Origin of the sequence: Plantibacter lichenum (assembly GCF_050587525.1) — a bacterium.
GTDB lineage: Bacteria > Actinomycetota > Actinomycetes > Actinomycetales > Microbacteriaceae > Plantibacter.
Map to the genome: position 1 here is coordinate 1 of NZ_JBOBFT010000016.1, position 57,428 is coordinate 57,428.

Here is a 57,428-nt window from a genome sequence, read left to right on the forward strand (position 1 = left end):
GCAGTGCCGTACCGATGTTCAGCTTCACGGTTGCTGATAGCGCCCCGCATGTCGCCTGAGCCGATGCACTGCCGTATCCCACTCAGACTCGGCCGAGGATGCAGTGCCGTATCCCCACTCAGGCTCGGCCGAGGATGCAGGGGGCGTCGGCGGAGGCCCGATTTTGCGACGACACGCGTTGGGCAACTCGTATGCCGTTCGGCGCATGAAAGGCGGGTAGGGTCGTCCGCATGGTCGAGAAGGAACTCCCGCAGAACGTCGAGCCGGAAACCTCGCGACCCGGATTCACCTATCTGCTCGGTCGATCCGTGCTGAATCCGCTCGCCAGAATTCTGTACCGGCCGAAGATCATCGGGCGGAAGAACGTCCCGAAGCACGGGCCCGTCATCCTCGCGAGCAACCACCTGTCCTTCATCGACAGCATCGCCATCCCGATCAGCGCACCGCGCCCCGTCCGGTTCCTCGCGAAGTCGGACTACTTCACGGGTACAGGCTTCAAGGGGTGGATCTCCCGCAACTTCTTCACGTCCATCGGCGCCGTCGGCGTCGAGCGGGGCGTCGGCCAGGCGGCCCAGGACGCGCTCGAGCAGGGCAAGCGCATCCTCGAGGGCGGCAACGCGTTCGCGATCTATCCGGAGGGCACGCGCTCCCTCGACGGGCGGTTGTACCGCGGACGGACCGGTGTCGCATGGCTCGCATTGACGACCGGTGCAACGGTCGTCCCCGTCGGGCTCATCGGCACCGACGAAGCGATGCCGGTCGGCACGAAGATCCCGAAGTTCACGCCGGTCACGATCACCTTCGGTGAGCCGATCGACGTCAGCAAGCACGGCTCCGCGGACTCCGGTCGGGCACGCCGCAAGGCGACCGACGAGATCATGGAGGCGATCCACGCGCTCACGGGTCAGGAACTCGCGAACGTGTACAACGAGTCGAAGCCGGTCGACACGGTCGAGCGCATCAAGCGCGCCGTGCTGCGCCCCGAGCGCTTCTAGCCACCCGTCCCTGAGTTGTGCCCGGTCCCTGAGCCCGTCGAAGGGCACACACCGACGCACAGGCACTTCGACAAGCTCAGTGACCGGGTACTGCACACCACCCGCCGGTCCCTGAGCCCGTCGAAGGGTGGCCGTCCGAGGAGCGCGCTCGACACGTCCAGCAACCGGAGCCGCGCTCAATGAGCCGAGCTCGCGCTACTCGGCGACGAGGATGACGGGCTCGTGCCGCACCGGGAAGTTGACGGAGTTGGCGATAAAGCACAGCTCGTTGGCCTTCGTGTGGGCCGTCTTCGCCGCGTCGACCATGTCCGCCGATGCCACCGTCACCCGTGGTCGGAGCACGACCTCGGTGAAGGCTCCCCCGCCCTTGCCGTCCTCCTCCATGACCCCGACCGCGTCATCGACGTAGTCGGTGACGACTACGCCGACCGTCACGGCGACGTGCAGGTAGGACAGGAGGTGGCACTGCGCGAGGGCTGCGAGCAGCAGCTCTTCGGGGTTCCATCGTGCGGGGTCGCCGCGGAACGGTTTGTCCGCGGAGGCCTCGATCGGATGCTTGCCCGCTGCCGTGACCGTGATCTCGCGGCTGTAGTCCCGGTAGCCGCTCGTGCCGGTGCCGAGGTTGCCGTCCCATCGGAGGGCGAGGGCGTAGTCGTGTCGTCCGAGAACCATGCCACCAGTATTCCACTGGCCTCTGACGCGTCCTCCCTTCCCAGACGTCTCGGAGCGGCGTCCGGAGTAGGCTTGTCACACTATGACTGACACCCTCGACACCACCACTCCTGCCACCACGAACGAAGCATCCGTGGTCCAGGAGCGACGCATCGTGACGGCCGTTCCCGGTCCCCGCTCACAGGCCATCCACGCCCGCCGCACCGCCGTCGTCTCCGACGGCGTGTCGAGCGTGCTGCCCGTCTACATCGAGCGTGCGAACGGCGGCATCCTCGTCGATGTCGACGGCAACCAGTTCATCGACCTCGGCGCCGGCATCGGCGTCACCACGATCGGTCACACGGAGGCTTCGGTCGTCGACGCCGTGCGCGAGCAGGCGGGCGACGTCCTCCACACGCTCTTCACGATCACGCCCTACGAGGAGTACGTCCGCGTCGCCGAGCTCCTCGCCGAGCACACTCCCGGCGACTTCGCGAAGAAGAGCGTCCTCGTCAACTCGGGCGCGGAGGCCGTTGAGAACGGTGTGAAGATCGCTCGCAAGTTCACGGGGCGTCGTGCCGTCGCAGTCCTCGACCACGGCTACCACGGCCGCACCAACCTCACGATGGCCATGAACTACAAGGCCGCCCCCTACGCAACGGGCTACGGGCCGTTCGCAGGCGACGTGTACCACGCACCCAACTCGTACCCGTACCACGACGGCCTCTCGGGCGAGCAGGCCGCGGCGCGCACGATCGCGTACCTCGAGAAGCGCATCGGTGCGACCGACCTCGCGTGCCTCGTGGTCGAGCCCATCCAGGGTGAGGGCGGCTTCGTCGTCCCAGCCGAGGGCTTCCTCCCGGCGCTGCAGGAGTGGTGCACCGCCAACGGCGTCGTCTTCATCGCGGATGAGATCCAGAGCGGCATGGCCCGCACGGGCGCGTACTTCGCGAGCGAGCACTTCGGTCTCGTGCCCGACCTGGTGCTGAGTGCCAAGGGCATCGCCGGCGGACTCCCCCTCGCAGCCGTCACGGGCCGTGCGGACATCATGGACGCCAGCCAGCCCGGCGGGCTCGGCGGCACCTTCGGCGGCAACCCGGTCGCGTGCGCCGCTTCAGTCGCCGTGTTCGAGGCCATCGAGCGCCGTTCGCTCCTCGCCGAGGCCACGCGCATCGGTTCGACGCTCACGAAGGCGCTCACCGAACTCCAGGCGAAGTACGACATCATCGGCGACGTGCGCGGCATCGGCGCCATGATCGCGATCGAGCTCGTCCAGCCCGGCACCGGTTCCACGACGAAGGAGCCGAACGCGGAAGCCGTCAGCACGATCGCTGCGGCGGCGGCACAGGAGGGCGTCCTGCTCCTCACGGCCGGAACGTACGGCAACGTGCTCCGCTTCCTGCCGAGCCTGGCCGTCACCGATGAACTGCTCGAGGACGCCCTCGGCGTGATCGACGCCGCCTTCGCTGCACTGTGAGCGGCACGTTCGGGCTCGCCGACGCCGTCGAGCTCGCGGTTCTGGAACGCAGCGGTTTCGTGGAGTCCCGTCATGCGGGCTCCGCGATCGTGCTCGGCCCGGAGGGCGAGGTGCTCGCGTCGCTCGGCGACCCTGCTGCGCCGATCTTCCCCCGTTCGTGCTTGAAGCCGTTCCAGGCCATCGCGGTCATGGGTTCGGGTGTGACGTTGGAGGGTTCACAGGCGGTGCTCGCGACCGCGAGCCACGCGGGGACGACCCGTCACGTGCAGGTCGTGCGCAGCATCCTCGCGCGCGCTCGGATCGAGGACTCCGCTCTGCAGTGCCCGGCGGACTGGCCGGGTGACACGCGCAGTCGCGATGAGCTCGTGCGCGACGGGCTCGGCAAGAGCCCGCTGTACATGAACTGTTCCGGCAAGCACGCGGCGATGCTCCTCGCGTGCGCGCAGAACGGTTGGGACCCGACCACGTACCTGGATGCAGCGCATCCGATGCAGCTCGCGGTGCGGGACACCGTCGAGCGGTTCACGGGTGAGAAGCCGTCCGCGACGGGTGTCGACGGATGCGGTGCTCCTGTGTTCGCGATCTCGTTGGCCGGGCTGGCCCGCGGCATCGGCAGGGTCGTGGGTTCGTCCGCCACCTCCCCGTTCGCGCTGTACCGCAATGCGGGTCTGCTGACCGCTGCCGTGCTCGCCAACGGGTGGGCGCTCGACGGTCCCGGCCGCGCGAACACGGTCGTCATCGAGCGTCTCGGCCTGTTCGCGAAGCTCGGAGCCGAGGGCGTGATGGTCATGTCCTCCCCTGGTGGCGCGACGGTCGCACTCAAGGTGCTCGACGGCTCGCTGCGCGCATCGACGATCGTCGGCCTGCGGTTGCTGGCCTCGGTGGGCTCGATCTCCGCCGAGGCGGTCGACGCCATCGAGCCGGAGCTCGGTCTCGCGATCGCCGGCGGCAACACGCAGGTGGGCTCCATCCGGGTCACCGCGGTCTGAATCGATCGGCACGGCCGAGGTCACTCGGTCTGGTGAGGTCACTCCATCGCCCGACGTGACGGGTTCCCGCGGTGGCGATGGACGGGGAGTCGTCCGACACTCGTCCGTCATCATCGGCTCGGCTCTCCCCGCATCGCGAGGTCGATGCGCAGGGCCGGGCCGGAGGGCTCGACGAGCCACGCTCGGAACGGTTCATGACCGAGGAGCGGTGGCACCTCCCTGCGCCTGGTGACTTGTCGGTGGTCGGCGACCGTGCACGCGTGCAGGACGAGGTCCGACGCAGTCGACCTCCCGAGCACGGCCGAGCCGGCGAGCCATGTCTCCGGGTCGGTGAGGACGATCGTCGTCACGGGACCGACGTCGAGCATCGCTTCATCCGCGGAGTGGCCGGGCCCTCGTCGCAGGGCCCGATCTGGGGATGCGGGCTCGTCGACGGAACGAACGATCCTGACAGGGGTGTCGGCGAAGCGATCCTCGAGGAGCGCAGCGAGCGTCGTCGGCGATCGACTGATGAGCACCGTCGTGCGCCCCGCCACGGGTGACCAGCCGTTGACGACCGATCGTCCGGCGGCCGCGTGCGCACCGGGCCGCCGAGGCCCCTTCAAGGTGGTCAGTTCATTTGTCGTCCCTTCGTTTGCCGTCTCTTCGCTCGTTGCCCCGTCGTTCGTCGACCCGTCGTGCGTCCCGTTGCTCGATGTCCGAGCACGCGCGAGCTGCAGTTCGTGGCCGCGCCAGAGCGCACGACCCGGAATTCGACGATCGTTGAAGGAGCTCGCCGCTTCGCCGACGAGGACATGCTCCTGGCGATTCACGAGCCGGAGGACGATCCGGGAGCCGGTGAAGGACGCGAACTGTCCGACGGGGCCTGTCGAACGTTGGGCGGTGAGGACCGTCCAGAGTCGTCGGCGCGGACCGTCCCGGAGGATCGTGGAGATGGCGTCGCGCAGGACGGGACCGTGATCGTCGCCGGCTCGCGCGAGCATCGCGTCGACGTCGTCGATGAGGAGCAGCGACGACCGGCCCGGGGACGCAGGATCCGATCGGGACGGATCGGCGAGCGCGGTGATCGTGGTCCACGCGGCCTCGAGGTCCTCATCGACCCGATGAACGCGCCACCCGGCGAGCGCGGCACCCGCCTCGATGGTGTCGAGCGCCGTCGTGCGCCCAGCCCGCCCGGTTCCGAGGACGAGCAGGTTGCCGTCCACGGCAGGTGCATAGGACTCGATCCGTTGTTCCTGTTCCTCCGGAAGGTCGAGGAGCCCGAGCGGGAACGATGCGGCCCCGGGATCGGCGGGACGTGCGTCGTGTTCTGGCTGCCCGAAGTCGCTTCGGTGAGCCTCTCGCACGCTTCGCGGGACGAGCAGCTCGAGAAGCGGCTCAAGCGGTACGACGTTCGGCAGCGGATCGAACCAGGGTCGCCGCGGGGCGAGCTGGTCACGCCACCTCCTGCACACGGCATCGACGTCTGCGGCTTGGACCACGGCGACCTGGACGGGCGTCACGACATCCTCGACGGCGAGGAGGCACCGCCCGGGCGGCGCGCCGGAGAGGGCTGCCGCAGCGTCGGAGCCGATGGTCGCGATGCTGTCCTGCCGGCTGTTGACGCGCAGGGACAGCCGAAGCGTGCAGTTCGCCAGGATGCCGTCCCGAGCAACGGCTGCGGGGCGCTGGCTGCAGAGGATCAGATGCATGCCGAGCGACCTCCCTCGTGCCGCGAGGTCGGCGAAGACCGCGTGGAGCTCCGGATTGCCATCGAGCACGGCTTGGAACTCGTCCACGACGACGACGAGCCGTGCGAGCCGCCCGCCGAGGCGCTCGTCGTCGACATCGCGCGCCCCGGCATCTGCGATCGCGCGTTCGCGCGTCCGGATCTCCGCCCGCAGACTCTGGATGACCCGGTCTGCTTCCAGAGCGTCGAGATCGGTGACGACTCCGACGACGTGGGGCAAGCGCTCGACGGTCCGGAACGACGAGCCGCCTTTGAAATCGACGAGCAGGAATGTGACGACCGACGGTGCGTATCCGGCCGCGACACCTGTGACCCAGGCGAGGAGGAGCTCACTCTTGCCCGAACCCGTCGTTCCACCGACGAGTGCGTGGGGCCCGTCTGCGACGAGGTCCACGGCGATCGGTCCGCCGGCGCCCGCGCCGATCGTCGACGAGAGGGAGCCCTGCTGCGGTCCCAGGCCGTCCGCGCCGCCGTGGAGTGCAGGCGGCTGCGGGAGGTCCGCGAAGCGGATGGTGTCCGGGAGACGACCGTTCTCCGGCGAGACGCCGCTCCGGCGAGCATGGTCCGCGAGCCCTTCCGCGAACATCGCCGCTTCCGCGTGCGCCAGGAGCCCTGGGACGACGCAACGCTCGGCCTCCGCGCCAGAGCCGTCGACGAGGACGGCCGTGCCGTCGTGCCGAACGGTGAGGACGTATCGGCAAGCGGGCGGGATCAAACGGGGGTCGTCGGAGAGCGCGACGAGCGCGAAGGCGTCATTCGCGCGGCGCACGGGCGAGCGGCGCGCGTTGCTCGGCACGCGAACGTCTGCTCGTGGGTCGCGCTGTGTCCCATCGACGCGCTCGGAGAGGATCCGGCCGGCTGCGTCATCCGGAGCGTCCTCGAACTCCGACCAGCCTTCAGCGAGACGGATGTGCAGGCCGGAGGCCGCATCCACGAGTGCGTGCGGCAACGCATCGAGCCACGCCCACGCGGTCTCCGAGGCCGAACCCAGCCGGGCGCACGGCGTAACCCCGAACGCCGCTGCTCGGGGCAGTATCCGCTGCGCGATCTGCGCCACGACGTTTCGTGCGATCGCCCTCGCGAGCACCGGACCCGCGACGATGCCGAGGCCGTCTGCGAGGTCGACCACGACCGGAGCGTCATCGAGCACGCCGGCCGCCGCCGTCCACGAGGGATCAGCTTCGGCACCGGAGAGCTGCAGGGCGCTCGGAATGGAGCCTCGTCCGAGCGTCACGAGCGTTCGCGCCTCCGCCGGGCACCGCCACCGCCCCGGTCCGCCGTCAGGCAACCCGGCCAGCCTGCGCCCTGAGGGCCAGGCCGCGTGGAGCGCGTCGCGTTCGGCATCGTGCGCGCTCTCGATCTGCGAGCGCAGACGGGCGCAGTCCTCGTTGTGCGCCGCATCGGCCCGTCGGCCACGCCGACGACGAGCCCACGTCGCATCGATGAGACTCGCGACGGCGATGACCGGGCCGAGCGCTGCGAACACGAGCGAGTACGGCGAGCGCGTGACGGCGAACAGGACGAGCGAGCCCACGACGGGCGCGATGCTCGCGAGGATCGGGAAGGAGGGCTTGGGCGGCTCGGTCGGGGGACGAGGGACCGACAGCCGCGGAGGTGCAGCGGAGGGGTGGAGGGATGTCCCACGGGTCGACGTCATGGTTCCAGTGCAGCACCGGCGGGTCCGTCAGCGGAGTGTGTGAGGCCGAACGGTGGAGAACTCGGACGATCGGGGCCCTGTGGAGGAGGCTCTGGGACGTGGAGGGACGCCCTTCGACAGGCTCAGGGACCGGAGAGGATCTCGTCCGTCGCGCACAACTCCTTCAATCTGGGCTTCGCCGAAACGGACAACCCCGGAATGACGCAGAACCGTCGACGCCGGAGGTCAAATTCGAAGGAGTTGTGACGTATCGGGGACGCCCTTCGACAGGCTCAGGGACCGGACCGCGGCGTCAGGAGGGGTTCGGCTCCGTGACGGAAGGAGACGCAGAAGGAGACGCAGCAGGAGACGAAGCGGGGGCCTCGGCAGGAGACTCGGCAGGGGCCTCAGCGGCGACGGCCTCGGCGTCGACCGTGGCGACGTCGAGGACGACGACGCTCACGTTGTCGCGACCGCCGTTGTCGAGCGCGGCGCGAACGAGCAGTTCGGCGGCGTCGACCGGGGTCTTGCCCTCGGTCAGGAAATACCAGATGCCGTGGTCGGTCAGTTCCTTCGTGAGCCCATCGGAGCAGATGAGCCAGCGGGCGCCGGACTCGATGGGGAGGAGCTCGACGTCGGGGATCGGGTCGTCGGACGGGCCGACGGCGCGCGTGATCATGTTGCTGTTGGGGTGGAACTCGGCTTCCTCCGGGCTGATCGCGCCGGCTCGGATGAGCTCCTGCACGATCGAGTGGTCCTCGGTGACCTGCACGAGTTCCGTGTCGAGGAGTCGGTAGACGCGCGAGTCGCCGATGTTGAAGACGGCGAGTCGGCTGTCGCCGTCGTCGGAGGTCAGGATGAGTCCCGTGACCGTGGTGCCCATGCCGAGCTCGCCCTCTTCGGCCTGGTCGATCATGTCTGCGACGGCGAGTCGGAGCGCTTCCACGAGCCCCTCGACCGTGAGGATGTCGGCGTGCTCGGTGGCTGCGGTGAGGCGGTGCGCGACCGCGGCGCTGGCGACTTCGCCTGCCTGGTGGCCGCCCATGCCGTCAGCGACGGCGAAGACCGGCGGGATGGCGACGAGGGTGTCCTCGTTCAGCTCGCGACGTTTGCCCACGTCCGTGATCGCCGCCCAGGCGAGCGACAGATGCTGGCCGTCGGGCAGGGTGACGATGCGTTCCCCGTGCTCGGTCACGTCGGCTCCTCTTCGCTCGCACCGGCCGCTAGGTCGGCAAGTGCATCCCCGACGATAGTACGGGAATCGGGTCGGGGCACGGCGACGCTCGGAGAAGGTTGCCGCTCGGATCCCGCGAGTTCTGCGACGGATCTCGCACGCGGGGAGGCCGACCCGAGACGACTTCCGATGCCTTTCTCACGCGGGCCGACGATCTCCTCCGTTCAACACCATCGAAAGCACGGAATCGCTTGCCGGCAAGGTACGCCGATGACAGAATCAATCGCATGACGCGAGCCTCGACCGATGGACCAGCACGTGCCTCCCAGCCGGATGAGACCTCGAAACTGATCATCGAGCAACTGCAGACCGACGGACGGCGCTCCTACGCCGAGATCGGCAAGGCCGTGGGCCTCAGCGAGGCCGCGGTTCGCCAGCGGGTGCAGAAGCTCACCGAGTCGGGCACGATCCAGATCGTCGCCGTGACCGATCCGATGCAACTGGGCTTCACCCGCCAGGCCATGATCGGCGTGCGGGCGACGGGTGACACGCGTGAGGTCGCGGCTCGCCTCGCCGAGCTGACCGCGGTCGACTACGTCGTGCTCACGGCGGGCTCCTTCGACCTCCTCGTCGAGGTCGTGTGCGAGGACGACGAAGAACTCATCGGCCTCCTCAACGATGAGATCCGGACGATCCCGGGCGTCGCGAGCACCGAGACCTTCGTCTACCTGCGCCTTCACAAGCAGCGCTACGACTGGGGCACCCGCTAGACCACCGACCGAGCACCACGCCCGCCACCCCCGGAACGAGAGGCGAACACCGCATGAGCATCAACGACGAAGCCCTGCAGGCCAAGGCGAAGGACCATCTCTGGATGCACTTCGCGCGGCAGTCGACCCTGGAGACGGGTGGTGTGCCCATCATCACGAAGGGCAGCGGCCATCACATCTGGGATTCGACGGGCAAGCGCTACATCGACGGCCTGTCCGGGCTCTTCGTCGTCAACGCCGGTCACGGGCGGGAACGCCTCGCCCAGGCCGCGGCGAAGCAGGCCGCTGAGCTCGCGTACTTCCCCATCTGGTCGTACGCGCACCCCTCCGCGATCGAGCTCGCGGACCGTCTGGCCGACTACGCACCGGGCGACCTCAATCGCGTCTTCTTCTCCACGGGCGGCGGTGAGGCGGTCGAGACCGCGTTCAAGCTCGCCAAGCAGTTCTGGAAGCTGCAGGGACGCCCGACGAAGCACAAGGTCATCTCCCGCGCCGTCGCCTACCACGGCACCACGCAGGGGGCGCTCGCGATCACGGGCATCCCGGCGATGAAGGAGATGTTCGAGCCGGTGACGCCGGGCGGCTTCCGCGTGCCGAACACGAACTTCTACCGCGCGCCGCAGCACGGCGACGACCTCGAGGCCTTCGGCGTCTGGGCTGCGGATCGCATCGAGGAGATGATCCAGTTCGAGGGGCCGGAGACGGTCGCCGCAGTCTTCCTGGAGCCCGTGCAGAACGCGGGCGGCTGCTTCCCGCCGCCGCCCGGCTACTTCGCCAGGGTCCGTGAGATCTGCGACCTCTACGACGTCCTGCTCGTGAGCGACGAGGTCATCTGCGCGTTCGGCCGCATCGGTCACATGTTCGCGTGCGACGCCTACGGCTACGTCCCGGACATGATCACGTGCGCCAAGGCGATGACGAGCGGATACTCGCCGCTCGGCGCGACGATCGTGAGCGATCGCGTGTACGAACCGTTCCGCACCGGCAACGTCTCGTTCCCGCACGGTTACACATTCGCCGGCCACCCCGTCTCGGCCGCGGTCGCCCTCGAGAACCTCGACATCTTCGAGGAGGAGGGCCTGAACGAGCGCGTGCGTGAGAACTCACCGCTCTTCCGTGCCGAACTCGAACAGCTCCTCGACCTGCCGATCGTCGGTGACGTGCGCGGCGACGGGTACTTCTTCGGGATCGAACTGGTCAAGGACAAGACGACGAAGGAGACCTTCGACGACGACGAATCGGAGCGGCTGCTGCGCGGCTTCCTCTCGAAGGCCCTCTTCGAAGCCGGCCTGTACTGTCGCGCCGACGACCGCGGCGACCCCGTCATCCAGCTCGCGCCGCCGCTCACCACTGGACCGGCCGAGTTCGCGGAGATCGGACAGATCCTCCGCGGGGTGCTCACGGAGGCGTGGGCGAGGCTGTGACCGGGATCGCGGCGCCGTCCGAGGACGGCTGAACTGGAGGGAGACTCGGAAACGGGACCGACGAGCCATCCCCCCGTTCGGGTCTGGTCACGGTACTCTCGTGCCATGGCTGCGAACGGAATCGGACGCGACGCGGACGATCCGGTCGCTGCGCCGACGACTGATCCCTCGATCTCCCGGCTCGAAGCGCTCCGCGGCCAACCCGTCACGCGACTGTCCGGCTACAGCGCGCTCCCCCAGCTCCTGTTCGGGCTCGCGGTGGTCGCCGTCCTCTTCGCCACGCTGCTCTTCCAGGGCGTTGAGCACGGCTCGCTCCTCTTCTACGCCGGCATCGTCCTGGCGTTCGTGGCGACCGCGATCTCACCGATCATCCCGTGGAACCGCGTCCCGAAACTGCTCGTCATCCTGCCGATCATCGACATCATCGCGATCGAGTTCATCCGGCAGGGCGAACCGCAGGTGGGGGCAGGGCTGCTCTGGGTGTTCCCCGTCATCTGGATGTCGGCGTCGTACGGGGTGTTCGGCGCCGTCACGAGCATGGTCCTCGTGTGCATCTCCGCGTGGAGCGCTGTCCTCCTCTCGACGGCTCCGATCACGCTCGCGAGCCTGCCGCAGCTCGTCGTGCTCCCGATGGTGCTCGCGTTCGTCGCGACATCGACGACACTCACGACGAAACGCACCGAGGCCCAACGGGTCCTCCTCAACAAGCAGGCGGGCCAACTCGAGACCGCGCTGTGGCGGGCGCAGGAGCAGGAACGTCGGCTCGCGGAGATCCTCAACGCCGTCAACTTCGGCGTCGTCCGGTTCGACCGGCTCGGCGCACGCGCCATGGTCAATCGGTTCCAGGCGCGCCTGCAGGACGAACTGGGCGCGTTCTCGGATCTCGACCCTACGATCCCCGTCTGGGCGGAGGACGGCCTCGTCCCGCTCGAACCAGCCGAGAAGCCGTTCCTGCGGTCCCGTGGTGGCGAGGAGTTCGAGAACGTCGTCGTCTGGCTCGGCGAACCGGGCACGGAGCGCGTGGCGCTCGCGATGACGTCCAGACGCCTCTACGACCACGACGGCGACTATGACGGCACGGTCCTGGTCTCCCGGAATGTGACATCGGAGATCAACGCCGTGCGGGCGCGGGACGACCTCGTCGCATCGGTCTCGCACGAGCTGCGGACGCCGCTCACCTCGATCCTCGGCTACCTGGACCTCGCCCTCGACGACGAGGACCTGCCGCCGCGCGTCGCCAAGCAGCTGACGATCGCTCAGACCAACGGCGACCGACTCCTCGAACTCATCGCCGACATCCTCGCGGCGTCGCGCGACGTCAACCGCACCATGGAGCTCGACCGGGCGACTTGCGACCTCCGCGACATCGTCGAGGCGTCGATCGAGTCCCTCAGCCCCCGGGCCGACGAGCGGGGCATCACGATCGTGCGCCACGACGACGAGGACGTCGAGCTCTTCGCCGATGCCTTCCGCCTCCGTCAGGTCGTCGACAACCTCCTCTCCAATGCGATCAAGTACAACCGCGACGACGGCGAGCTGAGCATCGGTGTGACCGCGGAGGGCGACACGGCGTGGGTCATCGTACGCGATGGGGGCATCGGTATCTCCGAGGAGGACCAGCCGAAGCTCTTCGAGCGGTTCTTCCGCTCCGACCTCGTCCGCAACTCGACCGTGCACGGCAGCGGGCTCGGCCTCGCGATCAGTCGCGACATCGTTCGCCTGCACGGGGGCGATCTCACCATCCACAGCGTGCTCGGCGAAGGCACCACGGCCGTCGTGCGCATTCCGAGAGGGGTCGCGGCATGAACATCGATCCGGCGACCGTCTCCATCACGACCGCGCTCGTCGTGTTCGTCACGGGCGCGACGTTCATCGTCAACACCTTCATGCGGAAGGACGACCCGAGCGGGCGCGTCTGGTCTGTCTCGTACATGGCGGGGATGTTCACGAGCTTCTCGTACCTCGTGGCCGTTCTGACACCCGGAGCGTGGTGGGCCATCGCGGCCGGCAACGCGAGCTACGTTCTGAGCATGGCGGCGCTGTGGGCGGGTGCCAGACTCTTCAACGGCAAGTCCAGCCTGCTCTGGGTCGGCCTCATCGGTTCAGCCGCGACCGCGGTCGCCGTCCTCGCCGAGGGCCCGACCGGCGGGCCGTGGGCGGGCTCCCCGGTCCTCTTCCTCGGCATTTCGGCCTTCACCGGGCTCGCCGCGACCGAGACACTCTTCGGCGCCATGCGGGACAACCCGAGTTCCAGGGGCTTCACGATCGCGCTCATGGTCGCGAGCGTCTTCTTCCTCGGCCGCTTCGCCTCGATCCTCCTCGAAGGCGTCCACGGGGACCTCTTCACGACCCTCTTCAGCACGACGGCGGCTTCGCTCCTGTTGATCGTGCTCCTCATCGTCGCCACGATCACGCTCTCCGTCATCCGCGCAGAACGGGCCGCCCCCGCCAGCCGTCGTCACGGCAGCATCGTCGCGTACACGAACGACGACGTCCTGCTCAAGGAGTCCTTCGACCGCATCGTGCGGGACTGGCTGAGCCGGGCGAACTTCCACGACGAGCAGCTCGCTGTCATGCATGTACGCCTCGACGACCTGCAGGAGATGAAGACGGCCTTCGGCTCCGGTTTCGGGAACCAGGTCGCGAACGACTTCATCGTGTCGGTTCGCCGGTACGGTCCCACGATGTCGGACATCGGCGAGGACGGCCTCGGCTGCCTCTTGATCGCGACCCCGGCCGAGCACGCGGACGATGCCCTGCAGGCCGCCCAGGGCATCCAGGACGGCCTCCTCGACCACCCGGTGGAGACGACGCCGCGCCTCCGGCCCACCGCGAGCATCGGCATCGCGCTCACGGACTTCATCGGCTACGACGTCGACACGCTTGTCGAGGCGGCGCGGTCGGCGAGCGCTCGCGCCGAAGCGGCCGGCGGCAATCGCGCGGTCATCGCCCCGTCGTCCTAGGACGGCCTCGGAGCGCGGACGGCAGAGGAACTCCTCTGCTGCGGGCTCCTCTGCTGCGGGCTCCTCGGCTGCGAGCTACTCGGCCTTCGGCGCGATCGCGACCGTGAGCGTGTCCACGGCGGTCTGCTTCGCGTACTCGCCGGAGAGCGGCGCAGCCTGGATGAGGAGCTCGTACGTGATCGAGAGCGTGACGCTCGTCGCCGCACTGTCCACCTCAGGCAGGATGAACGTCTCGCTGTAGCTGTACGGCGACTTGATGAGGTACCCGGGGTTGACGGTCGACTGGTCGGTGAACGGCGCCGGCGGGTCCAGGCGGCCCTTCGGCCCGTTGACCTCGGTCGTGAGGGTCACGCGGGAGAGGTAGACGTTCTGGCCGTCGTCCGGGGCGATCGTGCCGATGAGTGAGAAGCTGAGCGGTTTGTTCGCGGCGGCCGTCCACTCGTTCATGGGCAGCGTCGACCAGTACGTGGAGGTGAGGCTCACGGCGCCGGCGGTGAGCGTGTGGACGGCGTTGCCCGACGCGAGCTCGTTGGGGACGGACGTCACCTTCGCCGTGGAGGTCGAGGACGGACCCTTCGACGGCTTCGCCGTGCTCGCGCCTTCCCACGGAGGCGTCCCGCACGCGCTCAGTGCGACGAGGAGCACCCCGGCGACGGCGATCGAGACGGGCCGTGCGACGCGGTTCCGACCGGTTGCGCGGGCCGTGGTCGTACGAAGGCGATTCAACATCCGAGTGCTCCTTGGGGTCCTGACACCCCCACGAACGGGGGCCACAGCCAATCTTGAGGAAATCCTGAGCCGACGCTATCGCATTCACGCGGAGAACCCGCATCTGGCACGGCAGAGTGATCACTGCGACGCGAAGACGTTGCACCCGATCACTGAGGAACAGGACCCAGGATGTCTGAAATCGAAGCTCGCCCCGGTAGCGCTCGGTCGGCCGCGAAGACGACGGACGGACGATACATTCACACGCAGCCGCTTCTTGCACCCGAACTTGAAGCGTCCGCGAATGAGTTCATCGACTCCGTCAATTCGCTCCAGGAGAACCGTGCCACGATCGGGTGCATCGTCCCCGCGTACAACGAGGAGGAGACGCTCCCCCAGGTGCTCGAATCGCTCCTGGCGCAGACCCGCCTCCCCGACGTGATCCACGTCATCATCAACAACACGACGGACAAGTCGGTCGACGTCGCGGCACCGTACGCCGGTCCGCACTCGACGCTCGACGCCGAGGGCTTCGAGCAGTTCACCGAGGTCTTCATCCACGACATCGGCAAGAACCCCGACAAGAAGGTCGGCGCACTCAACTACGGCTTCACGCTCGTCGAGGGCTACGACTACCTGCTGGGCGTCGATGGCGACACGGTCGCCGAGGTCAACGCGATCGAGTCCCTCGAGGCCGAGATCGTCTCGGACACCCGCATCGGCGGCATCTCGGCGATCTACTCGATCGACGACAAGCCGTTCGCCAAGCAGCTCATGCCCGCGTTCCTCATCGCCGGCCAGCGCACGCAGTTCGCCGCGTTCAACATGCAGAACATGCTCCGTGGCCGCAACATGGCGGTCCTCGGCGGCCAGTACTCGATCTTCTCGGTGCAGGCCCTCCGCGACGCGATGGAGCAGAACCACCAGTCGACGCCGTGGGTCAAGGACTCCGAGGTCGAGGACTCGCTCCTCTCCCTCCAGATCAAGAGTGCCGGCTACCTCACGAAGATCAGCGCCCGTGCCCGTGCGGACGTCGGCGGCATGACCACCGTCCGCTCGCTCGACGCACAGCAGGTCAAGTGGAACTACGGCGCCATCGAGCTCATGTGGCCGGGACAGCGCGGCGACACGAAGGGTCAGCCGTTCCACCCGAACCTGCGCCTCCGCTGGCTCGAGAACGCCGAAATGCTCCTCAACATGGTGACGCGCGTCCTCTTCGTCGTGCTGCTCGCCGGTTCACTCTCCATCCACGCATTCGTGTTCAGCCCCGTCTGGCTCATCCCGCCGGTCGTCGCCATCCTCCTGAACCTCCGCATCGCCCTGTCGATGAAGAACCGCAACGTCCGCGACGTCCTCTTCGCCGTCCTGATCTTCCCAGCCGAGTTCTACATGTGGATCCGGATGGGCCACTTCATCCGCGCATGGACGAAGTTCGCCAGCAACAAGAAGGTCGACAACTGGGCCGAGCAGGCCAAGGCGGAGCGCGGCTCCGGCAACGCGCACCTCGCGCCGCTCCTCTTCGTCCTCGCCGCGATCATCGCGATCGTCGCCGCGTGGACCCAGCTCTCCCCCGTCGTCCAGTCCACGATCCTCTGGGCCGGCTGGCCGGTCCTCGGCATCATCACCGTCCTCCAGACGCTCAGCATGTTCGGCAAGCTGATCCGTCGTCAGCGCGGATACCGGGTGTGATGCCACTCGACCATACGGGCGTCAGCGCCGACGAGCTGAGAAGGTTGCTCCGAGAACTCTCGGGCGACCTTCTCAGCCGTCGGCGTTTCGTGCGCACCTATGTCGAGATGTGGCCGACGAGGCTCGCACGACTGACCGCCGCGATCGCGACGGCCGACCTCGAGGAGACCAAGGTCGTGCTGTTCAGCATCCGGTCCTCGAGCGTCATGCTCGGGGTCACCGGCCTGGCGGAGCTCGCCGCTGAAGGGCTGGCGGCCGTCGACCGGCAGGACCTCGCAGGATGCGCGCGCGTCCGCGATGAGCTCGCGATCGCCGGCGACGTGAGCTGCGCGCGACTGCTCGAGCTCGAGGCCGCGGAGTCGATGGCGGGTCGCTGAGCGGCGCAGGCCAAGGCAACGCAGAACACGCGGAGCAGAGCACTGCAGAGCACACGAAGCAGAGCACTGCAGAGCGGCTCCAGCGCCTCGGGACGCGCTGAAGCGCTGCTACTCGTCCGAGGTCATGCGGTAGCCGACGCCACGGACGGTCTCGATGAAGCGGGGCGCGACCGTGCTGTCCGCGAGTTTCCGACGCAGGTTGGCGAGGTGCACCTCGATGGCGCGCTTGTCCGCTTCGCTCACGTAGTAGGCCGTGATGTAGCTCTCGCCGCGCAGCATGAGGGCGAGGTCGGCCTTGCTCCGGACGCGTCGACGCGACTCCATGAGGGCCTGCAGGAGCTCGAACTCGCTGCGGGTCAGGTCGATCTCGGCGCCATCGATCTCGACGATGCGCGTGGCCGGGCTGAGCCGCAGGCCGCGATGGATGAGCCAGCCGTCCGGGTCATCGTCGTCGGCCTGAGCCGGCTGCATGATGATGGGCTGTACGGCGGGCAGGTTCGGCGCGGCGTGACGGGCGATGACGGTGGTTGGACCGGTGCCCTGCCCTTGGTCCTGGCCGCCCTGGAGCTGCTGGACGGGCTGGGACTGCTGGGCCTGCTGGGCTTCGACGAGCTGGTGCTGTTCGAGCATCTGCCCCTGCTGCGCCTGCTGCTGCGCGGGCGCCTCGGCCGGGTTCACGGGAGGCGCGTCGCCGCCGATGCGCGGTCGGCGCAGCATCGCTTCGATGCGGGCGCGCAGTTCGCGCGGACGGAACGGCTTCGTCATGTAGTCGTCGGCACCGGAGTCGAGGCCCTGCAGGGTGTCGATCTCGTCGCCGCGAGCCGTGAGCATCACGATGTACGTGTTGCTGATGGCGCGGATGCGCTTCGCGGCCTCGAAGCCGTCGATGCCGGGCATGCTCACGTCGAGCGTCGTCACGAGCGGGTTGTGCGAGCGGACCGCCTCGACGCCGTCGATGCCGTTGGCCGCGGACACGGTGTCGAATCCGGCCTGCTCGAGAACGGTTTCAAGGAGCTGGCGGATGTCTGCGTCGTCCTCGATGACGACGGCCGTCCGCCGCTCGGATGCACCCTGTGCGGTCACGATTCTCTCTCCCCGGTCGTACTCGCACATCCGGACCGGGATGTGGTCTTCACCGTCTTTACCATGCGCTGAAACCCTTGGCGAGTTCAATGGCTCGCTTCGGCCACCATACCCCAGCCTGGGGGCCACCGCCGCACTCTCCGTCGCTCTCTCCCGGGGCCTTGATCCAGAGGTTCGCGTCGAGGTGGGAGGCAGTCACCGTCAGCGGTTCGTCGCCGATCGTGCGACCGGACGGGTTGCACCATTCGCCGTTCGATCCGCTGCCGTTCCTCGAGGTGTCGATGACGAACGGCTTGCCGCCGAGCAGCTCGCTCAGCTGTGCGGCGTAGTGGAGTTCGGAGTCGGTCGCGTTGTAGTTCGAGACGTTGGTCGCGAAGCCTCTGGCGTCCTCGATCCCGGCCTCCTTGAGGAGCCCGGCCATCTCGCTCGCCGGTCGCCACGTGGAGTGGCCGCCATCGAGGTAGACGTCGGTGCCCGCCTTCGCCAGCTGCTTCGTCGCCTGCTTGAGCTGCGTCATCCGTTCGGTGCGATCGCCGCAGTCCGGCGCGAGGGCGACGGCGTCCGGTTCGAGGATGACGGCGCTGCGGTGGTCCTTGAGGCTCGACGCGATCTCGCCGACCCACGCCTGGTACTCGTCAGATGCGGTGCCGCCGGCCGACTGGTTGCCGCAGTCCCGCTGGGGGACGCCGTAGACCACGAAGACGGGCATCCGACCCTCGGTCTCGGCCTGTGCGACGATCGAGGCGACCGTGTCGGCGACCGTTGAGACCGGGTAGCGCTCGGGGAGCAGCCAGATGGCCGTCGGCTGAGCGGCGAGCTGCTTCGCCGCATGCTTCTCGGCGCCGGTCTCCTTGGCCGCCGCCTTCGCTGCGGAGGAGCCCGGGTCGACGTAGAGCTGCTGACCGGCGAACGGGCTGCCGTCCTCGGATGCGCTGCGGCTCACCATCGCGACCACGAGCGCGGCCGATGCGAGGACCACCGCGACGACGCCCCACACGATGGAGTTGCGGATGCGGCGCTTCGTACGCGTGGTTCGTGGCACCGGTCCTCCTGCGGGTTCTTGTGCAATTCTGCACGAGAATGCGGTTGCCGCACGTCACATCCTCCGTTTTCAGGAAAGACTGCCTGCCGAGCGCCTCATGCGGTCGGCGGTGAGTCTGCCGGAAAACGGAGGATGCGGGTCGTGGAGCGGATCCGGAACGCATCCTGAAACGCATCCAGGCGCGGATGCCGCCCGCACCGCCCTGGCCGGACGAGGAGGCGATCCATGCCGGCCGGGGCGGGTCCGCCGGGTCAGGACCCCGTGCCGACCACGTCGTCGTCGTCCACGAGCGCGCTCGCGAACTGGGCGTTGTAGAGCGACCAGTAGGCGCCGTGCGCGAGGATGAGCTCGTCGTGCGATCCCTGTTCGACGATCGAACCGTTCTCCATCACGAGGATGAGGTCGGCGTCGCGGATGGTCGACAGCCGGTGCGCGATGACGAAGCTCGTGCGCTCCTGGCGGAGCGCGGCCATCGCCTGCTGCACGAGGACCTCGGTCCTGGTGTCGACCGACGACGTCGCCTCGTCGAGGATGAGGACCCTCGGCCGGGCGAGGAAGGCGCGGGCGATCGTGATGAGCTGCTTCTCACCCGCGGAGACGTTGGACGCCTCGTCGTCGAGCACGGTCGCGTACCCGTCCGGGAGCGAGTGGACGAAGCGGTCGACGTACGCGGCCTTCGCAGCGTTGATGACCTCCTCGTCGGTCGCTCCCTGTCTCCCGTACCGGATGTTCTCGAGGATCGTGCCGCCGAACAGCCAGGTGTCCTGGAGCACCATGCCGGTGCGCGAACGCAGATCATCCCTGGTCATCGTCTTGATGTCGACGCCGTCGAGGAGGATCCGACCGGAATCGACCTCGTAGAACCGCATGATGAGGTTCACGAGCGTGGTCTTGCCTGCACCGGTCGGGCCGACGATCGCGACCGTGTGCCCGGGCTCCGCCACGAGGTCGAGGTGGTCGATGAGCGGCTTGTCGGGGACGTATCGGAAGGAGACGTCGTCGAACACGAGGCGGCCGTTGCCCTCCGTGGGCGACTGCGGGTCTGCCGGGTCGGCGGACTGCTCCTCCGCGTCGAGCAGCTCGAAGACGCGCTCGGCGCTCGCGACGCCCGACTGCAGGAGGTTCGCCATGGAGCCCAGCTGGCTGAGCGGCTGCGTGAACTGACGCGAGTACTGGATGAACGCCTGGACGTCGCCGAGTCGCATCGCGCCGGCCGCCACCTGCAGACCGCCGACGACGGCGATCGCCACGTAGACGAGGTTCCCGATGAACATCATGGCCGGCATGATGATGCCGGACACGAACTGCGCACCGAACGAGGCCGTGAAGAGCCGGTCGTTCTTCTCACCGAATTCGGCGATCACCTCACGCTGCCGGCCGAAGACCTTGACGAGTGCGTGACCGCTGAACGCCTCCTCGACCTGACCGTTGAGCTCCCCGGTGTGCTTCCACTGCTGCACGAACAGTTTCTGCGAACGCCTCGCGATGAGGACCGTGACGAGGAGCGTGAGGGGGATCGTGACGAGGGCGATGACCGCGAGCAGCGGCGAGATCACGAACATCATGATCATGACGCCGACGACCGTGAGCAGCGAGGTCAGCGCCTGGCTCAGCGTCTGCTGCATGCTCTGACCGATGTTGTCGATGTCGTTCGTCACACGGCTGAGGAGCTCGCCGCGCTGGACGCGGTCGAAATAGCCGAGCGGGAGCCGGTGGATCTTCGCCTCGACGTCGCCGCGGAGTCGGAACATCGTCCGCTGCACGATGCCGTTGAGCACGTACGCCTGCAGCCAGCCGAAGACGCTCGACAGGACGTAGATCGCCATGACGAGCAGCAGGATCATACTGAGCGCGCTGAAGTCGATGCCGTGGCCGGGGTTGAGGTTCATGCCGCTCAGGAGATCGGCCTGCCCCGTGTCGCCCTTCTGGCGCAGGCCCTCGATGACCTGCGCCTTGGTCGCGCCGGCGGGGAGCCCCTTCGAGACGATGCCCTCGAAGAGGATGTTGGTGCCCTCACCGAGGAGCTTCGGCCCGATGACGCTCAGCGCGACGCTGATGACGCCGAGGATCGTCACGAGGATGAGCGCGATCTTGTGGGGCGCGAATCGGCCGAGGAGGCGTTTCGCGGACGGTCCGAAGTTCATGGCCTTCTCGGCGGGCATGCCCGCGCCGCCGCCCATGGGTCCGCCGGGTCCGCGCCTGACGGGCGGGCGCGCGACCGTGGAGCTGGCGGAGGTGTTCTCCGCGTTGCCGGTGTTCCCGGCGGGTGTGCGCTCGCTCATGCTGCATCCTCCGCTGCGTGCTGCGACTCGACGATCTCGACGTACGTCGCGCACGTCTCGAGCAGTTCGTCATGGGTTCCACGACCGACGATGCGGCCGTCCTCGAGCACGAGGATCTGATCGGCGTCCATGATGGTGGACACCCGCTGGGCCACGATGATCATCGTGGCGTCGCTGACGTCCGACGCGAGGGCTTTGCGGAGCCTAGCGTCGGTCGAGAGGTCGAGCGCGGAGAACGAGTCGTCGAAGATGAAGATCTCCGGCCGCTTCACCAGGGCCCTCGCTATCGCCAATCGTTGTCGCTGCCCGCCGGACACGTTCGTGCCGCCCTGCGCGATCGGCGCATCGAGGCCTTCCGGGAGCCGTTCGACGAAGCTGCGCGCCTGCGCCGTGGTGAGCGCCGCCCACAATTCCTCGTCGGTCGCGTCCGGCTTGCCGTACCGCAGGTTGCTCGCGATCGTGCCTGAGAAGAGGAAGGGCTTCTGCGGGACGAGGCCGATGCTGCCCCACAGGAGGTCCTGGTCGAGGTCGCGGACGTTCACGTCGTCGACGATCACGCTGCCGGCGGTCGCGTCGAACAGTCGCGGCAGGAGGTTGACGAGCGTCGTCTTGCCGGAACCGGTCGAACCGATGATCGCGGTCGTGGTGCCCGGCGCCGCACGGAAGGAGATGTCGCTGAGGACGGGATCGGCCGCGCCCGGGTAGGAGAAGGAGACCGCGTCGAGGCGGACATCGCCGCTCGGCGTGACGAGCTCGATCGGGTTCGTCGGCGGAACGACGCTCGATTCGGTGCCGAGGACGGCTCCGATCCGGTCGGCGCAGACCGCGGCGCGCGGAATCATGACGGCCATGAACGTGGCCATCATGACGGCCATGAGGATCTGCATGAGGTACTGCAGGAAGGCGGTGAGCGTGCCGATCTCCATCGAACCGTCGTCGATGCGGAAGCTGCCGAACCATAGGACGGCGACGCTGGACGCGTTGAGCACGAGCATCACGATCGGGAACATGAGGGCCATGAGCCGTCCGGCCTTGAGCGCCGTGTCCGTGACCTCCTCGTTGGCGACGGCGAAGCGCTTCCGCTCGACGTCCTCCTTCACGAAGGCCCGGATGACGCGGATGCCGGAGAGCTGCTCGCGCAGGATCTGGTTGATGCGGTCGATGCGGGCCTGCATCAGACGGAAGAGCGGGACCATGCGGACGACGATGAGCCCGACCGCGATGAGCAGGATCGGGATGCTGACCGCCATGAGCCACGAGAGCTCGAGGTCCTGCCGGAGCGCCATCACGACGCCGCCGACCGCGAGGATCGGTGCGGAGACCATGAGCGTGAACGTCATGAGCACGAGCATCTGCACCTGCTGCACGTCGTTCGTGTTGCGGGTGATGAGCGACGGCGCCCCGAACTGGGCCACCTCACGCTCGGAGAACTCCGACACCCTCGTGAAGACCGCGCCACGCAGGTCTCGACTCATCGCCATCGCGGCACGGGCTCCGAAGTACACGGCAGCGATCGCGCAGATCACCTGGGCGAGCGTCACGAGGAGCATGACCATGCCGGTGCTCAGGATGTACTGCGTGTCGCCTTTGGCGACGCCCTGGTCGATGATGTCGGCGTTGAGCGTCGGCAGGTAGAGGGACGCGATGGACTGCGCGAGCTGGAGCACCACGACGGCGAGCACGAGCGGCCAGTACGGCCGCAGGTACGTCACGCAGAGGCTCCAGAGCATGGGGCCGTCCTTCCGCTTGGCGCGGGGTGGACCGGCGGCGTCGGTTGACGGACCCGTTGTGGGTTGGGCGGTGGTGGTCATACGAACTCCCGATCGATGCGAGTGACGAGCGGAGCGGTGTTGGAGGCGACATCGCTGGGCTGAGCGGTGCTGGGTGGAGCGGTACTGGGTGGAGCGGTACCGGTTGGAGCGGTACCGGGTGAAGCGGTACCGGGTGAAGCGGTGTTGGATGGAACGGGGACGGAGGAAGCTGGCAGGACGGACGACGTGTCCGAGCTCGGAGGCGTCCCGACGACGCCGTAGAGGAAGATCGCGGTCAGTTCGTCGTCGTCGAACTCGGTGCCCTCGTTGAGCGGTTCGACGGACGACGCGAAGGCGAGGAGCCGCGCGATGTGGGCGACGCGGACGGGCGGCCAGTTCAGCTGGTCGCGATGCGGTTCGAGAACGCTCTCGATGATCGTCGCGAACTCCATGCGCGCCTCGCGGCCGGGCGGCGGTCCGGAGTGCTCCCCCGCCGACATGATCCGGAAGACGCCGCGGAACCGTTCGCGGAGCGCGATGAGCATCGTGCGGATCTGCCGCTCGACGGGCCACTCCTGATCGATGCTGCGGAGCTCCTTCCGCAGCGGTTCCGGGTCGAGGTAGGCGACGATCGCGGCGCGGATGATCGCCTCCTTGTCGCCGAACGCCCGGAACAGGGTCCCCTCAGCGACGCCGGCGGCCTCGGCGATCTGCTTCGTCGTGATGTCCCGGCCGTGCTCGAGCAGGAGCGGGACGACGGCCGCGGCGATCATCGCCCGCCGGTCGTCGGCGGGCATCGGGGCTGCACGGCCGCTCGGCGTCGTGCGCGGGGCCGGATCGGTCTCCTGGATGTCCACGCGATGATCATAAGTGAGTGAGCGCTCACTCGCAATGCAGGACACCCTCATCCACACCTCGGCCGCCGGACGCAAGGGGTGGAATCCATCAGCCGGCTTACTTATCGTCGTCCCGTGCCCTGTTCTCCGGACACGACCGGACACGACCGGTCACGGCGAGATACGACGCCGGGACACAGACACAGCGACCCAGAGGAGACGATGATGACCGATACCGCGCAGCACGTCACGGCACCCAGTGCCGAGGCCAGGAGCATCGAGCCGAGCACGGGACGAGCCGTCGTGCAGGACTCCACCGGACGTTCTGCGCTCGCCCTCGTGTGCTTCATCGTGATCGCCTTCGCGGTCGCCGCGTTCGGTTCCCTCTTCACCTTCCAGAACGTCGACGGCTGGTACGCCTCCGCCGACAAGGCCTTCTGGAACCCGCCCAACCAGCTCTTCGGCCCGGTCTGGAGCGTGCTGTACCCAGTCATGGCGGTCGCCGCATGGCTCGTCTGGCGTCGCCGCCGCGACGGAACCCCCGAGGTGAGCGATGAAGCCCGCCGCGCGCTCACCGTCTACATCATCCAGTTGGCCCTCAACTCGATCTGGACGCCGTTCTTCTTCGGCCTCTACCCGTCGATCGGCGCACCCGCGCTGTGGATCGCGCTCGTCGTCATCCTGCTGCTCGACATCGCCGTCCTCGCGACCATGCTGTCGTTCTGGGAGGTCTCGAAACTCGCGGCCGTGCTCCTCATCCCCTACTGGGCGTGGATCCTCTTCGCAACGACGCTCAACTGGGCGCTCGCGGCCCTCAACTCCTAGGCGCAGATCGAGAAGCGCACTGAGGCGGACGGGCCGCGGCATCAGCGCTCGCTCTGCCGCCGGATCAGGGGTTCACCGGTCTCACAGCACATGACGGGCGACAGCGCAACGTTGTTGGTCCGGAACCGTTTCCGTAGGGTTGGAGCGATCGCCGGGGACGATTTCCGGCGGCGAACCGGGAGCAGGACGCACGATGAGCGCACGAACACCGAGACCGAAGACCGCGAAGGCGCGCTCGAAGACCACTTCCCCCACCACGACGAGCGGCACGTCCGACGACACCATCGGCACGGGCAGCTCGGACGACGGCTCCGGGACCGTCACTCCCCCGACACGCTTCAACCCGTGGGTCCTCTGGCCGGCCCTCGCCGTCATCCTCTCGGTCGCGATCTTCTCGATCGTCTTCCCGGCACAGGCCGAAGCGGTCTTCGGCGCCATCCAGAGCGGCATCATCGGCAGTCTCGGCTGGTACTACGTACTGCTCGTCGCCGCGTTCGTCGTCATCGCCATCGTCTTCGCGGTCTCGAAGTTCGGCGACATCAAGCTCGGCAAGGACGACGAGGAGCCGGAGTTCAAGCTCCTCTCCTGGTTCTCGATGCTGTTCGCCGCCGGCATGGGCATCGGCCTCGTCTTCTACGGCGTCGGCGAACCCCTCACCCACTTCCTCGATCCCCGCCCGGGCGTCGTCGGTTCGCAGCAGGCGCTCGCCCAGCAGGCGATGACGCAGACCTACCTCCACTGGGGTCTGCACGCGTGGTCGATCTATGCCGTCGTCGGTGTGGCGCTCGCCTACGCCGTGCACCGCAAGGGCCGGCCGATGTCGATCCGCTGGGCCATCGAACCGCTCCTCGGCAAGCGCGTCGAAGGCGGCTGGGGCAACGCGATCGACTCGATCGCCGTCATCGGGACGGTCTTCGGCGTCGCGACCTCGCTCGGCCTCGGCGTGCTGCAGATCTCCGCCGGCCTCGGCTACACGGGGATCGCGGAACCGGGTCTCGTCACGCAGATCATCCTCATCCTCGTGATCACGGGCGTCACGATCTTCTCCCTCGTGTCCGGCGTCCACAAGGGCATGAAGTGGCTGTCGAACACGAACCTCATCCTTGCGGCGCTCCTGCTCGTGTTCGTCCTCTTCGCCGGCCCGACCCTCTTCCTCCTGCGCGAGTGGGTGCAGGCGATGGGCGCCTACCTGCAGAACGTCGTCGGCCTCACCTTCAACGTCTCCGCGTACCAGGGCGCAGCCGGTGAAGCGTGGCAGGCGTCGTGGACGACGTTCTACTGGGGCTGGTGGATGTCGTGGGCGCCGTTCGTCGGTGTCTTCATCGCGCGCATCTCGCGCGGTCGCACGGTCCGCCAGTTCATCCTCGGCGTGCTCCTCGTCCCGACGCTCCTCACGTTCCTGTGGTTCGCGGTCCTCGGGGGAACGGCCATCATGCAGTCGCTCCAGGGACGTGACTTCAGCGGCGCGGACGGGCCCGTCGACCTCAACACGGCGCTCTTCAACATGCTCGCGGGGCTGCCGGGCGGCAACATCGCCACGATCGGCGCGATCCTGCTCATCCTGCTGTTCTTCGTCACCTCGGCGGACTCCGGTTCGCTCGTGATGGGCATGCTCACGACGGGCGGCACGGAACCGCGCAACCGGGTGCGGATCGCCTGGGCGGTCGTGACGAGTGTGCTGTCGATCGCACTGCTCATCGCCGGTGGGCTGGCGTCCATGCAGACCGCGGCGATCATCACCGCCCTCCCGTTCAGCGTCGTGATCATCCTCATGTGCATCTCGAGCTTCAAGGCGTTCCAGGCCGAGGTCGTCGCGGAGACGGCGATCAAACGACGGCTGTTCCGCGAGCGGCTCACGAGATCGGTCTCGGCCGGCGTCACCGATCGGGTCGCCGAAGACGTTGCAGAACGGGTGAGCGAACAGCTCTCCGGGCAGTTGACCGAGCAGCTCACCGAGACGTTCACGGCGGCACTCGACCTCGAGGCGGTGCGTCAGGACACGCTGCGCGCCGAGGCCGTCGAAGACCTCACCGCGGCGAACGAGGCCGCGAACGACTCGACTGCGACAGCCGTCTCACGGGCGGCTACGCCTCCGGACGAGCCTCCGGCGGGAACAACTCCGAGATCTCGGTGATCTCCGCCGCGGTGGGCGTCCAAGCGGCGCCCGCTGCGGCATTGCCGCGAATCTGCTCCGGCGTCGTCGCCCCCGCGATGACGCTGCTCATGACGGGCTGCGCGAGCAACCAGCCGAACGTCGCTTCCAACATCGTGATGCCGCGCTCGTCGCAGAACGCCTGGAAGCGCTCGATGTCATCCCACGGCGCCGCGTCCAGCAGGTGCTTGCGCTGACGGATGAGCCGGCTGTCCGACGGGCCGCCCGATCGCGTGAACTTGCCCGTGAACAGCCCGTTGTAGAGCGGGAAGTAGGGCAGGAATCCGATGCCGGTGCGCTCGATGGCCGGGAAGAGTTCGTCCTCCGCCTGCCGCACGAGCAGGCTGTACTCGTTCTGCGCGGAGACGAACGCCGTGTGCTGCTGCGCCTTCGCTGCCCAGTCGGCGTCGACGAGCTGCCACGCGGCGAAGTTGGAGTGGCCGTAGTAGCGGATCTTGCCCTCCGCCACGAGCTCGTCGAGCGCGCCGAGCGTCTCCTCGACGGGTGTGTTCGGGTCCGGGGTGTGGAGCTGGTACAGGTCGATCCAATCGGACCGCAGACGGCGGAGCGATCCCTCGACCGCGAGCTTGATGTATCGCCTGGACCCCTTCGCGCCCCAGTGCGGAACGGGGCTGTCGAATGCCTCGTGGCCGAACTTCGTGGCCACGACCACCCGGTCCCGGCGGTCGCCGAGCGCGTTGCCGAGCATCGTCTCGCTCAGGCCGTAGGACTTCCCGTAGATGTCTGCGGTGTCGAAGAGCGTGACGCCGGCATCGATCGCCGCGTCCACGACGGCATCGGTCCCCGCCTGTTCCTCCGTGACGGTGCCTGAGCGACCGAAGTTGTTGCAGCCGATGCCGACGGCGGAGACGCGGAGGCCGCTGCGGCCCAGGGAACGGAAGGAAGTGTCAGCCATGCTCCCAGGCTAGCCCTGCGACCCGAACGGACCCTGCGGCCCGCCGGGGTGCTGCGGCTGTTGTGGCTGGCGCCGCTGGCCGTCGTGCCGTGGCGGGAACTGCCCGGGGTACGGGTTCGACGGGGAGCCCCAGCCTTCGAGGGGCATCGGGTAGCCGCGCTGGGCGATGAGCCACGGTTCGTACCGTGCCTGGCCGAAGCCCAGGATGAGCGCCCAGACCACTGGCAGGAAGATCCCGAGCACGAGGAAGCCGGTGTCCTTGCGGAAGGCGATGTTCGTCCGGTTCATGCCGATGTACAGGAAGACGAGCGTCACGATCGAGCCGTACGGGATCAGGATGCACAGCGCCCACCACCCGCTCTGCCCGCCGAGGCGTAGCCACGTCCAGTACTGGTAGACCGGCACCCACGCCTTCCAGCGTTCGATGCCGACCTTGGCGAAGAGCGCCTGAAGCGCGATTCCGAGGATGACGTAGGTGATGGCGAAGGTCACGAGCAGGATCACGCCGGTGACGAACAGGATCGTGAAGACCATCGCGGCGACGCGGCCGGAATCGGGGTGCGGGTCCGGAACGGTGGCCAGCGCCGTGGCGAGCGCGGATCCGGTCAGCGACTGGTCGAGCAGCTGGTGCAGTGGCATCGTGGGACTCCCCTGGTCGTCGGCGTGGCCAGCCTAGTCCGGACGCGGCCCGAGACTGCTCCACAGGCCGCGATTTCGCGGAGTCGTCCACAGATCGCTTCCGCAGCCTGCGGGAGCCTGAGGACCGCTCGTAGCGTCGGAGCATGACAACGAACAGCACGACAACGACCAGCACGATCACAACCGCGACTCCCCCGCAGACGCCGGATCTCCTCACGAGCTTCGTCCGGATGCCGAGTCCCATCGGCAGGCTCCAGCTCGTGTCGGACGGCCACGTCCTCACCTCGGTGAGCATCGAGCAGAACGGCGACCTCCCGTTCGATGGGCTCGACGAACGGCCGGACGAACTCCTCCTCGGTGCGGTCGATGAACTCGAGGCCTACTTCTCGGGCGATCCGGCAGGATTCTCCGTTCCGATCGGTCCGGCCGGGACGCCCTTCCAGCAGGCGGTCTGGCACGAACTCGCCGCGGTTCCGTTCGGGACGACGACGAGCTACGGGCACCTCGCGATGGCGGCGGGCGCGCCGCTCGGCGGACGAGCGGCAGGGCAGGCGGTCCGGGCGAATCCAGTGGCCGTCCTGATCCCGTGCCATCGGGTGCTCGCATCGGGAGGACGGCTCACCCCATACGCTGGAGTGAACCGCTCCGGCGGCAACGGACCGGCCACCAAGGAGTGGTTGCTGGCTCACGAAGGGATCGAGTACCGCACATGACCGAACGCGCACCGCTCATCGTGGGAGATGACGGCCGATCCCGCTGCTCATGGGTTGGCATCGACCCCGAGTATCAGCGGTACCACGACGAGGAGTGGGGAACCGCGCTCATCGGCGATCAGCGGGTGTTCGAGAAGATCAGCCTCGAAGGCTTCCAGGCAGGACTCTCCTGGATCACGATCCTGCGGAAACGCCCCGCCTTCCGGGAGGTCTTCCACGACTTCGACATCGCCGCCGTCGCCGCGATGACGGACGACGACGTCGAGACGCTCCTCCAGGACGCGCGAATCATCCGGCACCGAGGCAAGATCACCGCGGCCATCAGCAACGCACGCACGACGCTCGCCCTGGGCGAGAGCCTGTCCGACCTCGTGTGGAGCTTCGCGCCCACGGGCACGCTGCGGCCCCGACCCGTCGTCTGGGAGGATGTGCCCGCGGTCACCCCGGAGTCCACGGAGCTGAGCAAGACGCTCCGGAAACGAGGCTACAAGTTCGTCGGGCCCACAACGATGTACGCGCTCATGCAGTCGGCCGGGCTCGTGGACGACCATTTCGCAGGGTGCTGGCGCGCGGCCTGATCGACCCGGTCCGGGAGACCTGGCCTGCGCGACGCGGTCTGCGCTGCCCTGGCCGGCCCAGCTCCGGCCGGCCCAGTTCAGGTCAGCCCAGCTCCGGCCGGCCCAGTTCAGGTCAGCCCAGCTCCGGCAGGCCGTGCCCGGCCTGCGCGACCCGGCCTGCGCCGTCGGTGCCCGAGTTCCGGCCAGCTCAGACGACGAGGGCCAGTTCGGCCGGCAGTCCTCCGCGATCAGCATCGGGCTCACCGTGGGGTTCCAAGCGGAATCCGGCGATGGCCGCCCAGTCGACGAGTTCGTCGATCGTCTGGAAATCCAGACCAGCATCGAGCAACGCCCTCGTGAACCGGCCCTTCGCCTGCTTGTTGAAGTGGTTGAGGGCACGGCGGGCGCCGTCTGGCCCCTCGGTGAGCACCCGGAGGAACACGGCACCGGGCCGCACGGGCACCGGACCGAGCCCGACGTACCCCTCCGAACGAAGGTCGAGGAGCAGCCCTGTCGTCGCAGCGAGTTCCGCCGCGACAGGCGCCGCCCAGTGACGACGCAGCACGAACCCGGGCACACGCGAATCGTGCGACAGTCGGTACGCGGGGACCTCGTCGAGCCCGCCGACGGGCCCGAGCAGCGCGGAGTGCACCACGAGGTGCTCGCCCGCGAACGCGCGAGCGGCATCCGACAGGCTCGGGGCGTCCAGGCCGTCGTAGAGCACACCCGTGTACCGGTCGATCGCCGGCATCGTCGGCGAGGAAGCGAGCACGCGGTTGCGCGCCACTTCACCGTGCTGCTTCGGACCGAGCTTCAACGCCGTGATCGTCGCCGCCTCATCGGAAGCGAGGGACACAACAGCATCGACGAGTTCACCGCGCAACGACGAGAGCCCCGGAAAGCGCAGGTTCGCACAGTCCAGGGCTCTTCCGCCGCCGCCGTCCCGCTTCGTCTCCGAAGGGGGAAGGAGGATCAGCACTCGGCTACGAGTTGCTCACGAGGGTGGCGTTGCCGGCCACCACCGTGACGGTGTTGTTCTCGACGGAGAGGAAGCCGTCTTCCGCGTTCGCGACGACCTTCGAGCCGTCGTCGAGCGTGACGCGCACCTCACCGGAAGCGAGGATGGCAAGCATCGGCTCGTGTCCGGGAAGGATACCGATCTCGCCGTCGACGGTCTTCGCGATCAGCTGGCGCGCCTGGCCGGACCACACTTCGTGGTCGGCCGCGACGACGCTCACGGTCAGAGGAGCGGAGGCCATGATTAGCCGTTCTCCTTCTGGATCTGCGCCCAACGCTCTTCGACGTCGTTGATGTCACCGACGTTGAAGAAGGCCTGCTCGGCCACGTGGTCGAACTCGCCCTTGGCGATCGCGTCGAAGGACTCGATCGTGTTCTTCAGCGGAACCGTCGAACCCTCGACACCGGTGAACTTCTTCGCCATGTAGGTGTTCTGCGAGAGGAACTGCTGGATGCGGCGCGCACGCGACACCGTGACCTTGTCCTCTTCCGAGAGCTCGTCGACACCGAGGATCGCGATGATCTCCTGCAGTTCCTTGTTCTTCTGCAGGATCTGCTTGACCGTCGTGGCCACGCGGTAGTGGTCGGCGCCCAAGTAGCGGGGGTCGAGGATACGGCTCGTGGAGGTCAGCGGGTCGACGGCCGGGTAGAGGCCCTTCGATGCGATCTCACGCGAGAGCTCGGTCGTCGCGTCGAGGTGCGCGAACGTCGTTGCCGGAGCCGGGTCGGTGTAGTCGTCGGCAGGAACGTAGATGGCCTGCAGCGAGGTGATCGAGTGACCACGCGTCGAGGTGATGCGCTCCTGGAGGAGACCCATCTCGTCAGCGAGGTTCGGCTGGTAGCCGACGGCGGAAGGCATACGACCGAGCAGGGTCGACACCTCGGAACCGGCCTGCGTGAAGCGGAAGATGTTGTCGATGAACAACAGCACGTCCTGCTTCTGCACGTCACGGAAGTACTCCGCCATGGTCAGAGCCGAGAGGGCGACGCGCAGACGCGTTCCCGGCGGCTCGTCCATCTGGCCGAAGACGAGGGCGGTCTTCTCGAAGACGCCTGCTTCTTCCATCTCGTGGATGAGGTCGTTGCCCTCACGGGTGCGCTCACCGACACCGGCGAACACCGACACACCACCGTGGTCCTGCGCGACGCGCTGGATCATCTCCTGGATGAGGACGGTCTTGCCGACACCTGCACCACCGAAGAGGCCGATCTTGCCACCGAGGACGTACGGCGTGAGGAGGTCGATGACCTTGATGCCGGTCTCGAACAGCTGCGTCTTGGACTCGAGCTGGTCGAATGCCGGCGGCTGACGGTGGATCGGCCAGCGCTCGGTGATCTCGATCTGCTCGCCCGGCTCAGCGTTGAGCACCTCGCCGAGGACGTTGAAGACCTTGCCCTTGGTGACGTCGCCGACGGGAACCGAGATCGGCTCGCCCGTGTCGGTGACTTCCTGGCCGCGGACCAGACCGTCGGTCGGCTTCAGCGCGATGGCGCGAACCACGTCATCGCCGAGGTGCTGTGCGACCTCGAGCGTGAGGACCGAGGTCTCCTCGCCGATGGTGACGTTGGTCTTCAGCGCGTTGTAGATGCCGGGAATGGCATCGTGCGGGAACTCGATGTCGACGACGGGGCCCGTCACTCGCGAGATTCGGCCGATGGCGCCGGCCTTCACCGCGGCAGCGCCCTGCTCGGCAGTTGCGTTGGGGGTCATGTTCTTTTCTCTTCTCTGTCTCTACAGATACGTGTGCGTGTTACTTGGCGGACGAGAGCGCGTCAGCGCCACCGACGATTTCGGAGATCTGCTGCGTGATCTCGGCCTGCCTGGCGTTGTTGCGAAGGCGCGTGTAGTCGGTGATGAGCTTCTCGGCGTTGTCGCTCGCGGACTTCATCGCCTTCTGCGTTGCAGCGTGCTTCGCAGCGGACGACTGCAGCAGAGCGTTGAAGATGCGGCTCTCGATGTACGTCGGGAGGAGTGCATCGAGCACGCTCTCGGCGTCCGGTTCGAATTCGTAGAGCGGGAGGACCGAACGATCGGTGGGCTCCTCCACACCTTCCACGACCTCGAGCGGCAGGAGACGGACGACCTCCGGGGTCTGCGTCATCATGCTCACGAGGCGGTTGTAGACGATGTGGATCTCGTCGACGCCGCCGTCCTTCGCGTCCTTCAGGAAGGCCTCGAGGATGGCTGCGCTGATCTCCTGCGCGGTGGCGAAGTCGGGGTTCTCGGTGTTGCCGACCCACGATCCGGCCGACTCGCGCCGACGGAAGGTGAAGTAGGCGACGGCCTTGCGACCCACGAGGTAGTGCGTGACTTCCTTGCCCTGACTCTGCAGCAGTTCGGTCAGCTCGCTGGCTTCACGGAGGACCTGCGAGTTGAACGCGCCGGCGAGGCCGCGGTCCGAAGCGAACACGACGACCGCAGCGCGCTCAACCTTCTCCGGCTCGGTCGTGAGCACGTGGTCGACGTTCGAGTACGTCGCGACGGCGGACACGGCCCGAGTGATCGCACGAGAGTACGGTCCGGATGCCGCCACCCGCGCCTGCGCCTTCTGAATGCGCGACGCGGCGATGAGCTCCATCGCCTTCGTGATCTTCTTGGTCGTCTGCGCAGACTTGATCTTCTGCGTGTAGACCCGGAGTTGAGCGCCCATGGGCTAGCGGCGACCCTTCACGATCTTCTCCTGGTTGACGTCTTCAACCGGGAGCTCCTCAAACTGTTCGGAGCCGAGGGACTTGCCCTCGCTCGTCTGGAACTCGAGGGCGAACTTGTCGACCTCGGTCTCCAGGGTCGCGACCGTCGCGTCGTCGAGCACGTTCGTGTCGCGCAGCGTGGTCAGGACGTCGGTGTTGCGGCCGAGGTAGTCGAGCAGTTCGCGCTCGAAGCGCAGCACGTCCTCGACGGGCACCTCGTCGAGCTTGCCCTTGGTTCCGGCCCAGATCGAGACGACCTGCTCCTCGACGGGGTACGGCGAGTACTGCGGCTGCTTGAGCAGCTCGGTGAGGCGTGCGCCTCGGGCGAGCTGACGGCGGCTCGTCGCGTCGAGGTCGGACGCGAACATCGCGAAGGCCTCGAGCGAGCGGTACTGGGCCAGTTCCAGCTTCAAGGTTCCGGAGACCTTCTTGATGCTCTTGACCTGGGCGTCGCCACCGACGCGGGAGACGGAGATACCGACGTCGACCGCGGGACGCTGGTTGGCGTTGAAAAGGTCGGACTGGAGGAAGATCTGGCCGTCGGTGATCGAGATCACGTTGGTCGGGATGTACGCCGAGACGTCGTTGGCCTTGGTCTCGATGATGGGCAGACCCGTCATCGAACCGGCGCCGAGCTCGTCGGACAGCTTCGCGCAACGCTCCAGCAGACGGGAGTGCAGGTAGAAGACGTCACCGGGGTATGCCTCACGTCCCGGCGGACGGCGCAGGAGGAGCGAAACGGCACGGTAGGCCTCGGCCTGCTTCGACAGGTCGTCGAAGATGATGAGGACGTGCTTGCCGCCGTACATCCAGTGCTGGCCGATGGCCGAACCGGTGTAGGGCGCGAGGTACTTGAAGCCGGCGGGGTCGGATGCGGGCGAGGCGACGATCGTCGTGTACTCGAGCGCTCCGGCCTCTTCCAGGGCACCCTTCACCGAAGCGATGGTGGAGCCCTTCTGGCCGATGGCGACGTAGATGCAGCGGACCTGCTTGTTCGGGTCGCCCGTCTCCCAGTTGGCCTTCTGGTTGATGATCGTGTCGATCGCGATGGCCGTCTTACCGGTCTGGCGGTCGCCGATGATGAGCTGACGCTGACCGCGGCCGACGGGGATCATGGCGTCGATCGCCTTGATGCCGGTCTGGAGCGGCTCGTGGACCGACTTGCGCTGCATGACGCCGGGGGCCTGCAGCTCGAGAGCGCGGCGACCTTCCGATGCGATGTCGCCGAGTCCGTCGATCGGGTTGCCGAGCGGGTCCACAACGCGGCCGAGGTAGCCGTCGCCGACGGGAACCGAGAGGACTTCGCCCGTACGGGTGACCTCGAGGCCTTCGACGATGTTGCCGAACTCGCCAAGGACCACGACGCCGATCTCGTTCTCGTCGAGGTTCAGGGCCAGGCCGAGGGTGCCGTCCGCGAAGCGGAGGAGCTCGTTGGCCATGGCGCCCGGGAGGCCTTCGACGTGTGCGATGCCATCAGCAGCGTCGATCACGTGACCGACCTCGGTCGCCGCGGCCTTGCCGGGCTCGTAGGCCTTGACGAAGTCCTTGAGAGCATCCCGGATCTCGTCCGGGCTGATCGTGAGTTCTGCCATCATGTTCCTTTTGGTTGTGGAACCCTTCGGTTCCGAGAGGTGCGATCCGTCAGGATCAACGTCTGAGTTGTGGTGGCCGTCGGGTCAGCTGGCGAGCTTGAGACGGAGGTCGTTGATGCGGGCTGCGAGACTGCCGTCGATGACGTCGTCTCCCACCTGCACGCGGATGCCGCCGACGACGGCGGGGTCGATCACCTGGTTGATCTTCACCTTGCGCCCGGTGCTGGTCGCGAGGTACCGCTCGAGACGCTGCAGCTGGGCTGCCGCGACCGGTGAGGCCGACGTGACCGTCGCGACTGCGAGGCCCTGCTGGTCTGCGACGATCGAGGCGGCGTAGCGGAGCAGTTCGCCGATGCGGCGGCCGCGAGGCTGCTGCACGAGCTGGCTGACGATGCTGACCGTCTCGGGGCTGCCCTTGCCGGCGAGCAGCGAGGCGACGAGGGCTGCTTTGGCCTCTGCGCTGCCAAGCTTGCTGCTGAGGGCCAGTTCGAGCTCGTTGTTGCTGCTGACGACGTTGCCGAACTCGAACAGTTCGGCTTCGATGTCGCCCTGCGCACCGGCCGAGATCGATGCGGCGCGGAGGCCGATCTCCTCGATGCCGGCGAGCAGGTCGTTCTCGCTCGACCAGCGGCTCGAGACCACGGTCCTCAGCAGACCGAGCGCGGGGGCGCCCAGCTGGGATCCGAAGATGCGGTCGACGACTGCCGACTTGGTGCCGCCTTCGGCAGCCGGGTCGCTGAGTGCTGCACTCAGGTGCGTCGAGTTGCCGATGGCCCGGCCGGCTGCGAACAGTCCGTCCGCGGTGGCCAGATCGGCGCCCGCGCCGAGGGCGGCGAGGGCGTCCTTCGACGAGGCGAGTGCTTCTCTGGTCGCGCTTCCCATTACTGTGCTGCCTTCTCCGACGCTTCGAGGTCGGCGAGGAACCGGTCGACCACGGCCGTGGCCTTCGCGTCGTCGTTCAGCGTTTCGCCGATGACGCCGCTTGCGAGATCGAGGGCGAGGGTGCCCACCTCTGCGCGGAGCGACACGACGGCCGCCTGGCGCTCGGCTTCGATCTGCGTCTGAGCGCTCGCGGTGACGCGAGCGGCTTCGACGGTTGCCTGGTCCTTGAGCTCGGCCAGGATCTTCTGGCCGTCGACACGAGCCTGCTCGCGGATGCGGCCTGCCTCCTGTCGGGCTTCGGCCAGCTGAGCGTTGTACTGCTCGAGCGCGGCTTCTGCCTGCTTCTGCGCCTCGTCCGCCTTGGCGATGTTGCCCTCGATGGCCGCAGCGCGGTCGTCGAGCAGCTTCTGCACCTTGGGCAGGATCATCTTCCAGAAGAAGATCAGGATGATGAGGAAAGCGAGCGCCGACCAGACGATGTCGTAGAGCTCAGGAAACAGCGGGTTGTGCGTTGCCGCTTCCTCCGCTGCAGCTGTAATCACTGCGTGTGACATCGTTCCTCCTTCTGAGGTGTGAAAGAGGGTTTACTGGAAGATGTAGAAGGTCGCGATACCGATGAACGCGAGCGCTTCGGTGAAGGCGATACCGATCCACATGAGGACCTGGAGACGGCCGCCCAGCTCGGGCTGGCGAGCGGTGCCTTCGATCGTCTTGCCGACGACGATACCCACGCCGATGGCGGGGCCGATGGCTGCGAGGCCGTAACCGACCGTCGCGATGTTTCCGTTGATAGCAGCGAGAACGGTAGTGGCGTCCACGTTATTTCCTTCCGATGTGTGAGCAGGCGGTGTGCCTGGCTCCGATTAGTGCTCTTCTGCGACCGCGAGCTGGATGTAGACCGCGGTGAGGAGGGTGAAGACGTATGCCTGGAGGACGGCCACCAGGAGTTCGAACAGGGTGAAGGCGAAGCCGAAGGCGAACGTTCCGACACCCAGCAGGGCGAACCAGCCGCCGAGGTTGAAGATGAAGAACTGCGTTGCTGCGAAGAACAGCACGAGCAGGAGGTGACCGACGACCATGTTCATGAGAAGTCGGAGGGTCAGCGTGAGTGGCCGGATGATGAAGGTCGAGACGAGCTCGATGGGCGTCACGATGATGTAGACGGGCCACGGCACACCTGCCGGGAAGAGCGAGTTCTTGAAGAACTTCGCTGGGCTCTTCCGGATGCCGGCGTAGATGAAGGTGATGTACGACACGGCGGCGAGGACGAGCGGCACACCGATGACGGACGTTCCGGCGAGGTTCAGGCCGGGGATGATGCCCGTGAGGTTCATCACGATCACCATAAAGAAGATGGTGGTCAGGATGGGCAGGAACCGCTTCCCATCCTTCTTGCCGAGGAGGTCTTCCGCGATGTTGATGCGGACGAAGTCGAGGGCCATCTCTGCGAGGCTCTGCGCCCGGCCGGGGATGAGCTTCATCTTGCGCGTCGAGAGCCAGAAGAACAGCAGGATCGCCAGCACCGCGATGAAACGGATGATGATGATGCGGTTGATGGCGAACGGCGTTCCCTCGAACAAGATGATGTCGGGGAAGAATTCATCGATGGACGGCCCGTGGAACTGACCATCATTGGCGGCCATCGGGACGAGCAGGTGCAAGGCGTTAGCGAACAGCACGTATCTCCTGTTTCGGGGCGTGGAGCGCGGCTCTCGCGACGACGAACGGGGGGAATGTATCCTCTCTGCACGCCGAAGCGCGTTCAGGGGGAGGATTCACGGACAACTCTAGCAAGGAATTCAGCCTCCGACGAACCCAGGAGCCGCTTTCTGCATGAGGATTCCGCATTTTTTTGCGCGGAACGCTCACGAGACGCTCGATGGATGCCGTTCGGGGCATGCGTTCAACCGCCCTGGTTCTCGTCGGGCTTCGGCAGCACGTCGTGCGAGACGTACGGCACCCGCACCTTGGCAGCGACGATCGCGTCGACCACGAGCGAACCCACGACCCCGACGATCACGCTGATGAAAAGCACGGGGGCGTTGACCCACGGCTGATCCTTCAGGATGAAGCCGAGGACGAGGAAGAGGACGAACTTCAGGAGCCAGCCGCCCATGACGACACCGAAGAAGATCGCGACGAAGAATTCACGACCGATGTAGCGGTTGGCGAAGAGGATGCTGCCGGCGGTGATGCCGAGGAAGACGAGGGCCATGGCGGTGCCGAGCAGGGCGCTCGTGAGGCCGCGCGTGCCGTCGAGCGAGAAGCCGATGATCCCTCCCACGACCGCGATCACGAGGGCGAGGAGCGCGCCCCATTTGAGGGCGGCCTTGAACACTGCATTGGAATTCATGGGGTGTCTTTCTTGGCGATGGTGTCGAGGACCACGTCGGGAACCGGGGCGTCGGGGCTACGGCCTTCCGACGCTTCGTCCAAGCGATCGTACTCGACGAGTCCGAGTGAATCCTCGGCGTCGTGCTCGAGCACCTGTGCGGCGCGCTCTGCGCGGCGTCGTTTGCCGATGGGCGCGAGCGTGAACGCCGTGCAGGCGACGACGCCGACGACGACGAAACTGAGCGCGACCCACGTCTGCACGGCGAAGAACAGGAGGCAGCCGACGGAGATGACGGTCGTCCAGCCGTAGAAGATGAGTACGGCGTGCACCTGGGTGTGCCCCATGTCGAGCAGGCGGTGGTGCAGGTGCAGGCGATCGGCGCTGAACGGCGACTTGCCGGCGCGCAGGCGGCGGAGGACGGCGAGCACGAAGTCGACGAGCGGCACGACGAGGATCGCGAACGGCAGGATGATCGGGATGAACGCGGGCAGCAGCTGCGTGTTGCCGAGCGCCGCAGGATCGACCTGGCCGGTGACGGCGGCCGCGGAGGTCGCCATGAGGAGGCCGACGAGGAGCGCTCCGGCGTCGCCCATGAAGAGCCTGGCGGGATGCCAGTTGAGCGGGAGGAAGCCGAGGCAGGCGCCGACGAGGATCGCCGCGATGAGCGACGCGAGGTTGAAGTAGTCGCTCGCGCCCGTGCTCGTGACGAGCAGCTGGGTGTACGCGAAGAACACGGTGTTGGCGATGATCGCGACGCCCGCGACGAGCCCGTCGAGCCCGTCGACGAAGTTGATGGCGTTCATCACGAGCACGATCGCGAAGACCGTCATCGTGAACGACACCCACGACGATCCGACCGTGAGGCCGCCGATGGGCAGCGAGTAGATCTGCACGCCGAGCCACGCGACGAGCCCCGCCGCCATGAACTGCGCAGCGAGCTTGATCATCCAGTCGAGGTCCCACAGGTCGTCAGCGACGCCGATGCCGACGATGAAGAGCGCGGCGCCGAGGATCGCCAGAACGGGTTCGGGGTCGGCGAAGACGAGCGAGAAGAACGGCAGCTGGGAGGCCACGCCGAACGCGATGAGCATGCCGACGAACATCGCGACGCCGCCGAGCCTGGGCGTCGGCGTCCGGTGGACGTCGCGCTCGCGGATCTGCGGGTAGATGCGGTACTTGATCCCGAAGCGGAGCGCGACGTGCGCCATGCCGTAGGTGATGCCCGCGCTCACGACGAGGACGATCAGGTACCCGTAGAACTGGTTCATGGGGTCGGCGGCGCCTGCTGTTCGGGTGCTTCAGCTGATGCTTCAGGAGCAGGAGCGCCCTTCGCGGCGGGCTTGCGCTTCGCTGCGGGGGCTTTGGCTGCGGGGGCTTTGGCTGCGGGGGCTTTGGCTGCGGGGGCTTTGGCTGCGGGGGCTTTGGCTGCAGCAGCGGCCTTCGCCGCTGGGGCCTTCGCGGCAGGGGCTTTGGCAGCGGGAGCTTTGGCAGCGGGAGCTTTCACAGCGGGAGCTTTCACAGCGGGCGCTTTCGCTGCGGGAGCTTTCACAGCAGGCGCCTTCGCTGCGGAAGCTTTCACAGCAGGCGCCTTCGCTGCGGGAGCCTTCACAGCAGGCGTCTTCGCTGCAGCGGGCTTCCGCGCAGCGGGCTTCCGCGCCGGGGACTTCGCCGGAGCGGCGGGCAGTTCTGCGGCGGTGTCCCCCGCAGCGTGCTCACCCTCGGCCACGGGCTCCTCGATCGCCACGACCGCCTTGGGGCGGCGCGCGGGCTTCGACTTCACCCAGGGTTCCTCGGCAGCGGGCGCGAGCAGATCGCCGATGACCTCGTGCAGCTGCTCCCGCGTGACGGCTCCGTCGCGGAGGATCGTGACGCGGCCGTCGGGAGCGCCGAGAGCCGTGGCATCGATGATGGTCGAGGACTGCTCACCGCTCGGGCCGCCGTCGAGGTACACCGCGACGGACTCGCCGAGCATCGCCTCGGCAGCTGCGGCGGAACTCGCAGCGGGCTCGCCCGTGAGGTTGGCCGAGGACACCGCGAGCGGTCCCGTCTCCTGCAGGAGTTCGAGTGTGATCGGGTTGGCCGGCATCCGGAGGGCGACGGTCCCGGCGGTCTCCCCTAGGTCCCAGGCGAGCGACGGCTGGGCGTTCAGGACGATCGTGAGCCCACCGGGCCAGAACGCCTCGACGAGCTGACGGACGGCGTCCGGAACGGTGTCCGCGAGGGCTTCGAGCGTGTTGACCCCGGGCACGAGCACAGGCGGCGGCGACTGCCTCGTCCGCCCCTTCGCATCGAGCAGGCGCTGCACGGCCGCCGGCGAGAACGCGTCGGCGGCGACGCCGTACACGGTGTCCGTGGGGAGCACGACGAGTTCGCCTCGTCCGAGGGAGGTCCGGGCGAGACGCATCCCGGAAAGCAGCTGCCCCTGGTCGAGGCAGTCGAAGATCTGCGGCATGTGGGATCGTCCTGGTTCGGGAACGGGAGGACGCACCCGACTGAGGCGTCCCGGCTATCGGTCAATCATACCGACGGCGCCGCGGGTGGACCCTGGACGTCGTCGGACCGGTTCGGGAGACCATTCGGGGCCTCGCGACGGACGCGAGCGAGGATCCGGGGCGAAGCGAGGTACGCCCCGACGACGACGAGGATGCCGACGACCGCGATGAGCTGCACGGGCAACGTGCCGTAGGCGAGCAGCACGCCGAGCCCCGCGGTGAGGATCGATGCGAGCGAGACGATCACGGTCGACCACGCGTGACCGAGGCCACCGGCGGCGAGGCGCTGGTAGACGTGGCTGCGGTGCGCCTCGTGCAGGGCCTCCCCGCGGCGCCAGCGCTGGATGATCGTCACGCCGCTGTCCGCGACGTAGATGAGGACGGGGCCCGCGAGGGCGACGATCGAGATGCCGCTGAAGCACGCGTAGATCGCGACGGCGACGAGCGCTCCCCCGAGCAGATAGCTGCCGACGTCGCCGAGGAACATGCGTCGTTTCGCGATGTTCCAGGGCAGGAAGCCGAGGAAGGCGAGACCGACGACGAGGCCGGCCGCAGTCACACCGGGGAGGTCGAAGGCGAGCCCGAGCACCGCGTAGAAGGCGCCGACGACGAAGCCGTGCATCGAGGAGATGCCGTTGATGCCGTCCATGAAGTTCGCGATGTTCGTGTACGCGACGAGTGCGACGATGCCGAGCGGGATCCACCAGGGGGTCGCGCCCATCGCGATGACGAGGAGGCTCGTGGCCACGAGGCCGATGACGACCTGCATCGCGAATCGCACGCGGACCGCGAGGCCGCGAACGTCCTCGACGAGGCCGATGGCCGCGTTCGTGACAGCGATGGCCGCGACGACCCACAGGGGCCCGTCGTCCAGCAGGACCGCCGAGAGGCCCAGTCCGATCGCGACGGCGATCGTGACCCCGATGCCGCCGCCGCGGATGGTCGGCGTGACGTGCATCGAACGGTGGTTCGGGGTGTCGACGACCGCGCGGTGGATGAGGATCGGACGGATGACGAACTGCGAGCAGAGGCTCACGACGAGCGCGACGGCCGCGACCAGCCAGAGGACGGGGGTCATTGCACCAGGTAGCGCGTGGTCGAGTCGTCGCTGATCGTGTCGCGCCAGACCTGGAAGTCCAGCTCGGCGGGATCGAGCGGCGTGATGCGCGTGTGCGAGACCTTGGGGTGCTTCGAGCGGTCGCTCACCTCATCGGTGTCGACCAGCACCTCGTGGAGCTTCTCGCCGTGGCGGAGACCCGTGTAGACGATCTCGATCTCCTTGCCGCTCGCCGCGATCATGCGCTTGGCGACGTCGAGGATGCGGACGGGGCTGCCCATGTCGAGGATGAGGACCTCGCCGGGGTCGCCGATGGCGCCGGCCTGGATGACGAGCTTCGACGCTTCCGGGATCGTCATGAAGAAGCGCGTGACGTCGGGGTGGGTGACCGTGATGGGGCCGCCCGCGTCGATCTGAGCGGCGAAGGCGGGCAGGACCGAACCGCGGCTGCCGATGACGTTGCCGAAGCGGACCGAGAGGTACCTCGCGCCCGTCTCCTCCGCCATCCACGCCGTGAGCTTCTCGGCGACGCGCTTGCTGTAGCCGAGGACCGTCGTGGGATTGGCCGCCTTGTCCGTCGAGATGTTGACGAAGGTCGCGACCCCGACCGCCCGCGCGGCGTTCAGGACGTTGAGCGACCCGTGGACGTTGTTCTTCCAGGCCTCGTCCGGGTACTGCTCGAGCATGGGCGCGTGCTTGAGGGCGGCGGCGTGGAAGACGACGTCCGGGCGACGGTCCTCGAAGATCTCGAGGATCGACGGGTAGTCGCGGATGTCCGCGAGGACGACCTCGCGCGTGTCCAGGAGGCCGTGGCCGGAGATCGACAGCTGCGTGGAGTGGAGACCCGTCTCATCGCGGTCGAGGAGGACGAGCTCGGCCGGGCCGAACTGGTTGACCTGTCGGGCGAGCTCGGAACCGATCGACCCGCCGGCGCCCGTCACGAGGACGCGCTTGCCCGTGAGGTAACCCGCGATGCTCTCCACCTGGAGGTCGACGGGGTTCCGCCCGATGAAGTCCTCGACGTTGAGGTCGCGGATGCTGGGGGCCGACGGGCCCTTCGCCGGGTCGAACATCTCGTCGATCGTCGGGACGACGAGGAGCCGCAGCTTCGCCTCGTCGGCCAGCTCGCTCACGCGGCGGACGAACGCGTTGTCGACATCGGCGATGCTGATGATGATGGCCTTCGCGCCCGTGTGCTGGGCGGCGTGGACCAGGTCGTCCCCCGTGCCGACGACGGGCACGGTCGCGACGCGGAAATTGCGCTTACCGGGGTCGTCGTCGATGACGCCGACGGGCAGGTACGGCGACTGCGGGTCCTGCATGAGGCGAGGGACGATCGACATGCCGAGCGCGCCGGCACCGTAGACGAGCACGCGCTGGGCCTGGGTCGGGCGGCTCCGGCTGTCGATGAAGAGGCGCTTGATGTAGCGGCAGATCCCCATGAACACGACCGCGAACGGGAACGCGATGACGGTCGTGCTGCGCGGGATCCCCCACGAGACGCCGAAGATGGCGTTCACGACGAAGAGGATGCCCGTCACGATGAGCACGACGATGAGCAGTTGCTTCGCTTCGTAGAAACTCCCGAAGCTGTGCAGGCCGTGGTAGTGGGACCAGATGTACGCGACCACGAGCTGGGCCACGACGGCGATCACGCAGAAGAGGACGGTGCCGAGGATCGAGACGCGTTCGTATTCGAATTCGTAGCGCACGACGAGGGCGACCACGATGGCCAGCACCCAGCAGAACGCGTCGAGCGCCGATTTCGCGGCGAAACGCAGCGCGGGAGCTTGCGTCCACCGGCGGGGGGCGTCGGGGAGTGTGGAGGTCATAACCTGGCAATCCTACCGATCGTCTGCTTTGGATTCGCTGCGGACCGCCGTTGTCTGGCGGTTCCGGGCGTCGGCGAGGGCGCGGATCGATGAGCGCAGACCGTCGACGGTGGGGGTCGGCATGCGGTCCACGCCGAGCGCATCACGCAGCCGGTCCCCCGACACGACGAAGTCCTCGGTGAGCTTCGCGAGCCGCCTGGAGGTGAGGGGGACGACGGGCACGACGTCGCCGATGCGCGCTCCGAAGCGGACGAGCGGTGCGGGGACCCTGAGGTGACGGACCCGTCTGCCGGTGACCTCGCCGATGATGTCGACGAGGTCCGCCGTCGAGATCGGGTCGTCGTCGGCGACGTTGTACACGCCCGTCGGCACGCGGTGTGCGTTGCCGGTTCCGGGCGTCGCGCCCGCGTCGGACGCTCGGCCCACGTCAGGCGCGTCCGCGAGGATCTGGGCGATCGCCCACGACAGGTTGCCGACCGAGACGAACGTCCGCTTACCGGAGAACGCATCGAGCGGGTACGGCACACCGCGGGAGATGAGGCCGAACAGGAGCCCGAGATTGCCGGGGTCGCCTGGTCCGTGGACCATCGTGGGCCGCAGGATCACCACACGCTTGCCCTCGGGCTGCTCGACGGCGAGCAGGAGGCGTTCCGCCGCGAGCTTGGATCTGCCGTACGGCGTCAGCGGATGCGGTGCAGCCGACTCGTCGAGGACGCCTGCGACGCTCTCCTCGTTGACGGCCGCGACGCTGCTGAGCTGGACGAAGGTGTGCGCGTCGCTCGCGAGGAACGCGGAGTACGCGCGCTCGGCCAGCTCCGTGTTGATCCGGAAGTACTCGTCGGGCGAGCTCTTCCCATCGAGGTCGTGCGCCTTGCCCGCGAGGTTCACGACGGCGTCGATCCCCGCGGGGAACGGCTCGTCGCGCCAGCCCCGGAGCGAGAACGGGACGACGTCGAACCCGGCGTCGCTGAGGACGGGAACCAGGTTCGTGCCGATGAAGCCCGTCGCCCCCGTCACCAGGATGCGCGGCTTCGATGCTTCGGCCGGCCGGTGCCCGCCGCCGTCTGCAGTGTTCGTCATCGGCCGAACCACCCCCACTTCCTGAAGTACACGAACGCTCCCTGGATGGAGTACCACATGAGCTTCCGGTTCCGGTGCGACCCCTTCTCGAAGTGGTGGTGGATCGTCGCCGCAGGCAGGTACGCGGTTCGGGACACCTGCAGGAACCGCCTGGTCAGATCCGCATCCTCGATGTACATGAAGATGCGCTCGTCGAAGAAGCCGACGCGTTCGAGGGTGTCGGTGCGAAGGAACATGAAACATCCGGACAGGTACGGGATGTCGTACATCGTCCGGTTGTAGTCGTGCGACGGATTGCGGTCCTTGTCGCGGTACTCGTACGCGGCCATGCGCTTCGCGAACCGCTTCTGGAGCGGAGCGGGCAGGAACCGCCTCGCGAACAGGTCGAAGGGCGTCGGGTTCGTCTTACAGAGGTACTGCATGTCCCCGTTGGGATACAGGACCTTCGGCATCGTGTGACCGACCTCTGGGTGCTCATCCATGAACGCCACGAGGGTGTCGATCGCCTCCGCCTCGAAGTACACGTCCGGATTGATGACCACGTGATACTTCGAGTGGCCGATCACGGCCGCGATGGCGAGATTGTGGGCGGCGCCGAATCCCGGATTCGCGGGGTTGTGGAGGTACTCGATGCGCGGGTCGTCGGCGAGGTCGCGGAGCTCATCGGTCGGGGAATTGTCGACGAGGTACAGCTTCTCGACGTTGCCGCTCGAGAGCGTCGAACCGATGGCGGCCTCGAGCTTCGTGCGATCGTTCTGGTACATGACGATGCACCCGGTCACAGGACGGCTCACTCGGACACCCCTCCGCAGATCATGCGCGCGGGACGCCTCGCCGGTCCCATGTCGCCGCGTCAGTCTACTTCGTGGGCGGCTGGAAGGACGTCGAGGGCCCTGTCGCCGGCCGCTTCGTGACGTCCCGATGCGGATCGCCACCGTTGTGCACGGATGTGCAGCACCAACCGCCGGATGACCACACGGCAGCGACCATACTGGGGAGGTGGCTCCTCGCGTGTTCTTCTTCGACTGTGACAAAACCCTCTACGACTACGATTTCCGCAAACGGCTCCCGGCGCTCAGCCGGTTGAGCGGCGTCAGCCAGTACCGGCTCGCCAAGGACTGGTGGGAGGGCGGCTACGAGAGCGCGGCCAACATCGGTGAGTACTCGACGAGCGAGGAGTACCTCACGATCTTCGCCGAGGTCACCGGGCACGCACTCACGCTCGAGGAGTGGCAGGAGGCTCGTCACGCCGCGATGACGCCGATCCCGGGGGCGATCGACGCGCTCAAGCGCACGCTCTCCCTCGGCACGGTCTCACTGCTCTCCAACAACCCCATCCCCTTCAAGGACTCCTTCCCCGTGCTGGCACCGGAGGTCGCGCCGCTCCTCGGCCAGAACGACCTCGTGTCCGCGGTGCTCGGAGCCGAGAAGCCCGAACGACGGATTTACACCCGCGCGCTCGGCCGCTACGGGGTCACGGCAGACCGCGCCATCCTCATCGACGACTCGGCCGCCAACTGCGACGGCGCCCGCGAGGTCGGGATGCACGCGTTCCACTTCACGAAGGCCGACGACGGCTCGTTCGACATCGACGGCCTCAACGCCGCGATCGACGCGTTCGTCGAGGCGACCCCGTAACGCGACAGGGGCCGAATCGACACTTCGACAAGGCTCAGTGACCGGTCCCTGCGGCCGGTCCCTGAGCCTGTCGAAGGGCTAGACCCCACCGGTCCCTGAGCCTGTCGAAGGGCTAGCGCAACGCGATCGTCGCGCGGTCGCGGAGGGTCAGATCGCGGTGGGTCGATGCCGCGTGCCAGCCGTCGGCCGTCAGGATGTCGCGGATCGCGGCGCCCTGCAGCTCACCGTGCTCGATGATGAGCGTCCCGCCGGGGTGCAGGAGTCGCGCGGCCGTCGTCGAGACCTCGCGCACGACGTCGAGACCGTCCGGCCCTCCGTAGAGCGCCGCCGCCGGGTCGTGGAGCCGCACCTCGGGATCGCGTGGGATCGCCTCGTCTGGCACGTACGGCGGATTCGAGATGACGACGTCGACCGTCCCGTCGAGGTCGTGGAAGGCGTCAGCCAGGTGCTCGAAGACCAGTCGGGTGTTGTCGGCTCCGAACTCGCGGAAGTTCTGCTTCGTCCAGATGAACGCGTCGACGGAGTTCTCGGCGGCGTGGATCGATGCGTGGGGCACCTCCGTCGCCATCGCGAGGGCGATCGCGCCGCTGCCGGTTCCCAGGTCGACGCCGACGGGGTGCTCGGTCGGGACCGCGCGGAGGGCGTCGATCGCGAACTGCACGACCGTCTCCGTCTCGGGCCGCGGCACGAAGACGCCCGGTCCGACGGCGAGTTCGAGTGAGCGGAACGCCGCCCGGCCGGTGATGTGCTGCAAGGGTTCGCGTGCGGAACGGCGCTCCACGAGGGTCGCGAGCTCCGCCGCATCGACCGCTTCGATCGCGCGTCCAGTGATGGCGGCCGCCTGCACGGCTCCCCTGCCCAAGCCCAGGACATGGCCGATGAGCAGCTCGGCGTCGACGTCGGCCGATGGGACGCCCGCCGTGGTCAGGATGCCGATCGCCCGCTCACGCGCATCGGCGACGGTCGTCGGAAGACCAGAGGCCGAAGGCCCGGAGGGAACGGGGGACGGGGAGGAAGGAATCTGCATTGGGCGCTGTCTGCATCGAGGATGGCCGGCTCGGGATGATCGGCTCGGATGACCGCCACGAGCCTACCGCAGCGCGTTCGCCTGCGATCCGCGGATCAACAGGCCGAGTCGAGTGTCGTTCGCGCCTCCAGCGCAGCCGCTCCGCACCATCGCCTAACACGCATGGACAGCGTCTGCTCGTCATACAGGCCCATCCGAGTCGCTCTGGACATAGTCTGGGAGGACACCCCTTCGACGAAAGCAGAGGCCGGAACGTGGCAGGCACGATCTACAACGACATCACCGAGGCCTACGGCCGCACCCCCCTGGTCCGCCTGAACCGCCTCACGGACGGCCTCGGCGCGACGGTCCTCGCGAAACTCGAGTTCTACAACCCGGGTTCGAGCGTCAAGGACCGCCTGGGCGTCGCCCTCGTCGATGCCGCAGAGGCCTCAGGCCAGCTGCAGCCGGGTGGAACGATCGTCGAGTCCACGAGCGGCAACACGGGCATCGCCCTCGCCCTCGTCGGCGCCGCCCGCGGGTACAAGGTCATCCTCACGATGCCGGCGTCCATGAGCAAGGAGCGACGTATGCTCCTCCGGGCATACGGCGCGGAGATCGTCCTGACCGACCCGACCAAGGGCATGAAGCTCGCGGTCGAGGAGACCCAGGAGATCGTCGCGAAGACCCCGGGCGCCGTCTGGGTCCGCCAGTTCGAGAACGAGGCGAACCCCGCCATCCACAAGAAGACGACCGCTCCGGAGATCTGGGAGGACACCGCCGGCAAGGTCGACGTGTTCGTCGCCGGCATCGGCACCGGCGGCACGATCACGGGCGTCGGCCAGTGGCTGCGCGAGAAGAACCCCGACGTGCACATCGTCGCCGTCGAGCCCGCCGACTCCCCGCTGCTCAGCGAGGGTCGCGCCGGCGGTCACAAGATCCAGGGCATCGGACCGAACTTCGTCCCGCCCATCCTCGACACGTCGATCTTCAGCGAGATCATCCCCGTCCAGACCGATGTCGCGCTGGCGACGGCGCGGAAGCTCGCGACCGACGAGGGCATCCTCGGCGGCATGTCCGCCGGCGCCGCCACGTGGGCCGCTCTCGAGGTCGCGAAGCGTCCCGAGTTCGCCGGCAAGAACATCGTGGTGATCATCCCGGATGCGGGAGAACGTTACCTCTCCACCGCGATGTACGACGACCTGCGCGACTAGGAACGATCGATGGGGATGCTGTCGCGGATGCGCGAGGACGTCAGGGCCGCGCGCGTCCACGACCCCGCCGCTCGGAACAACGCGGAGGTCGTGCTCAGCTACTCCGGTCTCCACGCCGTGTGGGCGTACCGGGTGCACCATCGGCTCTGGGTGCGCGGCTTCAAGACGGCTGCACGGTTCCTGTCGCAGTTCACCCGGTTCCTCACAGGCATCGAGATCCACCCAGGTGCGAAGATCGGTCGTCGGTTCTTCATCGACCACGGCATGGGCGTCGTCATCGGCGAGACCGCCGAGGTCGGCGACGACGTGATGCTGTACCACGGCGTCACGCTCGGCGGGAAGAGTCGCGGCAAGGGGAAGCGGCATCCCACGATCGCCGACGGAGTCGCGATCGGCGCCGGAGCGAAGATCCTCGGGCCGATCATCATCGGGACGGGCAGCATCGTCGGTGCGAACGCCGTCGTGACCAAGGATGCCCCTCCGCAGAGCCTCCTCGTGGGGGTCCCCGCCGTCGCCAAGCCGCGCGGCGCCGGTGATCACGGTCTCGCGCTGCTCGACCCCGAGTACTTCATCTAGCCCTGCCCCTGCTTGCTCTGGTTCGTCAGCGCGATGCGCTCGCGCACCCGCGGATCCCCGTCGCGAGCGCGCCCCTGGCCCCACCCGCGCTCGCGGCACAGGGGCGCGCTCGGTCCCGTCGTCAGAGGCTCTCGTCCAGACGCCGGAACGAGCCGGGCCCGATCTCGCCACCGTGACCAGGCCCAGGTGGGATCCTCATGTCGATGCGCCACCGATCCGGAACGGAAGCGAGCGGCGTCTCCGGACGACGGGTCGCCTGTCTCAGCGCATCCCACATCGACGATGTCCAGCCATCTCGAAGTGCATCGATGGTGTGCCCCTGCGCATCGGGATGGGACAGAGCGCAGCCCAGCAGATGCGCGGTCGTGACATGCCCCAGGACTGACGCGTTTGACGAGATCCACGCCCCGCGCAGTACTGCGGAGAGCGCTTCGGAACGCATAGCAGGTGCCGACGATCGACGACGCTGCGCGCTGCCCAGTTCACCGGGGCTCCTGCGCATCGCCTCGAACTCGAATCGTTCGAGCAGCGCTGCCGCCCGCCCGGCCGCCGGCGGCAGGAGCGCGCCGACGAGGTCATCGACTTCGAGGCTTCGCCGGCCGCCGTCGAGTGCGACTCGTTCCGACTCCTGCAGCGCCTCGAGACTCTCCGCTGACCAGATAGGGTGCAACACTCAGATCAGCACTGGGATAGTCGGCGTGATCACGATCGTGTCCGAGTAACCGGTGCAATGCAACTCCCGATTGCCACCCCAAGCATCACACTCGGGAGGCCATGAAGTCCATGCCCAGCCCTCCGGCAGCAGCATCGTCGGATAGTGCATGAGCTGGTAGACGCCAGCACACGCAGCATAGAGCGTGCACACGTACTCACCTGCTGAGTGAGCGAACAAGCACGCCGCCCGCGTCTCATTGCACTCTCCAATCGATCCATCGGATACCACCGAGTGGTCCTTGTAGACACGAACGATATTTGACATGTGGGCCATGGATTGATCTGGCCCTGTCACCGAACACCCAACACTGCCTTGATAGAACCCGTCGACTCCGACAAGGCCCCCATTGACGTAGTGAGAGTTGAAGGTTCCGGTCAGATTTGCCCAGCTGCAACCGCCCTGGGGAGGGATCGAGAACGGGGTCTCCGTTCGGCCCGTTTCCAAGTGTGTCGCGGCTACTGTAGAGACGGTCGAAACGTACCGAGAATCCACACTGACGCTTTGACTCACGGTCACAATTTCGGACACAGGTTGTTCGCTAGCTTCCGCGCTCGTCCCAGAGATGTCTCCGAGCCCAACGATCCCGACGACGGCGCAGACCAACGCGATCGTCCCTCGCATCGCCAATGTAATCATGGCTACTCCCATTCCTCTGATACCCGCCGCTTCCTGTAATTTGGCGGTTCACGACCACTCTTTCAGCTTAAATATGCTATGTCGACATTTCGCAGGGTTGAATATTCAATGGTCAACACCTGTTGTTCACGCCAGATCACGAGGGCGCTTTCGCATCCGACTACGGATACGGTTGAAGCGGACAGGCCTCACCCGATGTCGGCGTCCCTGGCCCACGAGGGCCGACCATCGAGAGGACCACGATGAGCCTGATCCGGCTGCACGACGTCACGGTACGATTCGGAGACACCCCCGTTCTCCGCGAAGCGTTCTTCCGCCTCGAGACCGGCGACCGCGTCGGCGTCATCGGCCGCAACGGCTCCGGCAAGTCCACCCTGCTGAAACTCGCCCTCGAACAGGTCGAACCGGAGACGGGGACCGTCACGGTCGAACAGGGCCTCCGCATCGGCTACTTCTCCCAGTTCTCCGAGCTCAACGGCGCCTCCACGATCACCGAAGTCCTCGAAGGCCTCTTCTCGCACATCCACGAGATCGAAGCCGAGCTCGCCTCCATCGACGCGGCCATCGCTGCCGACCCGAACGACACCGATGCCGTCACCCGCCACATCGAACGGCAGGCGACGCTCTTCGAGGACATGGACCGACTGGACGGCTGGGACTACCGCCGCCACATCGACACGGCCCTCACCACCCTCGGTTTCAACGAGGCACGCCGCAGCTGCCCGATCGACGCGTTGTCCGGCGGCTGGCGGAACCGTGCGGCGCTCGCGAAGATCCTCCTCGAAGCGCCGGACGTCCTCCTCCTCGACGAACCCACCAACTACCTCGACGTCGCCGGCGTCGAATGGCTCGAGTCCTGGTTCCGCTCCTTCCGCGGCGCCGCGATCATCGTGTCCCACGACCGGAAGTTCCTGGACGCCGTCGTGACCCGCATCATCGAGGTCGAGAACTTCCACCTGCACGAGTACCCGGGCGACTTCGGCGAGTACGTCGTACAGAAGCAGTTCCGACTGAAGACCCTCGAAGCGCAATTCGTGCACGAAGCAGAACTCCTCGCATTCGAAGCGGAAGGCATCTCCGATCGCCGTGCGGCGGCGAAAGCGGAGAGCAAGGGGCTCGGCAACCAGCTCGCGAAGATCAAGAAGTCCCGCGCGCCGCGTCCCGTCGACCAGATCATCACCGAGATCTACGGCGGGCTCCACGTCAAGGACACCCTGTGCCGGGTGCGCGACCTCGGCAAGGCGTACGGCGACCACACGCTCTTCTCCGATCTCAGCTTCGAGATCGGCCGGCGCGACCGCATCGTCGTCCTCGGCGCCAACGGCAGCGGCAAGTCGACGCTCCTCCGCATCCTCACCGGCGAGGAGCGTCCGGACGCCGGCGAGGTCGTCTGGACGGCGGGAACCGACGCGGTCTCCTACAACCGGATGCTCGACGAACTCGACGACGCCGACACCGTCACGCACGCCGTCAACGCGATGCCGGGCAGCCTCGCATTCACCGCGACGCGAAAATCCGTCGGACGGTTCCTCGCGATGTTCCAGTTCTCCGAAGCCGACCTCAAACAGCGCATCGGCAACCTCTCCGGCGGGCAGCGCGCCCGAGTGGCGATGGCGCAGTGCCTCCTGTCCGGCGCATCGGTCCTCCTCCTCGACGAGCCGACGAACCACCTCGACCTCGCGAGCACGCAGGTCATGGAGCAGGCGCTCCTGCACTTCCCCGGTGCGGTCGTGGTCGTGAGTCACGACCGGTTCTTCGCCGACAAGGTCGCGAACCGCCACCTGGTGTTCAGTGCCGATGCGGCGCAGCCGGCGACGATCGACGTGCGCTCCGCCTGAGCCGAGACCGTGCCGCGGGCGATCCCGCGCTCGGTGACTCCGCCCTTCGACAAGCTCAGGGACCGGCCTCCCGCGACGCCACCCTTCGACGACCTCAGGGACCGGGCTCCGGTCACTGAGCCTGTCGAAGTGCCTCACAGCATCGAGCACAACTCCTTCGATCGAGACATCGCCCGATCGCCGACCCCGGAAATCCGGGGTTCTTCGGCGACGCCGGACGCAGATCGAAGGAGTTACGAGAGGAGGAAGCTGGACGGGAGCCGAGAAAGGAGGGCCAGTTACTAGTCATCTGATATGTTGTACGTGATCACCCGATCCCGATGAAAGCGATGACCCGATGCCCACGACGATCCTGCCCCCTCGCCCGCAGCACTTCGACCGCACGTCCGCGCACCAGCGCGTGCCGCTCGACGCCCTCGTCGGCCACGCCACACGGATCGCCGTCCCAGAACTCACGGCGGACGAACGAGCCGTCCTCGCCACCCGGCTCCGTCGCGCGGCGCAGTTCGCGATCGACCGCCGCGGGCGCGACCTCGGGCGCGTGGTGCGTTCGACCGTCGCATCGCTGATCGACCACTGCCCCGACTCCGCAGCGCGCAACGCGACCCATCGCGCCCTGTCCCGCACGCGCACGCGGCGACTGCCCAACGCCGACGACTACGTGCTCGCCCATGTGCAGCTGCTCAGCATGGCCGCGGCCGTGGCGGCGGGCGAACGCGGTGCGGCAGCCATCGCGGCGAGTCTGGCGGTGCTCGTCGTCTTCGGCTGAGGCCCTTCGACAGGCTCAGGGACCGGGATGCGAGGCCCTTCGGCAGGCTCAGGGACCGGCGACAGGCTCAGGGACCGGAGACAGGCTCAGGGTCCGGAGGCAGGCTCAGGGGCCGGAGGCTGACTCAGGAACCCAGCGCCTAGGTGAGGCCCTCGGCCGTCCGCTCGAGCGGCGACTGGGGCTGCTCCCGCTGCGTCACGATCGCCGTTCCGGCCGCGACGCACACGACGAGGATCGCGATGATCTCCACGAGGGTGAACACCTCACCGAGTAGGAGGAAGCCGAAGAACGCCGCGATGACCGGCCCGAAGGCTGTGATGATCGCGTACAGGCGCGGCGGGATGCGTCGCAGGATGAACGTGTCGAGGCTGTACGGCAGCGCCGACGACAGTACGCCGATCGCGATGAGCAGTCCGACGGTCGCCCAGGAGAACTGCGCGGAACCGATGCCGATGAGCGCGAACGGCACGAGAATGACCAGGCTGACGACGCCGCCGACGGTCAGTCCTTCGAGTCCGGGCAACGTCATCGCGACCCGCCTGGTGAGGAGGATGTACCCGGCCCACGCCGCAGCCGCCGTGAGCGCGAGGATGACGCCCCACACGTCGATCGTCCCGTCGAATCCGGTGAGGAGGACCACGCCGGCACCGGCGACGATCGCACAGATCGCATCGAGCACACGTCTCGAACTGAGCAGGGCGATGGCGAGCGGTCCGAGGAATTCGATGGTCGCCGCGATGCCGAGCCCCAGCAGGTGCACCGACTGGTAGAACGCGAGGTTCATGACCGCGAGGTCGAGGCCGAGCAGGATCGCCGGCCAATGCTTCCGCCACGACAGGTCACGGAATCGGGGCCTGGAGAACGGCGCCACGACCGCGACCATGACGATCTGCCGCACGGCCACCACCACAGGTGCACCGACCAACGGGATAGCGAGTCCCGCGAGGGCGGACCCGAGGTTGATGCTGACCTCGGTGCCGAGCTGGGTGACCGCGCCGGCCGTCGTCCGGCCGCGCGCACTCCCCCGGGCCGTCACAGCCCGCTCTGGCGGCTCAACTCTGGTCGCCGATGTCGGCCAGACGTGCTTCCTCGTCCGCCGTGATCGCGGACTCGATGATGGGTTCCAGGGCACCGTTCATGACGGCGTCGAGGTTGTAGGCCTTGTAGCCGGTGCGGTGGTCCGCGATGCGGTTCTCCGGGAAGTTGTACGTCCGGATACGCTCGGAGCGGTCCATCGTGCGGATCTGCGTCTTGCGGGCAGCGCTGTCGAGGGCGGCCTGCTCCTCCTGCTGCCGTGCGAGGATGCGGGCGCGCAGGACGCGCATGCCGGCTTCGCGGTTCTGCAGCTGGCTCTTCTCGTTCTGCATCGACACCACGATGCCCGTGGGCAGGTGGGTGATGCGAACGGCGGAGTCGGTGGTGTTGACGGACTGCCCGCCGGGGCCGCTGGATCGGTAGACGTCGATCTTGAGGTCGTTCTGGCTGATCTCGACCTCTTCCGGCTCGTCGACCTCCGGGAAGACGAGGACTCCGGTCGTGGAGGTGTGGATGCGTCCCTGGGACTCGGTCGCGGGAACGCGCTGCACGCGGTGCACGCCGCCCTCGTACTTGAGGTGCGCCCACACGCCCTGCGAGGGGTCGGTCGCGTTCGACTTGATGGCGACCTGGACGTCCTTGTACCCGCCGAGGTCGCTCTCGGTGCGTTCGAGGAGTTCCGTCTTCCAGCCCTTGGACTCGGCGTAGTGGAGGTACATGCGCAGGAGGTCTGCAGCGAACAGTGCGCTCTCCGCACCGCCCTCGCCGCCCTTGATCTCCATGATGACGTCGCGTCCGTCGTCGGGGTCACGCGGGATGAGCAGACGGCGCAGCTTCTCCTGGTTCGTCACGAGCAGCTCTTCGAGCGCTGGCACCTCCTCGGCGAACGCCTCGTCCTCCTTGGCGAGCTCTTTGGCCGCCTCGAGGTCTTCGATCGTCGCGTTCCAGGCGTTGTACGCCGCGATGATCTTGGAGAGTTCCGCGTACCGGCGGTTGATCTTCTTGGAACGTGCCGGGTCGGCGTGGACCGCCGGGTCGGCGAGCTGATCCTGCAGATCCCTGTGCTCGACGATGAGCGTCTCAACTGATTCGAACATTTCCATCCTCCATGACCATCATCCCGCAGTGCCGGTGAAACGACCGACCCCACCTGGCCTCCTCCGACGGTGCGGAGCGGCCTGGTGGGGTCGGTCGGGACAGCTAGCGGTGGTTGTTCTCGTGTCCGTGGCTGTGCGAGGTGGGAGCCGGCATCGACTTCTGCATCTGCACGAGGAACTCGACGTTGGACGCCGTCTCCTTGAGCTTGCCGAGGACCACTTCGAGCGCCTGCTGCTGGTCGAGACCGGCGAGGGCGCGACGCAGCTTCCAGGTGACCTTGACCTCGTCGGCGCCGAGCAGCATCTCTTCACGGCGAGTCGAGGACGCGTTGACGTCCACGGCCGGGAAGATGCGCTTGTCGGCGAGCTGACGCGAGAGGCGCAGCTCCGAGTTGCCGGTGCCCTTGAACTCTTCGAAGATGACGTCGTCCATCTTGGAACCGGTCTCGACGAGCGCCGTGGCGAGGATCGTGAGCGATCCACCGTTCTCGATGTTGCGCGCAGCCCCGAAGAAGCGCTTCGGCGGGTAGAGCGCGGCGGCGTCGACGCCGCCGGAGAGCACACGACCCGATGCCGGAGCAGCGAGGTTGTACGCACGGCCGAGACGCGTGATCGAGTCGAGGAGGACGACCACGTCGTGGCCGAGCTCGACGAGACGCTTGGCGCGCTCGATGGCGAGTTCAGCGACCGTGGTGTGGTCCTCTGCAGGGCGGTCGAAGGTGGAGGCGATGACCTCGCCCTTCACCGTGCGCTGCATGTCGGTGACTTCTTCCGGACGCTCGTCGACCAGCACGACCATGAGGTGGACCTCGGGGTTGTTGATCGAGATGGCGTTCGCGATCTGCTGCAGGACGATCGTCTTGCCTGCCTTCGGCGGGGCGACGATGAGGCCGCGCTGTCCCTTGCCGATGGGGGCGATGAGGTCGATGATGCGCTGCGTGAGCTTCGTCGGCTCCGTCTCGAGACGGAGGCGCTCCTGCGGGTACAGCGGCGTCAGCTTGCCGAATTCGACGCGCTCGGCGGCCTCGTCGACGGACAGGCCGTTGACGGAGTCGACCTTGACGATCGCGTTGTACTTCTGGCGGCTGTTGTTGTCGTTCTCGCGCGGCTGGCGGATGGCGCCGACGACGGCGTCGCCCTTGCGGAGGTTGTACTTCTTGACCTGGCCGAGCGAGACGTAGACGTCGTTCGTGCCCGGCAGGTAGCCGGAAGTGCGGACGAACGCGTAGTTGTCGAGGACGTCGAGGATGCCGGCGACCGGGATGAGGACGTCGTCCTCGGCGATCTCGGGCTCGATCTCGTCGCCCTGGACGCTGCCACGACGCTTGCGGTCACGGTACCGGCTGCGACCGCCGCGGCCTTCGCCGTCGAGGTCTGCAGCGTTGCCGCCCTGCTGCTGGTTGCCGCGGCCCTGGTTGCCCTGACCCTGCTGCTGGTTGCCCTGCTTGGGCTGATCCTGGTTGCCGCCCTGCTTGGGTGCGTCCTGGTTGCCCTGCTTCTCGGCGGCCTGGTCGGCGTTCTGACCGTTCTGACCGTTCTGACCGTTCTGGCCGTTGCGGTCACCGCCTCGGTTGCGTCCACGGCCACGGCCGCGTCCGCCCTGCTGCTGGCCCTGCTCGGCGTCGCCCTGTTCGGCGTCGTTCTGCTGGCTCTGCTCGGCGTCGCCCTGGCCTGCGTCCTGCTGGCGGTTGCGGCCGTTGTCGCGGCCGTTCTCCTGGCGGTCCTGACGGCCGGCGTCACGAGCGTTGTCGCGAGCGGCGTCCTGGCCCTCGGCCGCAGGAGCGTCGTCCTGGGCAGCAGCCTGCGTGGTGTCGGCGTCCGTGTTCTTGCCACGGCCGCGGCGGTTGCCGCGCGAGCGCTTCTCGGGGCGCTCGGTGCGCTCCTGCTGCTCGGCGGGCTCGCCCTGTGCGTCTGCTGCGGGCTGTGCGTCCGCGGGTGCATCCGAAGCGGTGTCGGCGGCGGGCGCGTCGACCGATGCGTCGGCTGCGGGAGCCTCGGCTGCTGCCGGCTCAGCGGCCGGAGCCGACGTGGCCGCCTCGACGACGGTAGCCGTCGTGGCCCGACGGGATCCGCGCTTGCGGACGACCGGTGCGGCCTCAGCAGCGGGAGCCGCCTGGACGGGGGCTTCCTGGACCGGAGCGGCCTCGACGGGCGCCTCCTCGGCCGGAGCCGATTCCGTGGCCGCTTCCGTGGCGACTGCCTCAGCAGGAGCCTCGGCCTCGAGGAGCTCTGGCTGGAGCGTCAGCTCCGCGGGAGCGCCTGCTCCGTTCTGAACGGCGGTGATGGCCTCCACGAGATCCCCCTTGCGAAGTTTCGAGGCGCCGGGAATGCCCAGACGACCTGCGAGCTTCTGCAGGTCGGCGACCTTCAGTGAGGCGAGGTCGGCATCCGATGCCGCGTTGATTGTGTTGACGTTGACGTCAGTCACTCAGATTTTCCTTCCCTCATGACGAAACAGAGCTGTTGTCGTCACGGGCGGCTCGCGCCCCGGAGTTGTGCGCCGAGTGGATGATGTTCACACGACGCAGAGCCTGTGCGGAAGTCCCGT

General features: G+C 67.6%; 49 protein-coding genes. 18 read left to right on the top strand and 31 right to left on the bottom strand.

The window, feature by feature from the left end:
* Positions 1 to 230 precede the first annotated feature (230 nt).
* On the top strand, positions 231 to 995 hold the full coding sequence (locus ACQ3HB_RS18100; RefSeq protein WP_430921950.1) for a lysophospholipid acyltransferase family protein: 765 nt from the start codon (positions 231 to 233) through the stop codon (positions 993 to 995).
* 195 nt (positions 996 to 1,190) lie between these two features.
* Here the strand turns inward: ACQ3HB_RS18100 and ACQ3HB_RS18105 are convergent, their stop codons facing one another.
* A complete protein-coding gene (locus ACQ3HB_RS18105; protein ID WP_430921952.1) occupies positions 1,191 to 1,667 on the bottom strand; it encodes an OsmC family protein in 477 nt (158 codons plus the stop codon).
* An 82-nt stretch (positions 1,668 to 1,749) separates the two neighbouring features.
* On the opposite strand from ACQ3HB_RS18105, the gene gabT reads away from it, so the two are divergent.
* Positions 1,750 to 3,123 (top strand): 4-aminobutyrate--2-oxoglutarate transaminase, encoded by a 1,374-nt coding sequence (gene gabT, locus ACQ3HB_RS18110; protein ID WP_430921954.1) that lies wholly within the window; start codon positions 1,750 to 1,752, stop codon positions 3,121 to 3,123.
* Positions 3,120 to 4,112, top strand: a complete 993-nt coding sequence (locus tag ACQ3HB_RS18115) for an asparaginase (protein ID WP_430921956.1) — start codon at positions 3,120 to 3,122, stop codon at positions 4,110 to 4,112. The genes gabT and ACQ3HB_RS18115 overlap by 4 nt, the downstream gene beginning before the upstream one ends.
* A 110-nt stretch (positions 4,113 to 4,222) precedes the next feature.
* Here the strand turns inward: ACQ3HB_RS18115 and ACQ3HB_RS18120 are convergent, their stop codons facing one another.
* Positions 4,223 to 7,498, bottom strand: coding sequence for an FtsK/SpoIIIE domain-containing protein (locus tag ACQ3HB_RS18120; protein ID WP_430921958.1), 3,276 nt, complete (start codon positions 7,496 to 7,498; stop codon positions 4,223 to 4,225).
* Positions 7,499 to 7,790: 292 nt separating this feature from the next.
* Positions 7,791 to 8,672: a PP2C family protein-serine/threonine phosphatase gene (locus ACQ3HB_RS18125; protein WP_430921960.1), complete on the bottom strand. Its 882-nt coding sequence runs from the start codon at positions 8,670 to 8,672 to the stop codon at positions 7,791 to 7,793.
* Between the two features lie 266 nt (positions 8,673 to 8,938).
* Here ACQ3HB_RS18125 and ACQ3HB_RS18130 point away from each other — a divergent pair, with 266 nt between their 5' ends.
* From ACQ3HB_RS18130 to ACQ3HB_RS18145, 4 genes are all read left to right on the top strand, one after another.
* Positions 8,939 to 9,421, top strand: coding sequence for an Lrp/AsnC family transcriptional regulator (locus ACQ3HB_RS18130; protein WP_430921962.1), 483 nt, complete (start codon positions 8,939 to 8,941; stop codon positions 9,419 to 9,421).
* 53 nt (positions 9,422 to 9,474) lie between these two features.
* Positions 9,475 to 10,845 carry an aspartate aminotransferase family protein gene (locus ACQ3HB_RS18135; RefSeq protein ID WP_430921964.1) on the top strand — a complete coding sequence of 457 codons (1,371 nt, stop codon included), beginning with the start codon at positions 9,475 to 9,477 and terminating at the stop codon, positions 10,843 to 10,845.
* A gap of 105 nt (positions 10,846 to 10,950) precedes the next feature.
* Positions 10,951 to 12,651: a sensor histidine kinase gene (locus ACQ3HB_RS18140; RefSeq protein WP_430921966.1), complete on the top strand. Its 1,701-nt coding sequence runs from the start codon at positions 10,951 to 10,953 to the stop codon at positions 12,649 to 12,651.
* A complete protein-coding gene (locus tag ACQ3HB_RS18145) occupies positions 12,648 to 13,808 on the top strand; it encodes a diguanylate cyclase domain-containing protein (protein ID WP_430921967.1) in 1,161 nt (386 codons plus the stop codon). The genes ACQ3HB_RS18140 and ACQ3HB_RS18145 overlap by 4 nt, the downstream gene beginning before the upstream one ends.
* Before the next feature lie 75 nt (positions 13,809 to 13,883).
* Here ACQ3HB_RS18145 and ACQ3HB_RS18150 read toward each other — a convergent pair whose 3' ends face one another.
* Positions 13,884 to 14,537 (bottom strand): hypothetical protein, encoded by a 654-nt coding sequence (locus tag ACQ3HB_RS18150; RefSeq protein ID WP_430921969.1) that lies wholly within the window; start codon positions 14,535 to 14,537, stop codon positions 13,884 to 13,886.
* Positions 14,538 to 14,708: 171 nt separating this feature from the next.
* Between ACQ3HB_RS18150 and ACQ3HB_RS18155 the strand changes: the two genes are divergently transcribed.
* A complete protein-coding gene (locus ACQ3HB_RS18155) occupies positions 14,709 to 16,205 on the top strand; it encodes a glycosyltransferase family 2 protein (RefSeq protein ID WP_430921970.1) in 1,497 nt (498 codons plus the stop codon).
* A complete protein-coding gene (locus ACQ3HB_RS18160; protein ID WP_430921972.1) occupies positions 16,205 to 16,582 on the top strand; it encodes a hypothetical protein in 378 nt (125 codons plus the stop codon). Before ACQ3HB_RS18155 ends, ACQ3HB_RS18160 begins: the two co-directional genes overlap by 1 nt.
* Before the next feature lie 108 nt (positions 16,583 to 16,690).
* Here the strand turns inward: ACQ3HB_RS18160 and ACQ3HB_RS18165 are convergent, their stop codons facing one another.
* From ACQ3HB_RS18165 to ACQ3HB_RS18185, 5 genes are all read right to left on the bottom strand, one after another.
* Positions 16,691 to 17,665, bottom strand: coding sequence for a response regulator transcription factor (locus tag ACQ3HB_RS18165; protein WP_430921974.1), 975 nt, complete (start codon positions 17,663 to 17,665; stop codon positions 16,691 to 16,693).
* A 58-nt stretch (positions 17,666 to 17,723) separates the two neighbouring features.
* Positions 17,724 to 18,707, bottom strand: coding sequence for a glycoside hydrolase family 6 protein (locus ACQ3HB_RS18170; protein WP_430921976.1), 984 nt, complete (start codon positions 18,705 to 18,707; stop codon positions 17,724 to 17,726).
* A 251-nt stretch (positions 18,708 to 18,958) separates the two neighbouring features.
* Complete coding sequence (locus ACQ3HB_RS18175; RefSeq protein WP_430921977.1) at positions 18,959 to 20,989, bottom strand: ABC transporter ATP-binding protein; 2,031 nt, start codon at positions 20,987 to 20,989, stop codon at positions 18,959 to 18,961.
* Entirely contained in the window at positions 20,986 to 22,719 is a 1,734-nt protein-coding gene (locus ACQ3HB_RS18180) for an ABC transporter ATP-binding protein (RefSeq protein WP_430922104.1), read from the bottom strand. Before ACQ3HB_RS18180 ends, ACQ3HB_RS18175 begins: the two co-directional genes overlap by 4 nt.
* Before the next feature lie 77 nt (positions 22,720 to 22,796).
* A complete protein-coding gene (locus ACQ3HB_RS18185; RefSeq protein ID WP_430921978.1) occupies positions 22,797 to 23,597 on the bottom strand; it encodes a TetR/AcrR family transcriptional regulator in 801 nt (266 codons plus the stop codon).
* Between the two features lie 204 nt (positions 23,598 to 23,801).
* Between ACQ3HB_RS18185 and ACQ3HB_RS18190 the strand changes: the two genes are divergently transcribed.
* Positions 23,802 to 24,401 carry a TspO/MBR family protein gene (locus ACQ3HB_RS18190; RefSeq protein ID WP_430921979.1) on the top strand — a complete coding sequence of 200 codons (600 nt, stop codon included), beginning with the start codon at positions 23,802 to 23,804 and terminating at the stop codon, positions 24,399 to 24,401.
* 193 nt (positions 24,402 to 24,594) lie between these two features.
* On the top strand, positions 24,595 to 26,535 hold the full coding sequence (locus tag ACQ3HB_RS18195; RefSeq protein ID WP_430921981.1) for a BCCT family transporter: 1,941 nt from the start codon (positions 24,595 to 24,597) through the stop codon (positions 26,533 to 26,535).
* Here the strand turns inward: ACQ3HB_RS18195 and ACQ3HB_RS18200 are convergent.
* Both ACQ3HB_RS18200 and ACQ3HB_RS18205 read right to left on the bottom strand, forming a co-directional pair.
* On the bottom strand, positions 26,486 to 27,469 hold the full coding sequence (locus ACQ3HB_RS18200; protein ID WP_430921983.1) for an aldo/keto reductase: 984 nt from the start codon (positions 27,467 to 27,469) through the stop codon (positions 26,486 to 26,488). The two genes, ACQ3HB_RS18195 and ACQ3HB_RS18200, sit on opposite strands and share 50 nt — an antisense overlap.
* 9 nt (positions 27,470 to 27,478) lie before the next feature.
* Positions 27,479 to 28,108, bottom strand: coding sequence for a DUF5684 domain-containing protein (locus ACQ3HB_RS18205; protein ID WP_430921985.1), 630 nt, complete (start codon positions 28,106 to 28,108; stop codon positions 27,479 to 27,481).
* Between the two features lie 143 nt (positions 28,109 to 28,251).
* Between ACQ3HB_RS18205 and ACQ3HB_RS18210 the strand changes: the two genes are divergently transcribed.
* Together ACQ3HB_RS18210 and ACQ3HB_RS18215 are read left to right on the top strand one after the other, a co-directional pair.
* On the top strand, positions 28,252 to 28,821 hold the full coding sequence (locus ACQ3HB_RS18210; protein WP_430921986.1) for a methylated-DNA--[protein]-cysteine S-methyltransferase: 570 nt from the start codon (positions 28,252 to 28,254) through the stop codon (positions 28,819 to 28,821).
* The gene (locus ACQ3HB_RS18215; protein ID WP_430921988.1) at positions 28,818 to 29,399 is read left to right on the top strand and encodes a DNA-3-methyladenine glycosylase I; all 582 of its coding nucleotides are present in this window, start codon (positions 28,818 to 28,820) and stop codon (positions 29,397 to 29,399) included. The genes ACQ3HB_RS18210 and ACQ3HB_RS18215 overlap by 4 nt, the downstream gene beginning before the upstream one ends.
* A gap of 187 nt (positions 29,400 to 29,586) precedes the next feature.
* On the opposite strand, the gene ACQ3HB_RS18220 is transcribed toward ACQ3HB_RS18215, so the two are convergent.
* The 16 genes from ACQ3HB_RS18220 to ACQ3HB_RS18295 all read right to left on the bottom strand — a co-directional run bounded on the left by ACQ3HB_RS18220 (position 29,587) and on the right by ACQ3HB_RS18295 (position 45,150).
* Positions 29,587 to 30,357 (bottom strand): YaaA family protein, encoded by a 771-nt coding sequence (locus ACQ3HB_RS18220; RefSeq protein ID WP_430921990.1) that lies wholly within the window; start codon positions 30,355 to 30,357, stop codon positions 29,587 to 29,589.
* A 4-nt stretch (positions 30,358 to 30,361) separates the two neighbouring features.
* Complete coding sequence (locus ACQ3HB_RS18225) at positions 30,362 to 30,637, bottom strand: F0F1 ATP synthase subunit epsilon (RefSeq protein WP_430921992.1); 276 nt, start codon at positions 30,635 to 30,637, stop codon at positions 30,362 to 30,364.
* Positions 30,638 to 30,639: 2 nt separating this feature from the next.
* A complete protein-coding gene (gene atpD, locus ACQ3HB_RS18230) occupies positions 30,640 to 32,106 on the bottom strand; it encodes a F0F1 ATP synthase subunit beta (protein WP_430921993.1) in 1,467 nt (488 codons plus the stop codon).
* Between the two features lie 40 nt (positions 32,107 to 32,146).
* Positions 32,147 to 33,046: a F0F1 ATP synthase subunit gamma gene (locus ACQ3HB_RS18235; RefSeq protein ID WP_430921995.1), complete on the bottom strand. Its 900-nt coding sequence runs from the start codon at positions 33,044 to 33,046 to the stop codon at positions 32,147 to 32,149.
* Positions 33,047 to 33,049: 3 nt separating this feature from the next.
* Positions 33,050 to 34,678 (bottom strand): F0F1 ATP synthase subunit alpha, encoded by a 1,629-nt coding sequence (gene atpA, locus ACQ3HB_RS18240; RefSeq protein WP_430921996.1) that lies wholly within the window; start codon positions 34,676 to 34,678, stop codon positions 33,050 to 33,052.
* A gap of 84 nt (positions 34,679 to 34,762) precedes the next feature.
* Entirely contained in the window at positions 34,763 to 35,560 is a 798-nt protein-coding gene (locus tag ACQ3HB_RS18245; protein ID WP_430921997.1) for a F0F1 ATP synthase subunit delta, read from the bottom strand.
* A complete protein-coding gene (locus ACQ3HB_RS18250; RefSeq protein ID WP_430921999.1) occupies positions 35,560 to 36,114 on the bottom strand; it encodes a F0F1 ATP synthase subunit B in 555 nt (184 codons plus the stop codon). Before ACQ3HB_RS18250 ends, ACQ3HB_RS18245 begins: the two co-directional genes overlap by 1 nt.
* A gap of 30 nt (positions 36,115 to 36,144) precedes the next feature.
* Entirely contained in the window at positions 36,145 to 36,378 is a 234-nt protein-coding gene (gene atpE, locus ACQ3HB_RS18255) for an ATP synthase F0 subunit C (protein ID WP_422781195.1), read from the bottom strand.
* 45 nt (positions 36,379 to 36,423) lie between these two features.
* Positions 36,424 to 37,221, bottom strand: a complete 798-nt coding sequence (gene atpB, locus ACQ3HB_RS18260) for a F0F1 ATP synthase subunit A (protein ID WP_430922106.1) — start codon at positions 37,219 to 37,221, stop codon at positions 36,424 to 36,426.
* A gap of 242 nt (positions 37,222 to 37,463) precedes the next feature.
* On the bottom strand, positions 37,464 to 37,913 hold the full coding sequence (locus ACQ3HB_RS18265) for a Cg1360 family ATP-synthase-associated protein (RefSeq protein ID WP_430922001.1): 450 nt from the start codon (positions 37,911 to 37,913) through the stop codon (positions 37,464 to 37,466).
* Positions 37,910 to 39,163, bottom strand: a complete 1,254-nt coding sequence (locus ACQ3HB_RS18270) for an MraY family glycosyltransferase (RefSeq protein ID WP_430922002.1) — start codon at positions 39,161 to 39,163, stop codon at positions 37,910 to 37,912. The genes ACQ3HB_RS18265 and ACQ3HB_RS18270 overlap by 4 nt, the downstream gene beginning before the upstream one ends.
* A complete protein-coding gene (locus ACQ3HB_RS18275) occupies positions 39,160 to 40,347 on the bottom strand; it encodes an L-threonylcarbamoyladenylate synthase (RefSeq protein ID WP_430922004.1) in 1,188 nt (395 codons plus the stop codon). The genes ACQ3HB_RS18270 and ACQ3HB_RS18275 overlap by 4 nt, the downstream gene beginning before the upstream one ends.
* A gap of 65 nt (positions 40,348 to 40,412) precedes the next feature.
* A complete protein-coding gene (locus ACQ3HB_RS18280) occupies positions 40,413 to 41,465 on the bottom strand; it encodes an MraY family glycosyltransferase (protein ID WP_430922006.1) in 1,053 nt (350 codons plus the stop codon).
* The gene (locus ACQ3HB_RS18285) at positions 41,462 to 43,276 is read right to left on the bottom strand and encodes a polysaccharide biosynthesis protein (RefSeq protein ID WP_430922008.1); all 1,815 of its coding nucleotides are present in this window, start codon (positions 43,274 to 43,276) and stop codon (positions 41,462 to 41,464) included. Before ACQ3HB_RS18285 ends, ACQ3HB_RS18280 begins: the two co-directional genes overlap by 4 nt.
* 12 nt (positions 43,277 to 43,288) lie before the next feature.
* On the bottom strand, positions 43,289 to 44,356 hold the full coding sequence (locus ACQ3HB_RS18290) for an NAD-dependent epimerase/dehydratase family protein (RefSeq protein WP_430922010.1): 1,068 nt from the start codon (positions 44,354 to 44,356) through the stop codon (positions 43,289 to 43,291).
* Positions 44,353 to 45,150 (bottom strand): glycosyltransferase, encoded by a 798-nt coding sequence (locus tag ACQ3HB_RS18295; RefSeq protein WP_430922011.1) that lies wholly within the window; start codon positions 45,148 to 45,150, stop codon positions 44,353 to 44,355. Before ACQ3HB_RS18295 ends, ACQ3HB_RS18290 begins: the two co-directional genes overlap by 4 nt.
* 205 nt (positions 45,151 to 45,355) lie before the next feature.
* On the opposite strand from ACQ3HB_RS18295, the gene ACQ3HB_RS18300 reads away from it, so the two are divergent.
* Positions 45,356 to 45,994, top strand: a complete 639-nt coding sequence (locus ACQ3HB_RS18300; protein ID WP_430922013.1) for an HAD-IA family hydrolase — start codon at positions 45,356 to 45,358, stop codon at positions 45,992 to 45,994.
* A 112-nt stretch (positions 45,995 to 46,106) separates the two neighbouring features.
* Here ACQ3HB_RS18300 and prmC read toward each other — a convergent pair whose 3' ends face one another.
* A complete protein-coding gene (gene prmC, locus ACQ3HB_RS18305; RefSeq protein ID WP_430922015.1) occupies positions 46,107 to 47,021 on the bottom strand; it encodes a peptide chain release factor N(5)-glutamine methyltransferase in 915 nt (304 codons plus the stop codon).
* 254 nt (positions 47,022 to 47,275) lie between these two features.
* Between prmC and cysK the strand changes: the two genes are divergently transcribed.
* From cysK to ACQ3HB_RS18325, 4 genes are all read left to right on the top strand, one after another.
* Positions 47,276 to 48,214, top strand: a complete 939-nt coding sequence (gene cysK / locus ACQ3HB_RS18310; protein ID WP_430922016.1) for a cysteine synthase A — start codon at positions 47,276 to 47,278, stop codon at positions 48,212 to 48,214.
* Positions 48,215 to 48,223: 9 nt separating this feature from the next.
* Complete coding sequence (epsC, locus tag ACQ3HB_RS18315; RefSeq protein ID WP_430922018.1) at positions 48,224 to 48,790, top strand: serine O-acetyltransferase EpsC; 567 nt, start codon at positions 48,224 to 48,226, stop codon at positions 48,788 to 48,790.
* A gap of 1,593 nt (positions 48,791 to 50,383) precedes the next feature.
* Positions 50,384 to 51,979 (top strand): ABC-F family ATP-binding cassette domain-containing protein, encoded by a 1,596-nt coding sequence (locus ACQ3HB_RS18320; protein WP_430922019.1) that lies wholly within the window; start codon positions 50,384 to 50,386, stop codon positions 51,977 to 51,979.
* A gap of 337 nt (positions 51,980 to 52,316) precedes the next feature.
* Positions 52,317 to 52,748 carry a hypothetical protein gene (locus ACQ3HB_RS18325; RefSeq protein WP_430922020.1) on the top strand — a complete coding sequence of 144 codons (432 nt, stop codon included), beginning with the start codon at positions 52,317 to 52,319 and terminating at the stop codon, positions 52,746 to 52,748.
* A gap of 139 nt (positions 52,749 to 52,887) precedes the next feature.
* On the opposite strand, the gene ACQ3HB_RS18330 is transcribed toward ACQ3HB_RS18325, so the two are convergent.
* From ACQ3HB_RS18330 to rho, 3 genes are all read right to left on the bottom strand, one after another.
* A complete protein-coding gene (locus tag ACQ3HB_RS18330) occupies positions 52,888 to 53,784 on the bottom strand; it encodes an EamA family transporter (protein ID WP_430922022.1) in 897 nt (298 codons plus the stop codon).
* 16 nt (positions 53,785 to 53,800) lie between these two features.
* Positions 53,801 to 54,880, bottom strand: coding sequence for a peptide chain release factor 1 (gene prfA / locus ACQ3HB_RS18335; RefSeq protein ID WP_430922023.1), 1,080 nt, complete (start codon positions 54,878 to 54,880; stop codon positions 53,801 to 53,803).
* A gap of 103 nt (positions 54,881 to 54,983) precedes the next feature.
* Positions 54,984 to 57,308 (bottom strand): transcription termination factor Rho, encoded by a 2,325-nt coding sequence (gene rho / locus ACQ3HB_RS18340; RefSeq protein WP_430922024.1) that lies wholly within the window; start codon positions 57,306 to 57,308, stop codon positions 54,984 to 54,986.
* Positions 57,309 to 57,428 lie beyond the last annotated feature (120 nt).

Bases quoted from the DNA above. Each gene is read 5' to 3' on its own strand.
- ACQ3HB_RS18100 (WP_430921950.1), top strand. From the start codon at position 231: ATGGTCGAGAAGGAACTCCCGCAGAACGTCGAGCCGGAAACCTCGCGA.
- ACQ3HB_RS18105 (WP_430921952.1), bottom strand. From the start codon at position 1,667: ATGGTTCTCGGACGACACGACTACGCCCTCGCCCTCCGATGGGACGGC.
- gabT (WP_430921954.1), top strand. From the start codon at position 1,750: ATGACTGACACCCTCGACACCACCACTCCTGCCACCACGAACGAAGCA.
- ACQ3HB_RS18120 (WP_430921958.1), bottom strand. From the start codon at position 7,498: ATGACGTCGACCCGTGGGACATCCCTCCACCCCTCCGCTGCACCTCCG.
- ACQ3HB_RS18130 (WP_430921962.1), top strand. From the start codon at position 8,939: ATGACGCGAGCCTCGACCGATGGACCAGCACGTGCCTCCCAGCCGGAT.
- ACQ3HB_RS18135 (WP_430921964.1), top strand. From the start codon at position 9,475: ATGAGCATCAACGACGAAGCCCTGCAGGCCAAGGCGAAGGACCATCTC.
- ACQ3HB_RS18140 (WP_430921966.1), top strand. From the start codon at position 10,951: ATGGCTGCGAACGGAATCGGACGCGACGCGGACGATCCGGTCGCTGCG.
- ACQ3HB_RS18145 (WP_430921967.1), top strand. From the start codon at position 12,648: ATGAACATCGATCCGGCGACCGTCTCCATCACGACCGCGCTCGTCGTG.
- ACQ3HB_RS18150 (WP_430921969.1), bottom strand. From the start codon at position 14,537: ATGTTGAATCGCCTTCGTACGACCACGGCCCGCGCAACCGGTCGGAAC.
- ACQ3HB_RS18155 (WP_430921970.1), top strand. From the start codon at position 14,709: ATGTCTGAAATCGAAGCTCGCCCCGGTAGCGCTCGGTCGGCCGCGAAG.
- ACQ3HB_RS18160 (WP_430921972.1), top strand. From the start codon at position 16,205: ATGCCACTCGACCATACGGGCGTCAGCGCCGACGAGCTGAGAAGGTTG.
- ACQ3HB_RS18175 (WP_430921977.1), bottom strand. From the start codon at position 20,989: ATGAGCGAGCGCACACCCGCCGGGAACACCGGCAACGCGGAGAACACC.
- ACQ3HB_RS18180 (WP_430922104.1), bottom strand. From the start codon at position 22,719: ATGCTCTGGAGCCTCTGCGTGACGTACCTGCGGCCGTACTGGCCGCTC.
- ACQ3HB_RS18190 (WP_430921979.1), top strand. From the start codon at position 23,802: ATGACCGATACCGCGCAGCACGTCACGGCACCCAGTGCCGAGGCCAGG.
- ACQ3HB_RS18195 (WP_430921981.1), top strand. From the start codon at position 24,595: ATGAGCGCACGAACACCGAGACCGAAGACCGCGAAGGCGCGCTCGAAG.
- ACQ3HB_RS18200 (WP_430921983.1), bottom strand. From the start codon at position 27,469: ATGGCTGACACTTCCTTCCGTTCCCTGGGCCGCAGCGGCCTCCGCGTC.
- ACQ3HB_RS18205 (WP_430921985.1), bottom strand. From the start codon at position 28,108: ATGCCACTGCACCAGCTGCTCGACCAGTCGCTGACCGGATCCGCGCTC.
- ACQ3HB_RS18210 (WP_430921986.1), top strand. From the start codon at position 28,252: ATGACAACGAACAGCACGACAACGACCAGCACGATCACAACCGCGACT.
- ACQ3HB_RS18215 (WP_430921988.1), top strand. From the start codon at position 28,818: ATGACCGAACGCGCACCGCTCATCGTGGGAGATGACGGCCGATCCCGC.
- ACQ3HB_RS18225 (WP_430921992.1), bottom strand. From the start codon at position 30,637: ATGGCCTCCGCTCCTCTGACCGTGAGCGTCGTCGCGGCCGACCACGAA.
- atpD (WP_430921993.1), bottom strand. From the start codon at position 32,106: ATGACCCCCAACGCAACTGCCGAGCAGGGCGCTGCCGCGGTGAAGGCC.
- ACQ3HB_RS18235 (WP_430921995.1), bottom strand. From the start codon at position 33,046: ATGGGCGCTCAACTCCGGGTCTACACGCAGAAGATCAAGTCTGCGCAG.
- atpA (WP_430921996.1), bottom strand. From the start codon at position 34,678: ATGGCAGAACTCACGATCAGCCCGGACGAGATCCGGGATGCTCTCAAG.
- ACQ3HB_RS18245 (WP_430921997.1), bottom strand. From the start codon at position 35,560: ATGGGAAGCGCGACCAGAGAAGCACTCGCCTCGTCGAAGGACGCCCTC.
- ACQ3HB_RS18250 (WP_430921999.1), bottom strand. From the start codon at position 36,114: ATGTCACACGCAGTGATTACAGCTGCAGCGGAGGAAGCGGCAACGCAC.
- ACQ3HB_RS18265 (WP_430922001.1), bottom strand. From the start codon at position 37,913: ATGAATTCCAATGCAGTGTTCAAGGCCGCCCTCAAATGGGGCGCGCTC.
- ACQ3HB_RS18270 (WP_430922002.1), bottom strand. From the start codon at position 39,163: ATGAACCAGTTCTACGGGTACCTGATCGTCCTCGTCGTGAGCGCGGGC.
- ACQ3HB_RS18275 (WP_430922004.1), bottom strand. From the start codon at position 40,347: ATGCCGCAGATCTTCGACTGCCTCGACCAGGGGCAGCTGCTTTCCGGG.
- ACQ3HB_RS18280 (WP_430922006.1), bottom strand. From the start codon at position 41,465: ATGACCCCCGTCCTCTGGCTGGTCGCGGCCGTCGCGCTCGTCGTGAGC.
- ACQ3HB_RS18285 (WP_430922008.1), bottom strand. From the start codon at position 43,276: ATGACCTCCACACTCCCCGACGCCCCCCGCCGGTGGACGCAAGCTCCC.
- ACQ3HB_RS18290 (WP_430922010.1), bottom strand. From the start codon at position 44,356: ATGACGAACACTGCAGACGGCGGCGGGCACCGGCCGGCCGAAGCATCG.
- prmC (WP_430922015.1), bottom strand. From the start codon at position 47,021: ATGCAGATTCCTTCCTCCCCGTCCCCCGTTCCCTCCGGGCCTTCGGCC.
- epsC (WP_430922018.1), top strand. From the start codon at position 48,224: ATGGGGATGCTGTCGCGGATGCGCGAGGACGTCAGGGCCGCGCGCGTC.
- ACQ3HB_RS18320 (WP_430922019.1), top strand. From the start codon at position 50,384: ATGAGCCTGATCCGGCTGCACGACGTCACGGTACGATTCGGAGACACC.
- ACQ3HB_RS18325 (WP_430922020.1), top strand. From the start codon at position 52,317: ATGCCCACGACGATCCTGCCCCCTCGCCCGCAGCACTTCGACCGCACG.
- prfA (WP_430922023.1), bottom strand. From the start codon at position 54,880: ATGTTCGAATCAGTTGAGACGCTCATCGTCGAGCACAGGGATCTGCAG.